Below are 56,445 nucleotides of genomic sequence, written 5' to 3'. Positions count from 1 at the left end.
CAAGCAACCCTGATCGCCGATGTCAGATTGCCGGCCGGAGGCTGGCTCTCGGCGATCTCATCGACAAGCATGCCGATCGTGCATTTCCGGTTTTCCGCCATCTGCCTGAGCGACGTCCAGAACGTCCGCTCCAGGCGGATGCCGCGGCGGATGCCGCGGCGCGCGACAACCCGGAACTCCATGCCGAGGTCTTCCGCGGCCATCGGCACGAGCAACCGCTCGAGAACAGCGGGAGGCGTGGCGCTATCGTTCACTCATCGCCTCCTCTCGTGCCTTGTTGATGGGTTTCAGCAGGTAGGTCAGGATCGTCTTGCGGCCGGTCTTGATGTCGACGGAGCAGATCATGCCCGGGATGATGGAATAGGTCTTGCCATCCCGCGTCAGCGTCGACCTGTCGGTCGCGACGCGCACCTGATAATAGGGCTCGCCTGTCTTCTGGTCGACGAGACTGTCGGCGGTGATGTTCGAGACCTTGCCTTCGATGCCGCCGAAGATCGAGAAATCATAGGCGGTGACCTTGATCAGCGCCTCCTGATCCGGCCGGATGAAGGCAACGTCGCGGGGCGAAACCCGCGCTTCGACCAGCAAGGTCTCCGAAGTCGGAACGATGCCGGCCACGACCGCGCCGGGCTGCACGAAGGCGCCAACCGTATTGATGTCAAGCGTGTTGACGATACCGTCGACTGGAGAACGGATGTCGGTGCGGGCCACCTTGTCGGTCGCGCCGCGTATGGTTTCATCGACCACCGAGAGATCGGCCAGCGCCTGCGTCAGGTCGCTCAGCGCTTCCTGTTGCAGCTGCAGACCGAGCTCATCGACCTGAAGCTGGGCCTCGGTGATGGCCGATTTGGCTTTCTTGGTGGTTTCTCCAGCAAGCGTCAGCTGCCCGTTGAGCTCTGTCTGCTCGCGTTCAACCCGGAGTTGCTCGGTTCGCGCCATCAGGCCTTTCTTGACCATGGCTTCGACCAGCTTTGCCTCCTGGTCGCTGACGACCAGATTCTTCGTGAGGCGATCGGAATTGGCCGTCGCCTCGTCCAATTCCTTCTCGCGCTGATCGAGGCGCGACTTGAGAACCGACAGCTTGACTTCGAAGTTGTCGCGGCGGGCGACGAGCAGCTTCTGCTCGTTGTCGCAGATTTCCGGGGCGACTTTCTGGATTTCGGCGGGACATGGAAATTCGCCTTGCAGATCGCCGCTCTGCTCGAACTTCAGCCGTGCAATGCGGGTCTGTAATGCCCGTGCCTTGGCCTGTTGCTCGCCAAGGCTGGAGGTGTTGAACGTATTGTCGAGGCGGATGATGAGGTCGTTCTTCTTCACGACCTGCCCGATCTTGACGGCAATTTCCTGGACGACGCCCGGCTCGCTGGCCTGGATGATCTGCGTTTTGGAAGCAGGTATGACCTTGCCGTCGCCGCGTGCGATTTCATCCACCTCGGCAAAGGACGCCCAAGCAACGGAAGACACGAAGAGTGCACCTATGATAAATATGGACGCCGACGCAAAGAGCGGCGGCCGGTCTTCCCTTGCAAGCATTTCCCACGGCCCCAACGCACTGAATACTTTGATGTTTTTCGTTCTTCAGGTGCTTTTTTTCTGCAGCGCCTGTATCACTTGGTCCTTTGGTCCATCGGCAACGATCCTGCCTTGCTCGATGACGATAAGCCGGTCGGCAAGTTCGAGCATGCTGAAGCGGTGCGTCGAGACGATCAGCGTGGTGTTTCGATCGAAAGCCACTTTGAGCTGCTTGATCAATTGCCGCTCGGAAGCCAGATCCATCGAGCCGGACGGCTCGTCCAGGAAGACGACTTTCGGTTTCGTCAGCAACAGCCGGGCGATCGCCATCGTCTGTCTCTGGCCGCCCGAGAGATTGGTGCCGCGCTCGCCGACATTCATGTCATAGCCACGCGGGTGGCGGGAGACGAAATCGTCGACGCCGGCGGCCTTGGCCGCTTCGACGATCTGCTCATCGGTCGCCTCCGGACAGGCCATCAAAAGATTTTCCTTGATGGTGCCTGAAAACAGATCGTTCGCCTGCGCGACGATGCCGACGGCGGCGCGAACCTCGGAGGGGTGGTATTGGCGGATGTCGATGCCGTCCAGCAGCAGTTCGCCGGAACTCGGCAAGAAAAGCCTGCCGATCAGCCGCCCCATCGTCGTCTTTCCCGATCCTATGCGGCCGATGATGCCGATCCGCTCCCCCGGCTTCACGGAGAAATTCAGGCCGGTCAGGACTTCGTTCTCGGAGCCGGGATAGGTAAAGCCGACGTTCCGGAACACCATGGCGCCGTTGCGGACGGGCCGGTTGACGAAGCCCACAGTGTCCGGACGATCCTCCGGCTGAGCCATGATCGAATTCACCATCCGCAAAGAGAGCATGGCCTGGCGCAATCTGGACAAGGTGATGGCGATCTGCCCGAGCGGGGCCACAGCCCGGCTGGCCAGCATGACGGTGCCGATGATGGCTCCGGTGGAGACATGTCCTTCGGAGAAGGCGTAGGCGCCGGCCACCACCAGCGCGACGGTGACCAGCTGCTGGATGGCCTGCGTTATGTTGCCGGCGGCGGCCGAAAGCTGCTTGATCTTCTCGGAGGTGTTGGAGGCGTTTTTGGAATGCTCTCCCCATTTTCGCAACAGGTAGGCTTCGGCGCGCAGCGACTTGATCGTCTCCAGCGTGGAAATGGATTCGACCAGCAGCGCCTGGCGCTGCGAGGCCTCGTTCATGGAGGCCGCCACACGCCTGCCGATGCGCCGCTGCGTGACCAGTCCGACGATCACCGACGCGACGAAGGCCAGCGCGGGTATCATGACCAGCCAGCCGCCTATCGCATAGATGACGAGGAGAAAAACAAACACGAAAGCCGTGTCGATGAACACGCTGATGGTGTTGGACGTGAAGAATTCGCGCACGAATTCATATTGGGTCACGCGATTTGCGTATTCGCCCGTCGAGCCCGGCCGTGCCGCCAGAGACGAGTTCAGCACCTTCTCGAACAGCATGTATGAAATGCGCAGATCCGCCTTGCGCCCGGCATAGTCGATGAGCGATGCCCGGGAGGTCTTTAGCAGCAGATCGAACAGGATGACCGCGCCGATGCCGATGGCCAGCACCCAGAGCGTCGATATCGCTTTGTTCGGCAGGATCCTGTCGTACACGTTCATGGTGAAGATCGGCGAGGCGATGGCGAGCAGATTGATGAACACCGCCGACAGGACAACCTTCGAATAGGTGCCCCAGAACGGCCCCATCGTTCCCGTCAGCCAATGTCGCCGCTCGATTTTCGGCGCCGAGCCGACGCTCATGGCCTCCGTCGCGTTGGCGTAGGTGATCGAGAAGGACGCACCGCCGCTGATATAGCTGTTGGCCAGTTCCGACCGGCTGATCGTGGTGCGCCCGTCCTCCTGGGGAGCGGTGAAATATTCGCCGGCTTCACCATCGGCCAGCAGCGCGACCGGCAGCTGGCTGACGCGAAAGACGATCGCGGGGAGGTCGATGCGCCCCCGAACAAAGTCGCGATGGCTGAACTCGGTTATTTCAAGGCCGACGCGCTCGGCAAGATGCCGGATCGCGTCGATGTCGATGCGCGTTTCCGCCAGCGGCACGCCGGCAAAGAGCACGGTTTCGGCGCTGGGGCGGCCGAGATATGCGGCGACGGCCGAAAAGCAGGCCTTGAAAGCCTCTTTCGGTGACAGAATGTTGGGTTGCTGGTTCACGATCCGCCCGCGGGGACTCTCGATCGATCCTTAGGCCCGCCTATTTTTTCCTGACCGGTGCCAGAATATCGAACGGCACGTCGTTTTTCTGTTCCGAGGGCGTGCGCGCATAGGTTTCGGTGTCGGCCGTTTCCGGCGCGGCGAACTCGGTCCGCGCGTATGCCGTAGCCTGTTTTGGCGGGTGGACGTCCATCGTTTTCAGCAACTGCCCGGTCGCCGCCAGAAGCCGATATTGCGCGAAAAGGGATGCGTAGGACGCGGTGTCGGCCAGTGTCGCGGTGTTGAATCGCGTGTTCTGCGCATCGAGCACGTCGAGCAACGAGCGCTGACCGACCTTAAACTGTTCGCGATAGGACGCGACCAGCTTTTCGTTGGAGACTGCTTGTAGCTTCAGGGTCTTGGCCAGATCGGCCTGCCGGAAGCGACGATCCCATGACGTGCGAACGGCTTCCTCGATCTCTCGGAGAACCTGGTGCATCGCGAGCCGCTGCTCGCTGGTGCGGCGGATCTGCTCCTGCTCATTGGCCTTGTCGATGCCGCCCCGATAGAGATTCCAGCGCAACACCAGACGTGCCTGCAGATCGGATGCGTCTCCATTGTCGCCGTCAATGTCGTAGCCCGCCCGGGCAGAGCCTTCGGCAATGATCGAAGGGCCGTATTTCGCGCGCGCCGCGTCCACCAGCGAGGCCGCCGCGGCAATATCGCTGTTGGCCATGTGGACGCGCGGGTTGCTCTCGCGCGCAAGGCCCAGCGCATCGTCCAGCGACCTTGGCAGCGTGCCGGACACGTCGGCCGGCCTCGCTGCATTGGTCAGCGGCTTGCCGACGGTCTTGAAAAACCGTATCCGCGCGGCCTCCAGTTCCTCCGACGCTTCCTGCATGCGGGCCTTGGCCGCGAACAGCCGCTCCTCGGCCTGTTGCCGGTCGGCTTCGTTCAACCCGCCGCCGGCAATGCCTTCCTGGATGTCGTGGAGGATTGCTTGATGGAAGCCCAGGTTTTTCTTTGCCTCGGCAACAATCGAAGCCTGGAGCATGTATTCGAGGTAGTCCTGGACAACAGAGAGACCGATGAATTCCGACCGTTCCAGCACCCGAAACGACGCGCCATCGACGCGGGAGGCCTGGCGGTTCAATTCTGCGCGCCTTGCGCCGCTGTCATAGAGCGTCTGCGAAACGGTCAGGTCTGTTTCTGCCGGGTAAAGCGCGTCGTCCTCTATCGAGAGTGCGCGCCGTGATGAATTGTCGAGACGACGAGCGCCAGCCGACGCCTGCAGGTCGACGCTGGGCAAATAGAGGCCCTTTGCCTGACGCAATTCGAACTCGATCGCTTCGCGATTTTCTATGGCCTGGCCGATCTCCGGATTGGATTCGACCGCTACCGCCACCGCCTCCTTGAGCGTGAGGGCGTTCGCCCCCCCGCAAGTCAGCATCGTAGCCGCCATCAAAAGACCAAGGCGCTTGCCTATGGCCGACATGCCAGTTCTGTTCATTTAGCCCACCCGTTTCCCCAACGCCTTCCTCAAGGCGCTTAAGCGGGCCAACCCCAGGCCCACCATTGCCGAATTACCCGATATATTCAGAAAATACGTGAGCGAATATTAATTTAGGCGACTCTAAATGGGTTTTCCCAGTCATGAGCAGCGACATGTAGCAAAAATAACACATAACAACGGGGCCGATGGGGGTGGGAGAATGCCGATCGGCTGCAACGAAAAATGCCTTGGTTGGAGCGGTGAGGGCACTTTTTGAAAAATCGCGCAGTGGTTCCCAACAGTTGGACACGCTTGCCCGGGCCGAGACGGTGGCGCTGTTGCCGAACGGGGATGCCGGACGCGGACTATAAAACGGATGTAGCCTCCGATAAGTGCCGACAACGCGTCAATGGAATGCTGCCCATCCAGTCACAAGGATAAGGGCAAGCGTAACCAGCGCTCCCGAAACGTACAGAACCGTCCTGACACTGCCTCCCTTTGCGGCGTTTCCGCCACGTAGGTAGATTCCCAGATGAATCAGGCGTATCGCCAGGTGCAGCCCCACAAGCGCTGCCAAAGTGGTCGGTCCAACACCAACCATCATCGCCAGCACCGCGGGCACGACAAAGGGCGCCAGCGCCTCAACCGAGTTCATGTGGACGCGGTCGATCCTGTAGAGCCTGTTGTGGTCGTCCGCCGGGACTACCGGTCCTGAAAGTACCCCTGCAAATCCCTTGGACGAACCGGAATAGACCGCCAACACCACCGACAGTAAACAAAGCGTAAGCACGCCGAGGATGCTTAACCAATAGACTTCCATGTTGTCTCTGCTCCTGGAATCTCAGTGGGCGATACGGTGCTTGCGAGTCATAACCCATGAACTGCAACGCGGTTGTCAGGCTGCCCGATGGTTGAACAGGCCGTGGAACCGTTGCAGGTAGAGCGGCCAGCCCTGATCGCTATCAACTGCACCCCTCACGCCCTCCCAGCCTTGCCCATGGCGCTCGAAATGCCGGTGCTCGATCTCAACCCGGGTTCTGTTCTCGGTCTCGGCCGTGAATCGGACCTCCCATTCGCTCGTCTTGTTCGGGTCGGTCTCGATCTGCCACCGAGGGCTGATGTCCCAGCTCAGAACCAGCCGGCTGGGCGGATCGTAGGCCAACACACGAGCCCAGCGGCACTCGCTGCCATCCACACCTCGGTCGTAAACGTGCCCTCCGACCCGGGGTTCGAAGATCGTTTCTGCGATCGGAACGGCAAGAAGATTGTGCTCTCGAGGTTTGAATCTCCCGAAATCCTCGGTGAAAACCTTGAAGGCACGCGCAATGGATGCCTCGACGACGACGAAATGCCTTACCGGCGCGAGTGCGGGATCCTTACTCATGCTTGATCCTTTTTTGGATACTCGACGGCTAATTTGTAGCCCGCCAGGGCCTTGCTCCAGAACTGGTCGATTTCCGCGCGCAGGCCTGCCAGCCCATCCTGATCGATACGGTATATGCGTTCCTTGCCCGAGCGCGTGTCGGCCACAAGCCCGGCAGCCTTGAGTATCTTCAAGTGCTGAGAGACAGCCGGCCGGGTTACAGGCAGGGCACGAGCAAGTCCGCTGACCGAGCAGGGCTGTTCGACCAGCAGTTCGAAGATCGTGCGCCTTGTCGGATCTCCGAGCGCTGTCCAGTAGTTCGCGTTAGTCACCACTAACGCGAACTTAAATCGATGGCCGCGATCTGTCAATATCGGGAGGTCAACGATGCGTCATCCAAGCCTCCGTCCGGCTCCGCGGATTAAAGGAAACCATTTCAGCGACCTGCGCTCGCTCGTGGCGTGAACCATGCGGCCGTCGCAGGGAGTGCCCGTTGCGCTTTGACGTGATCGGCATACCGAATTGCATTTTTTGAATTGGTCTTTGCCGACCTGCCTTGGCATTTATCGAGCAGTCAGTTGATGCTGGGATCGAGGATGGCCAAAGTGGCGCAAGTCTATTGCAATCGGCGTTACATGCCCGAAGACGAGGCGCGCATCGGTCTCTTCGATCGGGGATTCCTCTTTGCAGACGCGGTCTACGAGGTGACCGCCGTGATCGGCGGCAGGCTGATAGACAATGATTTCCATCTCAATCGTCTCCAGCGGTCGCTTGCCGAGATATGTATTCCCATGCCCGTGACGCTGCCTGAGATGGAAGCCATTCAATTGGAACTGATCTCGCTCAACGAATTGGATGAAGGAACGGTCTATCTCCAGATTTCGCGCGGCGAAGCCAAGCGCAATTTCCTGTTTCCCGATGATCTTGAGCCGACCATGGTCGCCTTCACAAGCGCCCGCAAACTCGTAGGAACCAAGGCTCAGGCCGAAGGCGTCGCCGTCGACCTGGCGCCTGATCCGCGCTGGGCACGGCGCGACATAAAGACCGTCATGCTGCTGGGGCAGGTTCTGGCAAAGCATGCTGCAAGCGAGAAAGGCTTCGATGATGTCTGGTTTGTCGAGGGTGGACAGGTGACCGAGGGCGCATCGGCGACGGCTTTCATCGTTACGCACGACGGCCGTGTCATCACTCGCGCCAATTCTCAAGCCATCCTGCCCGGCTGTACGCGGCGAGCAGTGGCGCGTCTATGTGAAGACCAGGGCATTTTGTTTGAAGAGCGTGCGTTCTCGCCAGAGGAGGCGTTTTCGGCGGCGGAAGCGTTCCTGACCTCCGCCTCCAGCCTGGTCACCCCCGTCATCCGTATTGCCGGCCACAGGATCGGAAACGGCCAACCTGGTCCATTGACACGCCGCCTGCAGGAAATTTACGTCCAGACAGCTTTTGCAGAGATGAACGGGCATGCGGCCGGAAGAGCGGCCCTTGCTTGATGAGTGGGATGTGAAAATGGGCGCGGCACGGCGTTTAGGCCTTTGCATGGGGCGGCTGCCGCCCGGCCCGAACAATGCGATCACGGACGTGCCGGGTGTCCTGGTCGGCCATAAGACGATCATCGCCGACGGACTTGCGACAGGCGTCACCGCCGTCTTGCCCCATGGCGGCGACCTGTTCAGATCCAAGGTCAGGGCGGCGGTCGATATCATCAACGGTTTCGGCAAGTCCGTCGGGCTCATGCAATTGTCCGAACTGTGCACGATCGAAACGCCGATCCTTCTGACCAACACGTTCTCGGTCGCACCATGTGCGGAGGCGCTGATCAAGCGTGCCATTGCCGCCAACCCGGAGATCGGGCGCAAGACCAGCACGGTCAACCCCGTCGTTTGCGAATGCAACGACGGCGGCATCAATGATATTCAGGCAATGGCGGTCACCCGGCATGACGCCGAAGCGGCGCTGGATGCCGCGAGCGCCGGTCCGGTCGAACAGGGCAGCATCGGCGCCGGCACCGGAATGACGTCGTTTGGCTTCAAGGCGGGTATCGGCAGCGCGTCCAGGTCTGTCGAGATCGGGTCTCGCGCCTTCACGCTTGGCGCTCTGGTGTTGTCCAACTTCGGCAGGGCAGGGGATCTTGTCCTCCCGGATGGCCGCAGAGCCGATCCCAAAGGGCTCGGCGAGCCTGAAAGCGGGTCGATCATCATCATTCTCGGCACGGATATTCCTCTTGACGACCGGCAATTGAACCGTGCCGCCAGCCGGGCCGGCGCCGGCATTGCCCGCCTCGGTTCGTATTGGGGACACGGCAGTGGCGATATCGCCATCGCCTTCACGACCGCCGATCCTCTGCCGCACGTCTCGCCTTCACCGTTCATTTCGATTTCGCGTGTCGATGACAGATACATCGACCTCGTTTTCGAAGCGGTTGTGGAAACCACGGTCGAGGCCGTTCTGAACGCCCTGTGCGCCGCGCAAGGCGTGGTTGGACGAAATAGACGCAGGATTCCGGCGTTGACCGACTGGCTGAAGGAGCCCCTTTGAGCATGAAGATTTTCATTTCGGCCGATATCGAAGGCACCGCGGGCATTCAATCCTGGGACGAGGCGGAAAGAACGCATGCCGACCACAGGGAATTCCGCGAACTGATGACCGGGGAGGTCCTGGCCGCCTGCGAAGGAGCGCGAGCCGCTGGCGCCACCGAAATCATGATCAAGGATGCGCATGACAGCGGGCGCAACCTTATTCTCGAACGCATGCCGCCTTTCGCGCGCATCGTGAGGGGCTGGTCGGGACATCCGGACGCAATGATGTTCGGGATCGATGAAAGCTTCGATGCCGCGCTTTATACCGGCTACCATTCCAAGGCCGGCGTCGAGGACAACCCGCTTGCACACACATCGACATTGCGAATATCGCGGCTGATCCTGAATGGCGAAACAGCGTCCGAATTCACATTGAATGCGTTGTGCGCCGCGCGCTATGGCGTGCGCTCGGTATTTCTTTCCGGCGACGAAGGCATTTGCGCCGACGCCAGAGCCCTCGTCCCGGGGATAGCCACTGTCGAAACCCTCAAAGGCATCGGCGCGGCCACCATCTCCCTGGCGCCTGCGGCGGCGCGCGGCGCAATATGCGAGGGCGTTGAAAGGGCGTTGCGCGACAGGGCGCGGCAAGCTTTGCCGTCAATGCCGGAAAGGGTCGAGATCATCATCGAATTCAGCAACCCCGTCGATGCCTATCGCGCCTCCTGGTATCCCGGAGTGCGCCGGCACGGGCCACGTGCCGTCGCCTTTGCATCGAACGACTATTTCGAGGTGCTGCGCGCCTTCCGCTTCATGAAGAGCTGAAGGTCGCCGTGCCCGCGGCTGGCGCGGCGGGCTTCAACGTTTGCGCCAGCGCCTTGGATGATTGCCAAAGAGCCTCTACCATGGTGCTTCGCGTCTTCTCCGAGCTGCGATACAATCGTATCTCGAGATCGAGCGTCCATGTGCTGTCATTCGAACAGATGACAAGGGCTCCATTGGAGATGTCGTTCTCGACGAGGCTTTCTGGCAGCCAGCAGATGCCCGCGCCGGTCAGCGCAAGTTCCTTGAGTCCGGCGCTTATTGTGCTTTCATGCACTGTCTGACGCCGGAACGGCGAGTGCTTCGAGAACAGTTTTCCGAGGGCGACACCAAAGAAAGAGCTGTAACCATAGCCCAGATAGGGCAAAGCTCGCTTTGCCGTTTCCGGACTGTCCAGAATGCCCGCCGCGGGCACGGTCGACTTGTCGAAGCGCAGTTCCGGCGCCGCGACCGGGATGAGCCGATCCGATCCGATAGCCAGATGAGAAAACTTGTCGCGATCCAGGTGAAACGGCACTTCACGGTGCGCATAGGTCAGGAAGAAGTCGGTTTCGCCATCGGTCAGTGCAGCCAGGTTCGCCTCGATGCCACCCCTGTCAGCCATGAAGGATGTGCCGAAGGTGCGAGTGTTCCGCTGCACCTCCCGCAGCCAAACCGGAAAGAACGTGATGGTCAATGTGTGAAGGGCCGCAAAGCGTACAAGCCCCTGTTCCGCAGGCGGGCGCAGAGACTCGCGCACCGAATAGAACATCCTGATGGCGTCTTGCGCCATCGGAAGAAAATTGCGTCCGGCCGATGTCAGTTCGGCCGGCATGGTGGCACGACTGATGAGCGGTGCTCCGAGCCACGTCTCAAGCTGCTTGATGCGCCGACTGAAGGCCGACTGGGTGACATTGCGGATTTCGGCTGCCCGCGAAAAGCTCGATGTTTCTGCAAGTGTCACGAAATCTTCGAGCCATTTGATTTCCACGCGGCCTCTCCTCCACTGCGTTCGAGCATTGATCGAACCGCAATGGGGAACATATTTCATTATAATTGCTATGTTATGCAAATTTTGCATGCTTGATTGCGAAAACCGAATTGGCCTTGTGATCGCCGACGCCCCAACGTCTGCAAAACGAAAAAGCTGGCAACTGGAGCCGGTGGCAGGGGGAACGTGACGTCGAGCGCGGGAGAAGAATCTGACCGCGCGCGAAACGGAATGCCACTCAAAGTCAAATCTATGTCGGCGACGTCCGTGAACGCCGGGGAGAAGAAAAGGCAGCATGAATTCGCAGAACCAAGCCGATCTCGTTTTGCATGGCGGCAAGATTTGGACCGGTTACGGAAATCCGATCGCGGAGGCGATTGCGGTCTTGGGCAACCAGGTCGTGGCCAGTGGCTCCAACGCCGAAATCAAGGCCCTGATCGGAAAGGGCACGAGGGCCGTGGATCTGGCCGGGCGCTTCGCAATGCCCGGTCTGAACGATGCGCACCTGCATCTGATCTCGACGGGGCTCCTGCGCGGCAAGGTCGATGCGACGCCCGATGCCGCGCCGACCCGCGGCGCGCTGATGGCTGCGTTGCAGGCGCGGGCCGCCGAAACGCCCAAGGGCGCATGGGTGACCGCGCGGGGTTTTGACCAGACCCGATATCCCGACGCACTGATGCCGACCGTGAAGGAACTGGACGCCGCCCTGCCCGATCATCCCGTTTCGGTCACGCGCGCCTGCGGCCATGTCACTGTCGTGAATTCGCTGGCGCTGGCGCTGGCGGGAATCGATATCGACACGCCCGATCCGGATGGTGGCGTCATTGGGCGCGAGGCCGGGCAACTGACCGGAATGCTGGCTGAGAACGCCCAGAACTTCGTCTACGACGTCCAGCCGACACCCTCTTTCGCCGAGATACTCGATGCTATCGAAGCGGGGGGCCGTGACCTCCTGCGGTTCGGCATGACGTCCTGCATGGACGCGGCCACTGGCCAGATCGACGGTATGACCGAGATCGAGGCTTATCATGAGGCCGAGCGCAGCGGCCGGCTCCCGGTACGGGTCTGGGCAACACTTCTGGGCGACCCCGGTTCGTCCATCGTCGAGCCTTGCCATGCCGCGGGTCTCGTTACCGGGGTCGGCAGCGACATGTTCCGCATAGGCGGCGTGAAGATATTCACGGACGGCTCGGCCGGCGGACGCACGGCTTGGATGCGCCAGCCATATATTGGCCAGCCTGACAATTTCGGTGTCCGGATGCTGCCGGACGCTCAATTGTTCGAACTGGTCGACCGCTACACCGCAATGGGCTACACCATGGTCTGCCATGGCATTGGCGATGCCGCCATCGACCAGCTCGTGCGCGCTTATGAACGTGTGCGCGCCGCCAGGCCGGATCACAAGCACCGGCACCGGATCGAGCATTGCGGTTATGTCGATGATGCCATCAATCAGCGGATGTTGAAGGCAGGCATCCTGCCTGCGCCGCAGCAGGCCTTCATCTATGATTTCGGCGACGCCTACGTCTCGGTTCTCGGGCCGGAGCGCGGGTTGCGCTCCTATCCGATCGGAACCTGGGATCGCCTCGGCATGAAGCCGTCCACCGGCAGCGACTCGCCGGTCTGTTCGCCCAATCCCTTCCCGGACCTCTACGCCATGCTGACGCGCAAGACGCACAAGGGCACGGTAATGGACGCTTCCGAAAAACTGACGTCCGAACAGGCGTTGCGCGCCTATACCGAACACGGTGCCTACTCCCAGGGCGCGGAAATGGTGAAGGGCCGGTTGGAGCCTGGAATGCTCGCGGACATCGCCGTGTTCTCCAACGACCTCCTGACGGCCACACCGGAGACAATCCTGCGTGAAACGCGCTGTGAGATGACAATTCTGGATGGGCGCATCGTCTATGAAGGAAGTTGAGGCGGGATGCCGGTTGGGCCCGTCTCTGACAGGAAATCAACAACGAACCACAGGGAGGAATTGAGGGATGTTGAACAGACTTGGCTTGATCGCGGCGCTTGCGCTTGGAACGGCGACCGCCGCGCTGGCGCAGGACGCCACACCGAAGGATGGGGGGAAATTGGTGTTCACCGCGCCCTATGGCAACTCCATCACATCGCTGGACATCACGGCGACACCGCATACGCAAGACGAGATCGTGGCCAAAGCGATCAACCGCTCCCTCTACAAATGGAACCCGGAAAGCGGCAAGCCTGAGCTCGACCTCGCCGAAACGGTAGAGAAGTCGGCGGATGGCAAGACCTATACCTACAAGCTCCGGGAAGCGACCTTTCACAATGGCGACAAGCTCGACGCCGATGACGTGATCTGGTCCTACAACCGTCTTGCCGATCCCAAGAAGGCCCTGCCGGGCGCCGAGCAGATGTTGCAGATCGCCGGCGTCGCCGAATTTCAGGCAGGCAAGGCCGATCATATTTCCGGGTTGAAGAAGATCGACGACAGGACCATCGAAATCACCTTCATCAACCTGGCCGATCCGGGCTGGAACCTGATGTCCAACTATGCGCCGATCTACTCCAAGGACTATCCGGAGGATCAGCTGGCCTCCAAGCCGAACGGCCTTGGCCCGTTCAAGCTCGCCAATTACGTTGCGGGCTCGAAGGTCGAACTGGAGAAGTTCGACGGCTATTATGAGGAGGGCAAGCCGCATCTCGACAAGCTCGACATCATGCTGATGGGCGAAGCTTCGGCTCGCGACGTCGCCTTCCGCAACGCGGAGATCGATACCAACGTTCTCGGCCCTGTGCAGTATGAGGCCTACAGCCAGGATCCGGCGCTGAAGGATCACATCCTTGAGGTGGCCGAAGTCTACACCCGCAATATCGGCTTCAATCCGAAGGTCGAGGCATTCAAGGACAAGCGCGTCCGGCAGGCGATCAATTATGCGATCAACAAGGACCTGATTGTCGAGAAGCTCTTGAAGAACAAGGCTTATCCCGCGGTCTCCTGGCTGCCGATTTCATCGCCGGCCTTCGACAAGGACGCCAAGCCCTATGCCTATGATCCGGAAAAGGCCAAGGAACTGCTGAAGGAGGCAGGGTTCGAGACCGGTCTGAAGTTCTCGGTCACCGCGACCTCGAACGAAAGCTGGGGCCTGCCGATCGTCGAGGCGATCATCCCGATGCTGGCGAAGGTGGGCGTCACCGTGACGACCGACCCGGTGGAAAGCTCGGTCCTGTCCGACAAGATCCTGTCCGACAATTTTGATGCCTTTATCTGGTCGAACTCGTCGGGCCCGGATCCGCTGAAATATCTGAACTGCTTCTATTCGAAGACATCGCAAACCGCCTGCAACTACGTCAAGTTCAACAATGCCGACTTCGACAAGCTGATCGAGCAGGCAGGCAACGAAACCGATCCGGCCAAACAGAACGATCTTCTGAGGCAAGCCAACAACCTGCTGCAGGACGAGGCTCCGGTCTGGTTCTTCAATTACAACAAGGCCGTCATGGCCTACCAGCCATGGGTCCACGGGCTGAAGCCGAACGGCGCGGAACTGGCTATCCAGGATTACGAGGACATCTGGATCGACGACAGCGCACCCGCATCACGCAAGTAGCGCGATGGCATGGCTGGCGGGCGGGACCGGTTTGTACGGCCCCGCCCACCGCATGGCGCCCACTCCTCGCCCGCCGCATGGCGCCCAGTTGTTGAAAGGCAGGATTCGCGGATGTCGCGCTTCATCTTTCGTCGCACGCTGCAGATGATCCCGACCCTGCTGGCGGTCGTGCTGATCATTTTCGTGATATTCAGCGTCGTCCCCGGCAGCTTCATATCGAGCCTGATGTCGGAGGGGCGCAACGCCACGAATGCCGATGTGATGGCGCATCTGAACGAGCAGTTCGGGCTGGACAAGCCTCTGCCGGTCCGCCTGTGGGACTATCTGTGGGGGCTGGCGCATTTCGACCTTGGAATTTCCTACCGCACCCGCGAACCGGTGTGGAACGTGATCGAGCCGCGGCTCTGGCCTTCGATCAAACTGGCGCTGGCGGCGATGGGCTTTGCCGCGGCAGTCGGTATTCCTCTGGGATTTCTGGCCGCGCTGAAGCCCGGCAGCGTGTTGGACACCGGCACGATGATGCTGGCGGTTTCCGGCCTGTCGGTTCCCGAATTCTGGCTAGGTTTGCTGCTAATGTACGTCTTTGCGCTGCAGCTCGGTCTGCTGCCGAGCTTCGGCTACCAGCCCGGCGGCATCCGCTACATCATATTGCCTGCCATCGCGCTCGGCGTATCGCCGATGGCGCTCCTGGCGCGAACCACCCGCGCTGGCGTTCTGGACGTGATGAACGCGGATTTCGTGCGAACGGCGCGAGCCAAAGGGTTGACCGAACCGCGTCTGGTGCGCAGTCACGTCACCCGCAACGTGCTGGTGTTGATCCTGACCACGCTTGGCCTTCAGATCGGTTCGCTCATGGGGCAGGCGATCGTGATCGAGAAACTGTTTTCCTGGCCAGGGATCGGGTCGCTTCTGGTCGACAGCGTGTCGGCACGCGACATTCCCGTGGTTCAGGGTACGGTCATCGTGATCGTGTTGTGGTTCCTTGTCATCAACATGCTGGTCGATATCGCCTATGCCATGATCGACCCGCGCATCAAGGTGGCCTGATCCATGCGGTTGCGTTTCAATTTCGCCCTTGGCCTGGCGCTGGCGTTGCTCGTGGTCGCCGCAGCCGTCAGCGCCGGCTGGATTGCCCCGTACAACCCGATATTCGACGCCGACCTGATGAATTCTGAAATGCCGCCGAGCTGGGACCATCTTTTGGGCACGGACGGGCAGGGTCGCGACGTCTTTTCCCGTATCCTCTACGGCGCCAGGGTGTCGCTGACCGTCGGCCTCGTTTCGCAGTTGATCAACTCGTGCATCGGTATGGCGCTTGGGGTTTCGGCCGGTTATTTCGGAGGCTGGTGGGACGACCTGGTGAACGGGCTGACCAACGTCATGCTGGCGATCCCATCCCTGGTCTTCGCGCTCGCCATCATGGCGGTGTTGGGACCCGGCTTGCCAAGTCTCCTGATCGCATTGGGCCTGACCAACTGGTCCTGGACCTGCCGCATCGCCCGCAGCTCCACCTTGTCGCTCAAGAATCAGGGCTTCGTGCAGGCCGCCAGGGCGGCCGGCTTCAGCGACGCCAACATCATGCGCACGCAGATACTGCCGAATATCGTCGGTCCGGTGCTGGTCATCGCGACACTTGGCATCGGCGGCGCGGTTCTGGCGGAAGCTGCACTGTCTTTCCTCGGCGTCGGCATCCGGCCACCACAGCCGAGCTGGGGGAACATGCTGACCGACGCGCGCGAACTGATCCGCACCGCCCCCTGGGCCTCGCTGTTCCCCGGCCTCGCAATCTTCGCCACGGTCCTTGGCTTCAATCTGCTCGGTGACGGGCTGCGCGACATGCTGGATCCGCATATGAGGATAAGGCAGGCATGAGCGGCATTCTTCCCGACCCTGTTCTGTCCATCCGCGACTTGCGCATCGGCGTCGGCAAGCGGAACGAAATCCTTCACGGCGTGTCTTTCGATATCCTGCCTGGGGAAACTTACGGACTTGTCGGCGAATCCGGTTCGGGCAAAAGCATCACCGGCCTTTCGGTGATGGGGTTGCTTAAACGCCCGCTGGAGGTGACCGGCGGCTCGATCTTCTTCCGGAGCCAGGACGTGTTGAAGCTTGGCAGCCGCGCCAGGCGCCGTCTGCGCGGCGACCGTATGGCGATGGTGTTTCAAGAGCCCATGACGGCGCTCAATCCGCTGATGGCGATTGGCCGTCAGATCGCGGAAATGTTCGTCGTTCACAGGGGCTTCGGGTGGTCGGATGCGCGCAGGAAAGCCGTCGAGGCACTGGAAAGTGTTCGTGTGCCGGCGCCCGAGGAACGCGCCCTGTCTTACCCCCATCAACTGTCGGGAGGGATGCGCCAGCGCGTCATGGTCGCCATTGCACTGGCCTGCCGTCCCGACCTGCTGATTGCGGACGAGCCGACCACCGCACTTGATGTGACGGTCCAGGCAGGCGTCCTGGAATTGCTTGCCGAGCTTTGCACGGCTGAAGGAACGGCCGTGCTGCTGGTCAGTCACGATTTGGGCGTGATCGCCAATATGTGCCGGCGCGTCGGGGTCATGGACCGGGGGCGGCTCGTCGAGGAGCAGGACACCAAGGCTCTGTTCGAAAATCCGCTGCATCCCTATACCCGAGGCCTGCTCGCGGCACGCCCTCGCCTGGGGTCGCGAACGCTGGTTGGACGCGCCCGCCTGACCGAACTGGACCAGGTCGTGGGCAGCGAGGAGCGTGGACGCGACGCACCGACGCTGACCACGCCGCGCGGCCTTGGTCTGGAGGCGACCGCATGAACCAGCCTCTTCTGGAAATCCGCGACCTCAACGTCCATTTCCCGCTGCCGCGTCGCTCGCTGTTGGGGCCAAAGCGGACGCTTCGTGCCGTTCAGGGCGTGAATCTGACCCTGAACGACGGAGAGTGCCTGTCCATCGTCGGTGAATCCGGCTGCGGAAAATCCACCACCGCGCTGACCGTGATGGGCCTGCAGGAGCCGACTTCGGGAAAGATACTGTTCCAGGGCAAGCCGTTGGCAGGCCCTGGCGCTCCCGCCCGCAAGGAGCGCGCGCGCATCGCTCAGATGGTGTTTCAGGACCCGTATGCGTCGCTGAATCCGCGCCAGACCATCGGTCGCATGCTGTCCTCGCAGCTTTCCCTGCATGGAATCGCCAGGGGAAGCGAGGCCAGCCACCGCGTCGCCGAGATGCTGACCCGAGTCGGCCTGACGCCCGATCACGCCGACCGTTATCCGCATGAATTCTCCGGCGGGCAGCGCCAGCGGATCGGCATCGCGCGGGCGTTGATGCTCGATCCGAAGATCCTGGTGCTGGACGAGCCGGTGTCGGCGTTGGACGTGTCCATCCAGGCGCAGATCATCAACCTGCTGATGGACCTGCAGGAAACGCTGGGCTTGAGCTACATCATGATCTCCCATGATCTGAGCGTGGTCGAGCATGTCAGCGACCGGGTTGCCGTGATGTATTTCGGCCGCGTGGTGGAAGAGGGTGACTGGCATTCGATTTTCAGCCGCCCGACGCATCCCTACACGCGTCGCCTGATCGGTTCGGTTCCCGATCCCGACGCGATCCTGACCGGGGCACGCGCCTTGCCAGATGCTGCCTTCGTCCCAGGCGCCGCCCGCTTTTCGCCCGACATTTCGCGCCGTCCGGACCCCGACGAAGAACCCGAGCCAAGCGAGCTTGTCGAGATCGGCCGCGGTCATCGCGTGCGTCTCGCGCAATAGGAATTGCCCATGACCTTCAATGTCCTTACCTGCGAATTCATGCACGAGAGCAATACGTTCTCGCGCTTCCGTACCGACTTGCCGCAGTTTCAGGTGGACACGCTTCTCCTTGGCGACGACGCGATCCGCGCCCGGCGCAACGCCAACACCGAACTTGCCGGATTCATGGATGTGGCGGAACCGGCGGGCTGGAACGTGATCCACGCGATTTCGGCACATGCCGTGCCCGGGGGGCGGGTGACGAAAGCTGCCTATGACCACATCGCCGGTATTATCCTGGAGGCAGCGCGTTCGAACAAGGGCCGCCTCGACGGAGTGCTGCTTGGACTTCATGGCTCGATGGTGCCTGAGTTTTGCCCGGACGGGGAAGGGTATCTGCTAGGCCTTCTGCGGGCCGAACTTGGAACGGATATTCCTGTTGCGGTAACGCTCGATCTTCATGCGATGGTGTCCGAAGATATGGTTCGGGACGCGCAGATCCTTGTCTCCTACAAGACCTATCCGCATGTGGACATGCGCGAAATCGGCGCGCATGCCGCCCGTATCCTGGATCGCGCAATGAGGGGTGAAATCGCGCCCCGGACCGTTAGGGCGCATGTGCCGATGCTGGACGAAGCGAATTCAGGCCGCACCGACATTCTCGAGACGCTGGCCCTCTATGACCGCGCCCGCGAGGCCGAGGCCGAGGGCTTGCTCGCGGTTTCCGTCAATGCAGCCTTCACGGGCGCCGACGTGTCCTGCGTCGGCCCCACCGTGCTCGCAACCTATGACAGCCGTGATCCCGGCGCCAAGCCAGCCGCCATGCATGTGACAGAGGAACTTGCGGACAGGATCTGGGAGGGCCGGACCAAGAAGCGCAATGTTTTCATCGAGGTCGACGAGGCTGCTGCCGAGGCGCATGCCTGGCGCGGCGACAAGCCACTTGTTATCGCCGATTACGCCGACAATCCCGGCGCCGGCTCCTACGGCGACTCGACCGCGCTGCTGAAGGGCCTGCTCGATGCGGGAGCAAAGGGTGCGGTACTCGCGCCGATGATCGATCCTCAAGCGGCAAATGAATTGCACGGTCACCGGCAAGGCGAAACCGTGACGGTGACGATTGGCGGCAAGGGCGACGCCAACTTCGGCGGTGGCCCGCTAACGGTGACGGGTGTGCTGACCAGGCTTTCGGACGGCGCCTATGTCGGCGACGGACCGATTCAGGGCGGGCTCACCCATAGTTTCGGCCCCACCGCCGTAATCGACGTCGACGGGATCGAAGTCCTGGTCGTTTCAGAAGCGCAGCAGATGGTCGACCTTCAGCAATTGCGGGCTTTCGGGATAGAACCGACGGCTCGCCGCGTGTTGGTCCTGAAGTCGATGCAGCATTTCCGGGCGGCATTCGAGCCGATAGCGGGCAAGATCATCGTCTGCGATGCGGGCGCGCTGGCAACGCCGCGGGCAGAGCGGCGCCCCTATATCCACGCGCCGCGCCCGCTCTGGCCGCTCGACAAGGATTTCGAGCGCTTCGTTCGTCCCTTGGTCGACACACTCTAAATTACCAAAGCGGGCCAGTGCAGACGGCCCCTTCCTGGATGCGAATGCCGACAGCGAGCGCACTCTTCGCAGGCCCTGCATGTCGACCGGATTTGACCTCGCCATCCTCCTCCTCAGCGCGCCCTCGATACCGTCCAGTACGATGCCGCGCACACGCGTGGCGACGCGGTGCTATCGATCACCGACCGTCAAGACATCGCCACGTTTGCGATACGCTTCAGCTCATCTATTCGCTCCGACCTGCGGGCCTGCCCGGGCCGTTCTTCGAGGCTCGGAAAACGGCGGCGTCCGCGCTGCATCGTGACGCGCGTCGTCCCGGTGCCAGAAGTCGAGAACGGCTGCGGTGATAGCCTCTGGCGCGTCCTCCTGCACAAGATGCTTCGCATCCGGTACGACAACGAGTGGAGCGTTTGGGATGCGCCGTGCGAGTTCTTCACCATCTTTCAGCGGGATGAATTCATCCTCGGCGCCCCAAAGAATGGTCACGGGGCAGCGGATTTCGTCGTAACGACCCTCGATCTCCTCGCTGTATTTGTCGTCCATCTGCGCCACCTGGCGCCAGAACGCCCCCTTACCCTCCTCGGTAAGCCAGGGCTGGAGATAAAGCCGCGTCTCTTCTTCGCGCAATCCGTACTTCACAGCGGCACCGATATACGCGCGCAGGACAGCTTCATGGATGTAAGCCGGTAGACCGGCAAAAACGTCTTGGTGCGTCTTGGCCGCCTGCACCAGCGCGGATCCCTGGGGGCTGATTGCGACAGGATCGATCAGCATGAGGCTGCTGTAGTCGATGCCGTCCATGAGATGGGCGCGCAACGCGGCGGACCCGCCAAAGTCATGCGCGACAACGTCCGGGCGCTCTATACCCCAATGCTTTACCAGCGCCGCGAAAACTCCATTCTGAAGACCATGCAGGACGTCGGCGTCCGGCTTGTCGGACTGCCCGAAACCCAGCAAATCATAATAGAAAACCCGACGGTGCCGCGCGAGCCACGGTGCAATTCGCCGCCACACCAGCGAGGAAAATGGCGAGCCGTGCAGGAGGATCGCAGGCTGTCCTTCGCCGAGCGTGCCCCAGGCGATCGCGTGATCGCCGTAGATGAAGCGCTCAGGCAGAGTCCAGTTCGCAATCATCTCGTCCTCCGTATCCAGAGACTTGTCGAGGAATCCGACAGGAAGCGGGTCGGACCGAAACTCTCAGCCATGGTGCGATGGTGCGAATTCCGGCCCTGGACAATCTCTCGGCGACAGAAACCCAGGTGGTAGCGTCGTCAGGCCAGCCGTGCAGCAGCAAAGCCGCTGTGTCATGCTTCGCGCCTTCCTCCAGAAAGGCGATGTCGAGCATTTGTGGCCGCGGTTGACGGCATGATGAAGCGCGCGTGGGTCTGCATCCCTGCCCAACGAGGACGGCGCGATCGGGTTCCTTGGCATGCGACCATCAGGCCGCTCTTGTCGACCTCCGTCCGAGGCAGCCCGTTCACGGAAAGCCTTCCCCTATCCGAGCCGGACTTGCTTCATGATCCTGTTCCTCAGATGACCCCGCCATTCGCTCGGACGATCTGGCCGTTGATCCAGCCGCTGTCCGGTCCAACCAGCAGGGAGACGACGCGCGCGATGTCGTCGACCTCGCCCAGACGGCCGAGCGGGTTCATCTGTTTGATACGATCGAGCGTAGCCTGATCCTTGCCTTCGAGAAAAAGCTCGGTGGCCACCGGCCCCGGCGCAACCGCGTTGACCGTGATGGCGCGGGATCCCAACTCCTTCGCCAGAATGTGGGTGAGCGCTTCGACCGCGGCCTTGGTGGCCGCATAAACGCCATAGGTCGGCTGGTAGAGTCCGACGACGCTGGTCGAGAAGTTCACGATGCGGCCGCCGTCGCGCAGGCGCCTCGCCGCCTCGCGAAGGCCGTTGAACGTGCCCTTGAGATTGATCGCGATGGTCTGATCGAAGGTCGCATCATCAAATTGAGCGACCGGCGCGAGCTTCATGATGCCGGCATTGTTCACCAGCACGTCGACGCCGCCATGGGCCGCTTCGGCGGAATCGAACATCCGTCTCACGGCTTGGGGGTCGCTGACATCGGCCTGGAAGGAGGTGGCCCGACCGCCGGCCTTTTCGATCTCGTCCACCAGCTTGGCGGCCGCTTTGGCGCTGCCTGCATAGTTGACGACGACCGTGAGGCCGTCGCTCGCCAGCCGGCGGGCGATGGCCGCTCCAATGCCACGAGACGCTCCCGTGACGATCGCAACTTTGTTCGTTGAGGTGGTCATTGTCGTTGTTCCTTTGCCGTGTTGTTGCCGATATCAATCCTTCGCTCGATATTCCTGCGGGATCACGAAGACCTCGTCGGCGCGGGCGTAACCGCCGTCCTTGACCTCCTCGATCAGGACCATGGTATGCGGCCGAGCGGCCTCGGAGAAATATTCCACGAGCATCGCGGTGGCCCGATGGACGATCTCTTCTTTCTGGGCCCGGTTCAGCGCCGCCTCGGGGACCTTGAAATTGACGAAAGGCATGATCTTCACTCCTGTCGATCTGAGGACTTGAATGGTGTGAAGATAGCCGTTTTTAAAACCAGCACTAGAAAGCCGATTTCAACATCACCATTTCAAAAGCCATAACAATCGACTACGAGATGGTCATGGATCGTATCGACGTCATGCGGCTCTTCGTCAGGATCGTCGAGCGTGGGAGCTTTGCCCAGGCCTCGCGGGACCTGCAGGTTCCGCGGCCCACTGCCACCCATGCGATCCAGCGCCTGGAAGCGGATCTCGGCGTTCGGCTCCTCGAACGGACAACCCGAAATGTGAGGCCGACGCTCGATGGCGCACTCTACCATGAACGCTGCATCCGGCTCCTTGCGGACCTGGATGAGGTGGAGAGCGTCTTCAGGAATGCGGAACCCAAGGGTCCGCTTCGTGTGGATATGCAGGGGACCATCGCGCGGTTTTTCGTCATGCCCGCCTTGCCCGAGTTCATCACGCGCTATCCCGGCATCTCGCTCAGCCTCAGCGAAGGCGACCGGATGGTCGACCTCATCACTGAAGGCGTCGATTGCGTCGTGCGAGCCGGCGAACTGTCCGACTCGTCTCTGGTCGGTCGCCACATAACCGCATTCGAGCAACTCACCCTGGCGAGCCCAGCCTATCTTGAACGTCACGGCGTCCCTTCAACACCGGATGATCTCGGCGGCCATCGCATGGTTGCCTATACCGCCTCCGCGACAGGGCAGCCGTACGCGCTGGAATTCGAGATGGACGGCGCGGCAAGGGAAATTCCACTGCCCTACGATATCGTCGTCCGGGGCGCCGAAATCTACACGGCCTCCGGCGTCGCCGGGCTCGGGTTGATACAGGTCCCGCGCTATCGCGTAGAGCATCAGATCGCCACCGGGGAATTGGTTCCGATACTGGAAACCTTCCCACCACCGCCGATACCCGTATCCGTGCTCTATCCCCAGAGCCGCCATCTGTCTTCGCGGATCAGGGTGTTCATCGATTGGCTGGCGGACGTCTTTCGCGCCCCTCGCGGCGCTGCCGGGAGTTCCTCTCAGAAGGGCTCGGTCGAGATATCAAGCTGAGGCAGTTCATCGTTGCACGGAAAGGCGGAACAGGTACGCCACGCTTCGGCACACCGTCTCATGGCCTGCCCCTCGACACGAATATGAGATGCCTCTGGTGCATTCTCAGGCGAAGGCGTCTGGCGAGCAGAAGCGCCAGACCAAGCGCAAATACGATGCCGCCCGCCACCAGCGCCTGGGCCGCCAGAACCAGCACCGTCTGCTCTGTCGTCGAGCCTGCCCGCATCTGGCGCACATCGGCTGCCGTGACGCTGACTTGCGGGTTTCCGAAGCGCGCTGTCACATAGTTTGCAAGGGCCGCCACCTGGCCGTCGTCCAGCCAGCCGTCAAAGGCCGCCATCGATTTGCGGCCCGCGACGCCGCCTGCCTTGACGCCTTCAAGGATGGTCATGACGACATTCTCAGGCGAGGTTACGCCGAGAGTGCTGTTGTTGGTCAGTGATGGATAGGTGCCATCCGCCGATCCGCCTCCATTCAGGCCATGACATCCCGAGCAGAGCGACCGGTAGAGATCGTCGCCCACCGCGACCCCGCTGCCCTCCACGCTGGTCTTCGTCCCGGCATCGCGGGCGGCTGCGGGCGGATTGGTCCACGCGAAGCGCGGCCGCTTCTCGTCTCCCGATTGGGCGGGCACGGTCCTGAGATAGGCGACGATGGCATGAATGTCGTCGTCCGAAAGATATTGCAGGCTGTTCATGACCGTTTCCGCCATCGGACCGCCCGCATATGCCTTTCCAGGCATGGCGCCGGTCTTGAGAAACCGAAACAGCTCCTCATCGCTCCAGCCGCCTATGCCCGCGATCTTGTCGCCGCTGATGTTGAACGCCTGCCAGATACCGGCGCTGCCGCCGGCAAGCTTGCGATCTTCATCCATGCCGAACGTCGTATTCCTTGGAGTGTGGCAGGCGCCGCAGTGGCCAAGCACCTCCACCAAGTAGGCGCCCCTGTTCCATGCGCCGGTTCGGCTTGGATCTGGTCCGAAGCCGCCGGCGTGGAGGTTGGCAAGTTTCCACAACCAGAGCGTCCAGCGCTGGTTAAATGGAAAGGGCAGTATGTTTGGCGGCGACGGCTGAGAAATCGGCGCGGTCGTGAGCAGGTAGGCTCGGATCGCGAGCACATCCTCGCGGTTCATCCCGACGAAGCTGTCATATGGCATGGCGGGATAGAGATCGGGCCCGTCGCGTCTGACGCCTTTCTGCACGGCTCGCACGAATTCGTCGGCGGAATAGCGCCCGATGCCTGTGTCGGGGTCCGGTGTGATGTTGGTGGAATAGACATCGCCGAACGGCGTCGGCACCCGATAGCCTCCGGCGAAAGGCCGGCTCGGATTGGACGTGTGGCAGCCGACGCAATCGGCGGCTCGGGCAAGATATTCGCCTTTCTGGATCTCGTTCGCCCGCAGCGGCGTGCCAGGCGCCAGCGACGCCATGACGGCCGCGATTCGTAGGAGAACGGCGAGGAACGGAACGCTTGCAGCAGGCCAACGCAAACGCTGCCCAGGGCGGATGACCGCTCGTCGGCTCCGCTGCACAGTCACAGTTCGCATCCGCTGAAGATCAATCCGGCCGCCATTTGCGCCAGCATGACGAGCGTGAACAGGGCCCCGATGCCTACCGAAGTCCTGGCCAGAAACGCGCGCGTGCGCGCCTTCAGGGGCGGGCTCGTGCCGTGCCCTGGATCATGAACGGCGCGCCATGACAACAGGACGCCCAGCGCCGCGACGGCGGCGCCTGTCAGCGAGAACAGAACAGTGGGCTGAAACCCGGCGTCGCATTGCCAATATGCGATTGAATAGTCGAGCTGCAGCGATATCGCCCACGCCGTTGGTCCGGTGGCCATGCCTGCCCAGGAAACGCCCGTGCGGATCGCCTGCATGTTACATCCTCGGAACCCAGTAGATTACGAGATAGAGCACGACCCATGAGACGACCACGAAGTCCCAGTAGAAGGCATTGTCCGACACGTCGCTGAAGTGGCGTCCGGTGTTGCCTTTCTTGGTGAACATGAGAACGGCGAGCACGATCGTGTCCCCGACATCGGTGAGGAGGTGTGTCGTGTGCAGGCCGAGCAGGAACCAGACGATCGACCCGTAGGCGTTCTGGTCCCAGGAGATCCGGAGCGCGGGAAATTCCCAGATGCGCACGATCAGGGGAAGAATTCCGGCGATCGACATGACGACGATGCCGATGCGCACCTTCACAAGGTCCTGCCGCCGCGCCCAAAGATCGATCAGACGGTTGGGGACGGCGCTGGCAAGCAGAATGATCAATATTGCCGTGCCCGGCAGGAGGTCGGGTGCTGGCGCTCCGATCGGCCAATGCCGCGCCTGCACAGCCAGGTAGAAATAGGTGCCGATCGCCAGGGCAAAACCGGTTGCTTCAAGGGTGATGAAGGCCACCGTTCCCCACCAGATCGGGCTTGCCGATCCAAAATCATAGGTGGGCAGGTGGCTGACGTCGACGGTTGGCCAGTGTCTCATTCTTCGTCCTCCGGCTCGCCTTTCGGCCAGAACCAGCAGATAAAGCCGATCGAGACCGGTATCGCGCCCCAGACCACCGCCCATGGCGTGTAAATCGAGCCCAGAAACGCGCCACCCACGGCGACGGCCGAGAGCAGCGGCCAGATCGAGTTGTCGGCCGATGGCACGCGCAGTTGCGGCACCGCATCGGCGACCGTGCCGGCAAGCACTTCGCGCGCATCGACGCGCAGGCCCTCGACCACCGGGAGTATGTCGGGTTCGGCCCAGAGCGGCTCGCGATGGGTCACCACTGGCAGGCGCGAAAAATCGTAGGAAGGTGGCGGCGACGTCGTTGCCCATTCCAGTGTGCTCGCCCCCCAGGGATTGTCTCCCGCGAGGCGACCGTTGCGAAGGCTGAGCAGCATGTTCAGGACGAGAAGCGCGAAGCCGGCGAACACCACCAGCGACGAGATGCTGATGAACAGGTTCGTGCCGCCCCAGCCGCTCGCCGGCGGATACGTGTAGACGCGCCGCGGCATGCCTTGCAAGCCAAGGATGTGCATCGGGAAGAAGGTGAGATTGAAGCCGATGAAGACAAGCCAGAAATTCCAGCGGCCGAGCCTTTCGGACAGCATGCGGCCAGTGATCTTGGGAAACCAGTAGTAGACGGCGCCGAGCAGGGGGAAGACGGCGCCGCCGACCAGCACATAGTGGAAATGCGCGACGACGAAATAGGTGTCGTGCATCTGCAGGTCGAGCGGCACCGAGGCGACCATGACTCCGGTCAGCCCGCCAATCACGAAGGTGAAAATGAAGCCGAGCACGAAAAGCAGCGGCGTGGCAAAAATCGGCCGGCCGCCCCAGATCGTCGCGATCCAGCAGAAGATCTGGATGCCGCTCGGAATGGCGATCATCATCGAGGAGGCGGTGAAGAAGCTTTCGCCGAGCTGCGGCAGGCCCGTGGCGAACATATGGTGCACCCACAGGCCGAAGGAAAGAAAGCCGATCGCGATCAGCGACAGCACGATCCCGAGATAGCCGAAGACCGGACGGCGCACGAAGCTTGGCAGGATAGCCGAGACGAAGCCGGTCGCGGGAATGAAGATGATATAGACCTCCGGGTGGCCGAAGAACCAGAACAGGTGCTGCCAGAGCAGTGCGTCGCCCCCCGCCGCCGGGTCGAAGAACCTGGTGCCGACCAGCCGGTCGAGGATCAGCATGGTGCTCGACACCATCACCGCCGGCATGGCGAACAATATGATGAAAGCCATGACGAGGACTGACCAGACATAGAGCGGGATGCGATCGAGCGACATGCCAGGGGCGCGCTGCTTGAACACAGTCGCGATGATCTCGACGGCGACCGCGAGTGCGGACACTTCGGTGTAGGTCACCATCTGCGCCCAGAAATCGGGGCGCTTGCCGATCCCATATTCAGGTCCGGCGAGCGGCACGTAGGAAAACCAGCCGGCATCCGCGCCGGTGTCGAAAGCGAAGGCGATCCAGATCATCAACCCACCGGAGAGATAGACCCAGTAGCTGAAGGCGTTGAGCCGCGGGAAGGCGACGTTTCGGGTGCCGATCATCAGCGGCACCAGGTAGATGGCGAACGCTTCCATGACCGGTACGGCGAACAGGAACATCATCGTCGTGCCATGCATGGTGAAGAGCTGGTTGTAGAGATCGGGGCCGATATGGCGTGCCTCCGGCGTGGCAAGCTGGAACCGCATGGCAAGTGCCGACAGGCCTGCAAGGGCGAGGAACAGGAAGGCCGTCACCATATAGCGCCGGGCGATCAGCTTGTGGTCGACCGTGACCAGCCAACCATAGAGGCCGTTCGGCGTCCGCCAGGCATGCGCCAGATAGTCGTGCAGTCTTGCCTCGTCGAGCCCGGTGTCGCGGATGCCTTTCAGGGCCGCTTCCTGTTTTCGCCTAGCCGTCTTCCCGGCAACGCCACTCATTCAAGACTTCCAAGATAGGCGACGACCGCACGAAGATCGTCGGCGCTGAGAGCAATGCGCGGCATCTTCGCGCCGGGTTTTGTGGATTGCGGATCGGCGATCCACGCGGCGAGCGCGCCGGGTGTCATGGCCAGCGTGTCGGCGGCCAATGCACGCCGGTTTGCGAGATGGGTAAGGTCGGGCCCGACCGCTCCCTTGGCCGGCGTCCCCCTTATCGTGTGGCAGAGCGCGCAACCGGTGGAAAGAAAAGCCCGCTGGCCGCGGCGTTCCTCCTCGCTGGCAGGCGCGATGGCGGCGGCGTCTTGTCTGGACCGCCATGCCTCGAACGCTTCGCGGCTTTCCGCGATGACGGTGACGGCCATGTGAGCATGCTGGTAGCCGCAGAACTCGGCGCACTGGCCGCGATAGATACCAGGCCTGTCGGCAATGAGGGTGATCTCGCTCGGCCGGCCCGGAATGAGGTCCCTTTTACCGGCCAGGCTTGGCACCCAGAAGCTGTGAATGACATCGGTCGAATCGAGTTCCACCTTTACCCGTTCGCCGACGGGAAGATGGATCTCGTTCGCCGTGACAATCATGCGCGACCGATCATCGTTGGGATAGCGTATTTCCCACCACCATTGATGCCCTGTGATGCGGATGGTGAGCGTCTCCTTTCCGCCCAGCGAGGCAATGGATTTGCCGGCGAAGAAGCTCGTTATCGTCAGCGCGGCGAGAACCAGCACGGTCGCCGCGACGGCGCTTCCGACCGCGCGGCTATACCTGTGCTCCTGATGGCTGTCGATGACCAGCGGCGGGGGTCCTGCTTGTGCCCGGCGCTGATGGAAGAGCGCCATTGCCAGGGCCAGCATGACGAGCAGCCAGGTGATGGTCGCCACCGCGCCAAAAGACCAGATGAGATCGAGAATCGCACGGGCATTCGCACCATGTGCGTGGAGTGCGGATTGCCAGCCGCTGCACCCGCTCAGGACCGGTGCCGAGACCACTGTAGACGCGAGGCCGAGCCATTTCAGGACGCCTGGAAGACGGCTGCCGGACGTGCTTCGAGCTGGACGTGCAAAGGCGGACGCAATGGGCCATTGCCGCCGTTGCCGCAGACGGATGGACGGGCCCGTGCATCTTGCCATGTGAAATCCCCATGGATGCCAAGGCGATAACGCGAATCGCTGTAAAAGGATGCTTGGCAACGATGGCCGGCTTTTCTCCGCCATGCGATTGGCGCCGGGCCGATGCTTGCCCGCCGGGAGCGCAACCAAATGGCGGATATGTCCGTTTCTCCAGGCAAAGGCGCGGGACGCGCATCGGACGGTTCCACGCCGCGAAAGCTTAGGAACTAGCCATGAGCAACACAGACAAAACGGCCGGCGGAAATCGAAGCGTCGCAGGCAAGGACGATCGCAGCCAGGACGCGACGCGCACCGACCGCCGAGGCAGGGAAGAGACGCGGCAGGAACAGGCTGCGGACAGCCATCCGGAAGAGGATCCGGCGGAGGGCTCTCGCCAAACGGTCGAGCACGAGTTGGACAGGCTGGATCGGTCGGGGCGCAGCGCCTCGCAATCCGCGGGCGAGGGCCAGGTGGAACGCGCGCGTGAGGAGCTGCGGAAGCAGGTCAGCGAAGAGACGCAATTACCGGGACGAGGTTCCGCCTGACAGCGGCTGTGGATCGCCCCGCGGTTGGCTTTTTGTTTCGATTCTTCGGTGTCAGACGGCACGCAGGTCGTGTCGGGCCTGCCGCCTTCCGCTTTCCCGGATCCAGAGGGTCGCCATGAGCAGCGCCGCCCCGCCATAGATCAGGCCGGCGAGGGGAAGGTGCGGGTGAAGAGCCTCACCGCACTCTTTTCGACCGTCGGCCCCAGGCATATTCCATGTCGATCTTCAAGGCGATGCGGCTCCAGCCGCATCAACGGCCAAGCCGGGCGCTGCGTTTCATTGGCGGTTGGCTTCCACAGGAACAAAAAGCTTGACCGGAGGTTCGAACCTCAATCTCGGCATCGGCACTTGGTCGGAACAATCGACATGATTTTTTCCCGTGTGGTCTCGTTGGACACGCATCTCCCATGAGTGGAGCAGCTGACGATGCCGGCCGAAGCGAGGGAGAGCGAAAAGACGGCGGCATCACACGCGCTCTCGGGCTCGGACTGATCACTGGGGCGGCTGACGACGATTGCTCGGCCATTGGCACCTATGCGAGTGCCGGAGCCCGGTTCGGGCCCGACCTTTTGTGGACGGCTCCTGTCACTCTCCCGATGATGTACATCGTCGTCTATCTCTCGTCCAAACTTGGCCAGGTGTCGGGCCGTGGTCTTTTCAAGGTCATTTCCGATTTCTATCCGCGTTGGCTGCTGTGGTCCGTGCTGGTGGGCGTGCTGATCGGCAACACGATCGAGGCAGCCGCCGACCTTGGCGCGATGTCGGCGGCTGTCGTGCTGTTCGTTCCGCTGCCTTCAAACTCGGTCGTCATCGGTGTCGCGATGATTATTTTTGCCTTGCAGATGTTCGGATCCTACAAGCTAATCCGCAACATATTCCGATGGTTGGCACTGGCCCTGCTCGCCTATGTGGTCTCCGCTGTGCTCGCCAAGCCGGATGTGGTCTCGGTGCTGCGCGGCACCCTGCTGCCGAAAATCGAGTTCAGCCGCGAATATCTGTCCATCATCGTCGCCATCATCGGCACGACGCTGTCCGCCTATCTCTACACCTGGCAGTCCAATCAGGAGGTGGAGGAGGAGATCGCCAAGGGCAGGACGAGCCTCGAAGAGCGCAAGGGAGCCACCGAGGGTGAACTCCGCCGGTCCCGGCGCGATATCCTGATCGGCATGATCTTTTCCAACCTGATCATGTATTTCATCATCCTTTCGACCGGATCGACGCTGTACGAGGCGGGGCATACCCAGATCGAAACGGCAGCGCAGGCGGCCGAAGCGCTGCGGCCGCTTGCGGGCGACGCGGCCGGCATTCTCTTTGCGGCCGGGGTGATCGGCGTCGGCTTCCTGGCGGTGCCGGTCATGACTGCCGGCGCCGCTTTCGATTTCGCGCAGGCCATGGGGTGGAAGAATGGCTTGAACGCCAAGCCCCGGCATGCGCCCAAATTCTACATCGTGACGGGAGTGATCACCCTGGTGGCGGTGGGTCTCAATTTCTTTGGCTTCAACCCGATGAAAGCCTTGGTCTGGTCCGGCATCGTGCAGGGTTTTTCGACGCCACCTCTGCTGCTTCTCATGCTCATCATGACCAACAATCGCAAGATCATGGGCGACAAGGTCAACAGCAGGGCCACCAACATTCTGGGCGGCGTGACGACCATAGCGGTCTTTGCGGCGTCCGCGGGACTGGTGGCGACCTGGTTCATGTAGTTCGCCGGCGCGGAAGGACGTTCAGGCGCAGTGGAACATCCACGGTCAACTCTCGTTGAAATGCGTGTGAGAGAAAGGGCTGTCCATGTCAAAGCTCCAAGCCGCCACTCAAGAGCATTTAGAGCAACTGAGACTCGAGGCTTCGGCTCGTTTCGCCCCGATGATGCTGCATGAGGCATTGTTGCGTCTTTCCCGGGCCTGCGGGGGTGATAGCCTTGCCCGGTTCGAGAAAGCCATGGTCGATCAGATCGAGGCGACCAAGGACGATCGAGCCGATTTCGAGGCAATCAAGGAATTCGCGATCGAACAGCTTTATGCCTGGATCAGGAACGCGAACGAATCGCCGGATAAGAAGCAACCGCTGGAAAAGATAGAGGACCGCAGAACCCCCGGCCGCTCGGAAGAGCCGCAAACGCTGGAGGATCAGCTGCAGGCCGGTCTGGAAGATTCCTTTCCCGCAAGCGACCCGCCAGCGGTGGTGTCCACCTCCATTCCAGGCGGAGCCAAGAAGCTGGTCGGAACCGACGAAGTGCTGAGAAAACAGCGGGAGGCCAAGGAGCAAGACCGCCCCTAGCCCGCACCGACTGGAATCCCGCTGGCCGAACCGCCGCTCACGGACGGGAATCCGTGCTGGGTAGATCGCGTCACAGCTTGACGGCCGCTTCCCGGGCCCACAGCCGCAGCTTGCGGCAAGCTTGCACGAATGCCTTGGCGGAGGCTGCGGAGTCCAGCCGCATCAATCCCTCATCGGCATCGGCTGCGACGCCTGCCTTGGCCAGGAGCGGCGCGGCTCCCTCTGTAAAGCCGATGAATTTGCAATGCGCAAAGGCATCCGACACGAAGTCCCTGGCGGCTGCCTCCTTGACCAGCAACTCGGCGCCCGGCTCGGACAGGAGCAGTACCACCGCGTCGAACAGGACCGACGGGCCGCCGTCGATCATGTGTCTGGCTTCGATGTGGGTGCCGTCTGCGGCCTCGACGCCGCCCACCTTGGGCGCGATCACCTCCATGACCGCGCCTTCCGTTTCGATGGCCGAGCGAAGTTGTTCGAAAAGGGCCGTGTCGGCCCCGTCGCTCAGCAACACGCCGACCTTGCGGCCTTTGAAACTATCGGGACCGTTCTCGATGATACTGAGAGCCGGAGACGGCGGCAGGTCGTCGCGCGGCGGGATGGCGGTCTCGGCGGGGTCGGGCATGTTCCGAATGCCAAGCTTGTCGGCGACTTGAGTCGCCAGCGTTTCGTCTATGTTCAGCAGATGCGCCACCATGCGTTCGCGGATCGCCGGTGCCTGCACCTTGCTCAATTCGAATGTCAGCGCCATGGCGATATGGCGTTGCTCCGGCGCTGTCTGGCTGTTGAAGAATTGCCGCGCCTGGCTGTAGTGGTCGGCGAAGCTCTCCGCCCGCAGACGCACCTTCTGCCCCTCTTCGGCGTCGGCGAAAGAGCGGAAGCCGCGTTGCGGATCCTCGCGGGGACCCGAGCCCCACGAATTCGGCTCATAGTTGGCGCGGCCGACCGGGTTGTGCATGGCCATGTGCCCGTCCTGCTGAAAATGTGCGAAGGGGCATTTCGGAGCGTTGATCGGAATATGGGTGAAGTTCGGGCTGCCCAGCCGCTTCAACTGGGTGTCGAGATAGGAGAAGTTGCGGCCCTGCAGAAGCGGGTCGTTGGAGAAGTCGATCCCGGGCGGCACGTTCTGGGTCATGAATGCAACCTGCTCGGTCTCGGCGAAGAAATTGTCCGGCATACGGTCGAGCACCAGCCGCCCGACCGGGATTGGCTCAATGATCTCTTCAGGGATGATCTTCGTGGCGTCCAAGATGTCGAAGTCGAGGCTGTCGGCAAAATCCTGGTCGAACAATTGCACCGTCAGCTCCCATTCCGGGAAGTTTCCTGACTGGATCGCTTCCCACAGGTCGCGGCGGTGGAAGTCGGGATCGGCGCCATTGATCTTGACCGCTTCGTTCCAGATCACCGACTGCATGCCGAGTTTCGGCTTCCAGATGAATTTGACGAATGTGGATTCGTCGTCGGCATTGACGAGGCGGAACGTGTGGACGCCAAAGCCTTGCATGAAACGGAAGGAGCGCGGTATCGCTCGATCCGACATGATCCACATGACCATGTGCATCGATTCCGGCATCAGGCTGATGAAATCCCAGAAATTGTCATGTGCGGTCTGGGCCTGCGGGAAAGCCCGGTCTGGCTCCTGCTTGGCAGCATGGATGAGGTCCGGAAATTTGATGGCGTCCTGGATGAAGAACACGGGAATATTGTTGCCGACGAGGTCCCAATTGCCTTCCTTGGTGTAGAGCTTGACGGCAAAGCCGCGCACGTCTCGGGCGAGGTCGAACGAGCCCTTGTTGCCGGCAACCGTCGAGAACCGCACGAAGGCAGGCGTCTTTTCGCCGGCGCGCTGGAAAATGTCGGCACGCGTGTATTTGGCCAGCGATCCATAAGTCTCGAAATAGCCATGAGCGCCGTAACCACGGGCATGCACCACCCTTTCCGGGATGCGTTCGTGATCGAAGTGGAAGATCTTGTCGCGAAAGTGGGAGTCCTCGATCAGAGACGGTCCGCGCTCGCCGATCCGCAATGTGTTCTGGTCGTCGGAGACAGGCGTTCCCAGGGCAGTCGTGAGAACAGGCGTGTCGGCTTCCGCGATCTGGTGCAATTCGCCGCCATTTCCGCGCGCGGCATTCTGATCGTGCATACGCGCCGATTTGGGAGCTGAACGGTGTGCGGATTTGGCCATGATTTTTTCCTCGATTGACGCCCGTGGGCTGACTTGGCTCAAGGCGCCGAACTGCCGGTGCATGGCTTTGTTCCCGCACAACGGCGCGTCGCGCCTATCCTAAGCCAGCGCGAACACGCTGGTGGACGGCGCGCAAGGGGGGCGCGGCCGCAGCAGGATCGTTCGGCCGCATCAGAATTTTCTGGAGAGTTGTCTTCAACGCCCGGAACGATACAAACGTCCATGCATTTAGCTGGGGTCTGCATTCATACTTCTTTCTGGGAGCTGGACCATTGTCAGGCGAAGGCTATCTTTTGGCCGACCAGGAAACCCATGAAGTTTCCATCGTTGACCTGATACCCGCGCTACGGGCTTTCGCGCGCACCTTCTGCCGTATCCCCGACGATGCCGACGATCTGGTGCAGGAGACGTTGACGAAGGGCCTTGCCAACATCGACAAGTTCGAACCCGGCACGCGCATGAAGTCGTGGCTCTTCACGATCATGCGCAACACCTACTACACCCGGGTCAAGGTCGCGGCCAGGGAAGCGCCTGGCCTGCTCGACTGCGCGTCCTCGAGGCCGATTTCGGAAGCCACACAGGAATGGACCGTTCAGAGCAAGGAAGTTCACGGCGCCATCCAGAGGCTCCCTGAACACCAGCGCGAGGTGCTGATGCTGATCGGCGTCCTAGGTGTCAGCTATGAGGAGACGGCCGAGATATGTGGCTGTGCGGTGGGAACGGTCAAAAGCCGGCTCAACCGTGCCCGCGCCGCCGTTCTTGAGTTCCTGGGGGAGAGTTCGCTGCAGACGCTGATGGAAAGACGAAATCATCTGTCGGACGGGCAGATCGATATCGATGCCGACAGCCGAAGATAGTCAGTTCTTTATGTCGCGCCGGCGTTTCGCAAGGAGCGCGTTTTGCAGTTCGATCGCCAGTCTGGTCAAGCGATCAGGAACCTTTTCCTGCTCGATCGCGATCAGCAGAGAGGCAATCTCCTGATCCATCGCCATTCCTGCGCGCGGGTCCATTCTATCATCGCTCGAACGAGACATCGTATTCCCTGGCTGGATGGATGGCAGTCCGTCATCCTATTGTGATGACAAGCAACCGCCATTACAAGGAGATGCCCGGTGCCGAAACCGTTGCCGGCAGCCCTTGCACAGGTTTTTCTTCCACTCTCGATTGCCGAGGTCACAGATCCACTGCGGCGCTTTCAGTCCTTCGGCAATCGATTTGCGGCATGATCCTGATATTGATCGGACTTGATCTGATTGCCGTCCAGGCCGCGTTCCTCGCTGTGCTGCTTCTTGTCCCTGTTGGATAAAACGGCATTCTCTTCGATCTTGTCCTTGGCCAGTTCGGTCATTGCTCCGGCGCCGGCCCCTTTGCCGTGGCTGCCACGGCCGATATGTTTCTTGCTGCCGGATGCCATGCTGTCCTCCTTCGAATTGGCGCCGCTCTTCAGCGTCGCTGTGTTCGACGCCCGAACTGGCATTGGCTGGTAATGTTCCGTCACGCCGGCAAGCAGGAAGGCGTCGCCGTCCCACAGCCGAAACGCTTTTTCGCCATCGATGACGACCTGCAATCCGTGACGTTGCGCCAGGTGACGGATATCGGAGCGGTCCAAAAACAGTGATTCGCGATATGAGTAGTTCAGCAAGGCCAGCCTGCCCGGCCTTTTGAGGACGCGCGCAATTTCGCCGAAATGCCGCTCCGCCACGCCGGCTAGCACCAGATAGGGGAAACTGTCGACCGCCAGAACGCAGTCGAAACTCGCGTCGCCGAACTCCGCCAGATCCAGGCCTGAGGTCCGCCGCAACTCTACATTGCCAAGCGCTGCGCATTGCTCACGGGCGATCGATATCATCCTCGACGATATGTCGATACCGACGACCCGCCCACAGGATGCCGACAGCGCGCGTTCGAAACGCCCGATGCCGCAACCGATGTCCAGAATGTTGCGTCCAGCACCGGTGAAGTCTTGCGCTGTCAGCCATGCAACGATTTCGTCGGTCGTGGCTGCCAGCCTTTCCTCATCGCCAAGGGAAGCCAACTGGACACTCGCCACCCGGGAAATCGCTGCCGCGGCATCAAAGCCCGAGGCCAGCCGCGTCACGACATCTGCATCCGTCTCGTCGTCGTCGCGTTCGTGACGAACGGCAGAACCCGTTTTCTGCAACGTGGCAAAAACCTTCGATCCGCGGCGAAGCAGCCCGGCTATCTGCTGGAGCCTTTCCCTGTCTCGAGTATCGACCGGATCGATCTCCGCCACGATCTCCGCCAATTCGACTGCCCCGATGCCTGGGTGGAGATGCAGCGCCAGCCTGGCGATGACGGCCTCGGCACTGACAGCGTCCGCCATACAGTCCTCGACCGCCAGCCTGACCGCTATCCGGCGGCGCACGGATGTTGGTTCCATCGAAACCATGGTCTCATTTCCGCGTCCAAGTCCTTCGCATCGTCCACCTGTCGCCAGCGCCCCAGCCATATTTGTACGGCTCCTGGCCGCGCAGGAAGTCGAACTCGCGCGCACCTTCGCGGATCGATTCGGCGATTGCGTGGCCGACCAGGATCGCGCCTGGACTTTCCTCGGCATAGGCAGGATCGAAACCGCCAAGATAGGCATAGGCACGGCCGCGATGGTGAAATCCGTAGTAGGCGCCGATTGGCTTGCCGTCGATGGCGAGCACCCAGCGTCGGGTCAGATCTCGAGCGTCGAGCAGGGGAAGCGAGCACCTGTGGAATTGCTCGACGGCGGGGTCGGCCAGCACGCCGCCTCCGTTTCCGGCCCAGCGCGCGCCGTGCAGGCCTATCAGGTGGTCGAGGAACAGTTGAGGATCGCCTCGTGCCGGCGACAACTCGACCCGGCCGCGTCTGGATGCGGCGCGGCGCGCCCGGCGCAACTGGCGTCTGCGCCGGGCAGGGACGCAGCCCGCCAGCGTTTCATCGCCGTCGGTGGCAAGCACGGGACAAACGGCGTGGCCGACCAGTCCATCGGCTTTCAATTCGGGATGTTCGATCGCCAGACCGGCACTGCCTTGCGGCAGATCCGGCAGGATCCACTGCGACCACTCGATCGAGAGTATCTTCTCTGCAAGGGCAGTGGCGACCTGGGCCTCGCTGCCGGGCACACACAGCACGTCCAGATAGTCGCTGAGGGAAATGCCGATCGGAAGCAGTTTCGAGCCTTCCGTGCCATGTTCGAGATAGAGCGGCGCCAGGCCCACCAGATCGTTGCCGCGCCAGATGGCGACCGTCGCCAGCTCCCCCGGAGCGAATGTGCGCCACCACGGCAGCAGCCAGGCGGGACATTGAAAGGGCGTCGCCGACGAACTCTGCTCCCACAGGTTCCACCAGTGCGGCGCCAGTGCATGCAATTGCTCTGGATCGCCGATGATCTCGCTGCGCAGCATCTGCTCTTTCACCGCACCGCGGCGAGACGCCTGCGGTCGGCGCCGAGCCGGGCCAGCGCCAGATAGGCGCTCATGTAGGACGAGACCATGCGCTCGAGCGAAAACCGCCGGCGCGCCTCGCTTCGGCACGTCTCGGCATCAAGGCTGGGTGCCGCGACAATTGCTTGCGCCATCTCGTCGACATTGTTGACGATAAAGCCGGTCTTGCCGTGCTCGACCACTTCGGGAAGCGCACCATTTGGAAAGGCGATCACCGGTGTGCCGCAGGCGAGTGCTTCCATCGCGACCAGCGAACTGGTCTCGGCGGCGAGGCTCGGAACGACTAGGCAGCGTGCTGCATTGAGCAAGCGCCGCTTGGCGGCGAAGCCGAGCGGACCGAGGAAGCGGCGCCGGCCGTCGAGGCGAGGTTCGACCTCATCGCGAAAGTACTGGATATGCGTCTCGTAAGGATAGACCCGCCCGCCGATGACCAGCGGCACATCAGCCTGCCTGGCGGCATCCAATGCCAGGTGTATGCCCTTTTCCGGGCAGATGCGGCTGAGCACGACGGCGAAGTCGCCCCTGGGCCGCGGCTGGTTCAGCGCGTCGATATCGACACCATTCGGGATCGGGGCAACCAAGCTTGCGTCCGGCGGTGCGGTTCTTTGCTGGGCTGACGAGACGGCGTGAAGCCAGAGATCGTCGCGCCCTGGGCGCAGCGCCCCGGCCGGGTACCAGTCGAGCGGCAGGTGAAGCGTCACCAGGGTCGGACCGTCGGCAGGCAGGTAGGCGTCGAAGTCGATGCCATGCAGGTGAACCACGTCGATCGGCCATTGGGCGCGGGCAGCGGCGATCGCGGCGCGATGGGACTCCTGTGCCCGGTTTTTTGCTGACTGGTCGAGCACGCCGGCTTCGGCGGGCGTTTCCACCAGAATGCCGCTTGCACTGGAACCCTGGCAGCCGATGACGATGGATCGGTGACCGGCGCGGGTCAGGGCCTGATCGAGCATTGACAGCACCTGCTCGGCGCCGCCAACGGCGTTCGGTCCCACCGGCGCGAGAGGATAGGCAACATTGAGCACTGTGAGCGTCATGGCTGGTCGAGCCGGAGCGCCTCGTGAGCACGGGCGCTTGCATGCAGCCAGGTGCCGGGCTCGAAACCCAGCGGCAGCGATTCATAGTAGAGCCTGCCATCGTTGGGCAGCTTCAGGAAATCATAGGTCGGCGCCAGCCGGAAACGCTCGGTGCGGGTCGAGAACGGCGCCAGCGTCCGCTGCTGCGTCAGGTGGCTGGCCAGCATGCGCTGCTTTTGCTGAAAGGCCGCTTCGGTCAGGCAGACCTCTATGCAATCACTGCCGGTGCCGCTGGCGAAATCCTGAAATACCGGGCCGTCCGGGCCAGCCGAATAAAAGGCCATTTCGATGATGGTGGGCACGGGCCGGCGGTCACGGCGCAGAAGATGGCAGGCCGCGTGAACGGCAAAAGCGGTCGCGTCGTGGTCGGGATGGCCTCCCTCGAAAGGATGTGTGCAGACGAAGCGGATGTCGGGTTCGCAAACAAGGCAGGCGAGTTCCTGCGCGAGCGCCACGAGATTCGCCGCAGCCTCCTTGTCGGGATAGCCAAGAGCGGTCAGGCCCGATGGCGATATGCCGGCCGCGGCCAAGGCTTCCGTCAGTTCCGCACGGCGGGCATCGGCATAGTCCTGCCATGGCTCGAAACCATGCGCTTGCGCGTCGGCAAGATCGCGTGGTGCTCCGTCCGTGACATGGACGATGCGGCATGACCGCAGTCCGGCAAGATGCCCGCCGATGCCGATCGTCTCGTCGTCCGGATGCGCGACGACGACCATGATCGCGGAACCATGTGCTGCGTCACTGCCCGTCAACAGGGCCGCGAATTCGCCCAGGGTTGCCGACGGTTGATGCATGGGAGCCTCACGCTGCCGAGGCTCGCCGCTTCGACGTGGAAGCCACGCCGGGCGCGTAGCGGCGGATCATGGTTGCACAGAATTCGGCGAATTCCTCCGGCACCAGCGGCGGACTGGTGTGGTGAGGCATCATCCCGCGATGCTCTGGCGTGAAGCAGAAGGTGACGGTCACGTCGAAATCGGCGAGCGCTTCCATCTGTCGGTCGAACCAGTTCAATGCATTCGGCCTGAAACTGTCGGCCCAGGAAAGTCCGGTCCGCATATTGGTGACCCCGAGCCGCTTCATCCAGGCGACGGCGTCGTCCAGCCGCGGGTCCTCGAAATGAAACCACTGCACCAGCCCCATCTCGGGCGTATGGCGCAGGAATTCCTCCAGTGCCGGTTTTGGCGTGCCGTCCTGGCGCAGCAGCCCCATATGGAAGTGACGATAGTAGGAGGAGCCTTCCGCTTCGCGATGGCGCGTTGTTGCTTCCCATTCGCGCGGGAGATCATAAAGGCTGTACCACTGGATGCGCGGAGCGTTGCCGAGCAGCAATTCAGCGGTGCGCCTGAGGCCCCAGACCTGGATCTCGTCGGCGCCGAAGGTCGATACGCCAACTTCGCTGACCCAGATCGGGAGATCGGTGACGGCCGCGATCTCACCGATCTTCTGTGGCCATTCCTGGATCTGCCACAGGTTCCAGTCGAGCGGAAAGCCATGTACCGCGACGGCATCGACGTGGTCCAGCAATCTGAGTTCCTTCATGCGCGTGACGAAGCCGGGGTCGATCGGAGAGATGCCGCCGAGCACCTTGGTCAGGGCCGGGTTCTCGGACGCTATCGCATCCGCCGACAACATTGCCATGGCGGCGAAGCGGCTCCAATCGGGGTCGAGCTCGGGATCCCAATGCGATTTGTTGTTGGGCTCGTTCCAGATCATCGCGGCTTCAATCATGGATCTGTCCTTTCGACGGGTAGACGGCGCCGCCGCCGGCCGGATCGCCGGCGGAACGGCAAAAATAAACCTCCTGCTCGGGGTGCAAAAAAATCTCGAAGCCGGCGCTGCGCAACATCGCTTCGGTGCAGGCGCGGTTGGGAATCCACCAATTGGTCGGATCGTCGGCATATCGATGTTCGATGAAATGCAGTTTCGGAAATTCCGGCCGCTCGAACAGGTCGTGCGTCCAGAAATGATAATTCTGCTCAAGCGCAGGCAGATCGGCGCTGCCGCGTTGCATGGACTGGAAGATCATCAGGTCGCCGGCGACATGCCCGCGGATCAGGTCGAGCGCGAGCAGGGGATGGCGCAGGTGGTAAAGAACCCCCATGAACAGCACGATGTCGAATGTCTCGCGCAGGGCGCCGACGTCATAAACCGAAAGCTTCTGGAACTCGATGTCGCAGTCCGCGATCTCGGCGGCAAAGCGCGCCTGTGCCAGATAGGCCTCGTCGAAATCGATGCCGAGGACGCGACCGGCGCCGCGCCGTTTCATTTCGATGGAATAAAAACCGGCATTGCAGCCGATATCGAGCACGGACTTGCCGGACAGGTCGGCTGGAATGGCATAGGCGAACTTGCGCCATTTGACCAGCGGGTAGTTACCGAGAAAATGGTCCGGAGCAGTTTCGACGCCGGCTAGTTCCATGTTGTGGAACCATGGGCCGAGGGCATCGATACGGCGTTGGATTTCAGCATGGGAATGCAGCATGGCTAAGCTCCTTCGCCCGGAACGGCATGCGAATGTGCAGTAGGCGCGATCATCGTGGGCCGGTGCTGTTTGGACGCAGCATCGTCGTCGAGCAGCCGAAGGGCCGCGCGATAACCGTTGAAAGTGCCGACATCGACGTAGGCGGCCCCTGCCTTCACCCCATACGCCTGACCGCCCGCCGTCAGGTAGGCGTTGATCAACGTGCCGATATATTCGTCATAGCAATCCCGCTCGCGCCAGAGTGCCGCGAGCTGGTGCAGGACATGGCCCGGCATCTTGAACGCGCCCCATATCCAGTTCGTCGCCGCGTCCTGCCGCTTGACCTGGATTTCCCGCACCCGGCCCTCCTCGTCGAGAACCACGGCATCGAAGAATTCCGGCCGATCCACCGGGAAGAGCAGGAATGACAGCCGGTCGTCCGGCAGACGGCAGAAGCCGTCTTCGGGAAACCAGATCGTATCGGGAAGCCCGATCAACACCGTCTCGTCCGGTGCGACGAGGGGTGCTGCCCGGAAGATGGCGTCGCAAAGGCCAACGGGGTTGGGTTGTACCACGAACAGAGCGGTCGCCGCTCCGTAGCCCGCGGCATAGTATTCGAGAATGTCGGATTTACCCGATCCGATGATGAAACAGACCTTGTCGACGCCGGCGCGCACCATCCGCCGCACCAGGTACTCGCTTACGGCACATGGGCGCTCTGTCTGTCCATCGATCCGGCTCCCGACCGGCAGCAGCTCTTTCGAGAAGCCGAGCGGTTGAATGCGGCTGCCGCGTCCGGCAGCGGGCACGATGCCCAACATCAGACTGCTTCCTTCATCGGTTCGCCGGCCGACCTCTGCAAGGCTTCGTTCAGGATGCGATCCAGTTCCGCCGCGCGCCGCGTGGATGTGTGTTCGTCCAGAACCCGTTCACGCGCACGGCTTCGAATTGCATCGAGCTCGTGCGATGGCAGTTTGAGCGCCGCGATCACGTCGTCTGTGTCGTACGCCAGCAGGATCTCGCTACCGGGTTCGAAGAAACTGCTGAGGCCCGGCCAGGTGTCGGTGACGATCGGTACGCCGCATGCCGCTGCTTCGAACAGCCGGCCCGAAGGGCACCACCCCTTTTGCGCCATCGCCTCGCGCGTCACATTCAGCGTCAGGCGGGACGACGAAAAGAAGGCTGGATGATCTGCCGGCGGAAGATGCCTGACGAAGAAGATGTTGTCGCTCCACGGGAATTCCTGTGGATATTGTGCACCGCCGATGATGAAGCGGTGGTCAGGCAGGAGTGCGGCCGGACGGACCAGCAGTTTCTCGACGCCGGCCTGGCGATCTGCCGCATAGGTCCCGAGATAGGACAGATCGCCCGCAAATTCCGGCCTAGGTACTGCCGGCCGGTGTTGGTCGGGATCGACATGGCCATAGAGCGGCACCACGTGGCGTGCACCGAGGACCGACTTGAGTGCATCGATTGCCGAGCCGCCCGTGTAACTCAGGACGAGATCGAAATCGGCAAGGCCCTCGGGCCCGAAATAGGGTGGGCGTTCACCTTGATCGAGGCGCGCCAGAGTGACCGGAGTGTCCAAGTCGTAAAAGACGCGCAGCCCGCGGCATGCCTGCTGCGCCAGGCGCGAAGCGTCCACGGCGTCGGGACAGTAGGAGGTAATGATGACGACGTCGGATTGCTTGATCGTCTGCTCCGCGACCCTCCGGATGTCCTCCCAGTCGGGGTAGAGCACGATATTGCCGCCATCCAGTTGATCGAGGTCCCGCGCACCGGCATAGTAGGGGGTGTTGCGCTCGAAAAAGGTGATGGACCAGCCGTGCCGGGCCAGCGCGCGGATCAGGCCACGCCACAGGGTGGCGTGGCCGTTTCCCCATGAAGACGTGACGGTGAGACCGAAAATGACCATCTGCATCCGGCAAGTCCTCGTCAGGCAAGTTCGTTCAGACGGATGAGCTTTGCTCCCCAGTCTCCGGACACGATCGTCGTGATTGAGGCGGGGTCGATATCGAAGCGAAAACTGTCGCCGACGGGCAGACCAAGCACATGGCAGATGGCTGCCTTGATCACGTCGGCATGGCTGATCAGCGCGACGCATTGATTCTGATGCCGCTCGCGAGCCTGATCCATCAGCGAGACGATACGCTGTTGGACATCCAGCATGGTTTCGCCGCTTGGGGTGCTTGCTTCCTGCCGCCGGCTGTTCCACGCCTGCCAGCCGGCATCGCCGTTCAGTTCCTCGAACGTCTTTCCCGACCAGATGCCGAAGTCGATCTCGTCGAGTTCGGCGCAGATCGCGATTTCGCCGACATTACAGGCAGTCGCGATCGGCTTGGCGGTTTCCTGCGTGCGCTCGCGTGGGCTGCACCAGATAGCGGCAATCGGCTCGCGGGCCATGCGGCGGCCAAGATGCGCCGCCTGAGCCCTGCCGGATTCGCCAAGGCGAACTCCGCCCATCCGTCCGGCCAGATAGGAGCCGACATTGTCGTGTGCCGCGTGCCGGATCAGGAAGAAGGTCGTCGTCATTCCGCGGCATCGAGCATAGGCTCGTCCCTGCCTGTGATGAATGCAAGCGTGCGCTGCCGAGCTTCGGCATCGGTGAACTGCTCAGGCGGAGACTTCATGAAATAGCTGCACGGACCGGTCAGCGCGCCGGCGATGCCGCGGTCAAGCGCCAGCTTGGCGCAGCGCACGGCGTCGATGACCACGCCGGCCGAATTGGGCGAATCCCAGACTTCCAGCTTGAGTTCGGCGTTGAGCGGCACTCCACCGAAGGTCGTGCCTTCAACCCGGATGTAGGCCCATTTGCGATCGGTGAGCCATGGCACATGGTCACTGGGGCCGACATGAATGTTGCCCGGCTCCAGGGGAACATCGAACTGGCTGGTCACGGACTGCGTCTTCGAGATCTTCTTCGATTCCAGCCGCTCGCGTTCCAGCATGTTGAGGAAATCGGTGTTGCCGCCGAAGTTCAACTGATAAGTGCGGTCGATGCGGACGCCGCGCTCGCGGAAGAGATTGGCCAGCAACCGATGCACGATTGTCGCGCCGACCTGGCTCTTGATATCGTCGCCGACCAGCGGCAGCCCGCGTTCCTCGAAACGCAGGCGCCATTCGGGCCGTGACGCGATGAAAACCGGTATGCAGTTGACGAAGGCGCAGCCGGCCTCGAGGGCGCATTCGGCATAAAAGCGCGTCGCTTCCTCCGACCCCACCGGCAGGTACGAGACGAGCACATCGGCACCGCTGTTCCGCAGGATTTCGCTGACATTGGCAACCGGCTCCGGCGCTTCCTCGATTTCCGTGCGCAGATATTTGCCGATGCCGTCCAACGTGGGGCCACGCTCCACGCGAACCCCGGTTGCAACCGCATCGGCAAAACGGAACGTGTTGTTCGGGGCGCTGTAGATCGCTTCGGCCACGTCGCACCCGACCTTGCCCTTGGCGACGTCGAACGCACAGACGACCTCGATGTCATCGACGTGGTACCCGCCGAGATCGGCGTGCATCAGCCCGGGGATCGGCTCGTTGCCTTTTGCGTCTCGGTAATAGGAAAGGCCTTGCACCAGGGAGGATGCGCAATTGCCTACACCGACGATACCGACACGAACTTTCTTCGATCCCACGAAACTGCCGTCCTGTGCTGTCCAAGGTAAGTTCCTGGGCCCCGAACCGTCAGCTTGCCGGAATGTTCCTTGGCATGTGGAAAAATTGCGCGCGGCAGGATGGATCAAAGCCGCGCATGCCGCGTTGGCGCACGGCGAGCTTGGAATCGGTGGATGATCGTCTACGGCGACCACAAACGAACGGAAGACGCGCGACAGCTTCGCGAGGCTGCAAGCGAAATGGCTGAAAGCCTCGATTGCAGGCCCTGTGGCATTCAACGCCACGCTGCGCTGGTAGGGTTGTTCGTCAAGGTCTCGGAACTGGTCCAGGCACTGGCCGATGTCGAGTTCGAGGTCCGCGGCGGGGACACCCCTTCGCCGAGGCAGCGGCAAGGTGCCAAGCTGCTGGTCGGCCTTGCGGCGGAAGTGGCGAGGTCCTGGCGAAGCGGCTTCACAGTGACCGGCGCCGTCGATCCCATGCTGAGGCATATGCTGGCCGCGCTCGACTGCCAGGGCAAGGTTCTTACCGGCACGGCCGAGGGATACGCGCATTATGCGCTCTATCCTGAAAGCTATCTCGGCGCGGCGCGGGCATCAGGCCTCGACGCGAATACATGCGTCATCGGCATCCGCAGCATTGGCCTCGGGCTTGCCGCCCTGGTCGCCGCGGCGATCGACGCGCCGGTACCCATCAGCGTGCGCCCGATCGGCCATCCTTTCCGCAGGTATGTCAACGCCGACCCGGAATTGATCAGCGCCTGGAGGGACAAGCCCTCGGCTTGCTTCGCTGTCGTCGACGAGGGCCCCGGCCTGTCGGGCAGTTCGATGCATGCCGTCGTCGCATGGCTGCGGGGGCTGGGCATCGATAGGGATCGCATTCACCTGTTCCCCAGCCATTCCCGCGGTCCGGGTGCCGAAGCCTCTAAGGAGGTTCGTGAGACATGGTCGGGTTGCCGCAAACATGTGGCGCGGGCCTTCGAACGCACCTTCCCGGGCGGCGCGCAAATGCCGACGCTACGCGATTGGGTGGCGGAGGCTGCCGGCAGCCCGCAATTGGCCCTGACCGAAATATCCGCTGGAGAGTGGCGAAACCTCCACTACGCCGAGGAGAGGCTCTGGCCGCCGAGTCAACGCGGCATCGAGCGGCGAAAATTCCTGGCGTCCGCGGGACGCGATCGGTGGCTCGTCAAATTTGCCGGCCTCGGTCAAACCGGGCAGCGCAAGATGCAAACCGCGGAGATGCTGCACGAAGCCGGCTTCGGACCGCAGGTCGTCGGGCTTTGTCACGGTTTTCTGGTTGAACGGTGGGCCGACGGCAAGACAATGGATCAGGCAAGCCTATCGAAAGACAGGCTTGTCGCGGAGCTCGCACGCTATCTCGCCTGGCGTGCGGCTAATCTGGGAACTCCGGAGCCCGGTGCTCCATTGCCGGAACTCGTTGATATGGCCGTCTACAATGGCGCCGAAGCTCTTGCCGAGCGGTGCGCGGCGGAGCTGCGGAACTGGTTCTCGAAGCAAAGCCCTGCGCAAGCGCTGCCACGGGTCGAGATCGACGGAAGGCTTCACCCGTGGGAGTTTCTCGTTTGTGCCGACGGGACGTTGATCAAGACGGATGCCGTCGATCACTGCCGGGGACATGATTTGATCGGCTGCCAGCCCATAGAGTGGGACATTGCCGGCGCTCGCGTCGAATATGGATTTTCCGACAGCGAGCTAGCGACGTTGGTCCACCGCATGGAAGCCGGGGAGCGGCTCAATATCGATACCGGCCTAATTGACTATCTCGAACCTTGCTACCTGGCGTTTCAACTGGGACTCTGGGACGTTGCTGCCCGATCCGAGCATGGCCCGGAGAAGCCAAGGCTGGTAGCTGCGGCAACGCGGTACAAGAAAGGGCTGCTACGCTTCCTGGAGAGGTCCGGGCCGTGACGATCAGTCCAGTCTTCGCAGCATGTCCGCTTCGCGTTCGAGAATGGTGGCCACTTCCTCGCGCTGCAGATGCGTCATCATCAGGCTGACGCAGCACTCGAGATAGGTGATGGAGGCCCGTCGCAGAAAGGCAGCCGTCTCTCTTTCCGCAATCTGCTCGATATCCTTTGCGGATCGTTTGGGTTGCACAGGTCCGTTCTCCATAGCGGGATCTCATCGTCAAACCCCGAGCTTGCCAGGATGTTCCGCGCAATCCGCAAAAGTGCGGCAGGAGGCATGACCGTGCTTAAGCGGTCATGCCGGAACACGTGGCTGCGGCGGCCTGGCCTCAGGCCGGAAGGTCCTGCAACCTGCCCGATCTTGCGTTTGTCGCAATAGCTGTCATCCGGCCGTCGATCTCGCTGGTTTCGAGATTGGAGAAGTATCCGATCGTCTGCATCAGCCCTTGCCTGAGGGGCACTTTCGGCGTCCAGCCGAGCAGCGCCTTTGCACGCGAGATGTCGGGCTGCCTGCGGCGGGGATCGTCTTGCGGCAAGGGCAGGAATTTCAGATCCGATTTGGTTCCGGTCATGTCTCTCACCATGGATGCCAGTCGCATGATGGTGAATTCTCCGGGATTGCCCAGGTTGACAGGTTTTCCGGGATTGGGGTCGAGATCCATCAGGCGCATCATACCTTCGATCAGATCGGAGACGTAGCAGAAGGACCTTGTCTGCAACCCATCACCGAATATCGTCATCGAGCGCTTCTCAAGCGCCTGCATGATCAGGTTCGAGACGATGCGGCCGTCGGCGGGGTCCATCCTGGGACCGTAGGTATTGAAGATGCGAGCCACGCGAATATCGGCTTTTGCTGCTCTCAGATAATCGAAGCAAAGCGTTTCGGCGGTGCGCTTGCCTTCGTCGTAGCAGGCGCGCGGGCCGGTGAAGTTCACATGGCCAACATAGTCTTCCCGTTGCGGATGTTGTTCCGGGTCGCCATAAACTTCACTTGTCGACGCCTGCAGGAATCGCGCATTGTTGCGGGCGGCGAGTTCGAGCAGGTTGAGCGTTCCGATGACGCAGGTGCGTGTCGTGTGTATCGGATCGGCCTGGTAGCGCGGCGGCGAAGCAGCGCATGCCAGGTTGAAAACGCGATCGACCGGCTCGCCGAGGTTCAGCGGCCGGCAGATATCCTGCTCGATCAGCCGGAAGCGCGGCTGGTCCATGATCGAGACGATGTTGTCCATGCGGCCGGTAAGGAAATTGTCGACGCAGATCACACGCCAGCCGTTGCGGAACAACGTTTCGCAAAGATGCGAGCCGAGGAAACCCGCGCCGCCGGCGACAAGCACTGTCTTCGCCCTTCGCGCTTTTCTTGTTTGCCGCATCGCTGTTTTCTCCTGTCTTTCAGTCATGCTGCGGTTCCGATATCGAGATCGATCATCGCCGCTCTCGGTCGTGTCAGCAGCGACACGAATTCGCGGGCCCTGGCCGCACCGGTATGTGCTGCCAGGACGAGTTCGCGCGCCCGGCCGGCCATGGCGAGCCGGGCGCGCTCGGATTCCCTGAGCAGGATATCGACGATGTCATCCGCCTTGTCGGCCGTGCGGATCGCCGAAGCAGGAAAGAAGCTGTCGAGACCCGGCCAGCGATCGCTGATAATCGGCGTGCCGCAAGCGGCAGCCTCGAAAAGCCGTACGCTGGGCGACCATCCGGCGGCGATCATCGATCTGCGCGTGACGTTCAGCGTGTAGCGCTGGCGGCTATAGAATGCGGCATGGTCGGCCGGCGGCAAATGTTCGATTCGTTCGACATTCTCAGGCCAGACGATGTCGGACGGATATTGCGAGCCGGCGACGACGAAACGGCGCTCCGGCATGCGCCGTGCGGGCTCGAGCAACAGCGCGTTGAGCGTTGCCTGCCGGTCGGTGCTGTAGGTGCCGAGATAACCGAGGTCCCAGCCGACTGGGTCGGCGGTTCGGTGATGCCGTTGCGGATCGACCGAACAGTAGAGCGGTTCGGCACGGCGCGCACCGAAATCCTGCGCCAGTCGGCCAAGCGTCGGCCCGCCGGTGAAGGAGAAATAGACATCGAAATACGGAATCTGCCGCCGACTAAGATAGTCGCATTCATCCGTCGAAAGCTTTGCCAGGGTCACCGGCGTGTCGATGTCATAAAAGCAGAGCGCCCCTTTGCAGAGCGCCACGGCAATGTCGATGACCGCGCGCCCCTCCGGAACGAAGGACCCGACGACCACGACATCGGCCTGTTGCAGGCATCGTGCCCAGTCCTGTTGCAACTCCTGCGTCGTTTCGTAGTAGCGCAGAGTGCAGAAATCGGGATCGCGCAAGTCGCGGTGATTGGCATACCACGGCACGTTGCGCTCCAGGAAGGTCACGCGGTGACCGAGTTCATGCAGGCCTTTCAGCAGGCCTCGAAATGTCGTGGCGTGGCCGTTTCCCCAGGACGAGGAGAGGGACAGGCCGAGAAAGACGATGTTGAGCCGCTTGGTCATTACGCCGCCTCCACGGTCCCGCGCTCGAAGTGCTGCCTCAAGACCGTATCGGTCACGGCCGCTCTCATGGCGTAGGTATGTTCACCGCGGACGCGGCGCAGCGCGGACGCGCCGATCGCCTTTGCCCGATTGGGGGTCAAGGTGCGCATGATTTCGGCGACATCGCCGCCGTCGCGCGCGACCAGGATCTCCTCGCCGGGTTTCAGGAACAGTTCGACGCCCAGCCACGCATCCGTGATGAGGCAGGCACCGGCGCCCGCCGCCTCGAAAACCCGGGTGGCGGGCGAAAAGCCGTTTGCGGCCATGCTGTCGCGGCTGATGTTCAACACGGCCTTCGGGGTGACGTTGAAGGCGTTGTGGTCACGGGTGCCGACGTGGCCGAGCCAACCGACATTGGCGGGAAGCGGCTTGTCGCCCCAGCCCGATCCGCCAAGCAGGAAACGCTGCTCCTGCAAACGGCTGGCCGGATCGAGAAAAAACGCCTCGACGCGCGCCTCACGGTCCGGCAGCCGGTTTCCGAGGAAAGCGAGGTCGCAAGCAAAACGCGCCTGACTGGCGACTGGATGATGCGTTTCAGGATCGAGCGCATTGTAGATCGGCACGCATTCCTTCGCTCCCATGGCGCGATAGGCCCAGACCACGGGGTCGCCGCCGCCATAGGTCAGCACAAGATCGATTTGCCGCAGCGCGGCATGCAGCGGATGGTCCGGTTCATCGCGCAATTGGCCGAGCGTCGCCGGAGCATCCACGTCCCAGAACACGACGAGCGCGTCAGGACGCGCGTGATCGAGCACGGCGCGCAGCAGCGCCTCATCCTCGAAACCGACGCCGCTCGCCTTGACGACGATATCCGCCTCGGCGGCGCACGCCGCCACCTGCATCAGCGCGTGCTGGGTCGCCTCGTACACGACGACGGCGCACCAATCCGGCGCCTCGATGTCGCGGTTGTTCCGGCGGTCATAGACGTCAGGTTCATAGAAGGTGATTTCGTAGCCGAGTTGGGAAAGCGCCTTGAGCAACCCACGGTAATAGGTAGCGGCGCCGTTCCAGTAGGACGACAACAGGCTCGATCCATAAAAAGCGATCTTCATTCAGCAGCTTCCTTTGCGGCGGTCGGATTGGTGATATGTTGAGGTCCGCATTCGGCGAGCACGCCGAACAACTCGTCCAGGCGGTGCCGGCATGTGTGCCGCAGGCGGATGGTCTCGAGACCAGACGCCGCCAGGGAGGCAGCGAAATCCGCGTCGCCGAGTACGGCCCGGAGGTGTCGCCGCATCTGGGAGCCATTGTCCGCAAACAGGAAATCGACGCCTGGCCTGAACAGTTGCTCGGTGTCGGACCACGGGGCCGAAATCAGCGGAATGCCGCAGGCGAGCGCCTCGAACACGCGGATGGTCGGAATGCCGGGCAGGCCTTCCCGATAGGGGCGGCGCGGAACATGCACCGTGACACGATGCGTTGCGAACGCCTTCGGCACGTCGGCATTGGCGATCCAGCCTTCATGGCGCAGGCCGGCGGCTGCGAGATCGGCGAGCGCCTGCCTGGGGTAGCGCACGCCATGAACGGTGGCATCGAGGCCGAGTTCGTGCACCGGCTCGATCAGAAATTCCTTGAGCTCCGCGGTACGCTCGTCGTCGCCCCAGTTTCCAATCCAGATCAGATCGGAGGTCGGGCGGATCTCAGGATGCGGTCTGAACAGGCGGTCGTCAGCCGCCTCGTGCCAGGTGAAGACGCGTTTGCCCCACCCGGCGCGCAGGTAGCTCTCGCGCAGGGCTTCGCCAAAGGCGAGGACGCCGTCGTAATGCTCCAGCCGGAGCGCCGAGATCGCCTCGGTCGCCGACACGGCGCGGTGGTGGGTGTCGTGAAACAGGAGGATAAAGTTGCCGCCGTTGGCCCTGGCGCGACCAAGGCGCGCGACGAGGTCCGGCTCGGTCCATTCATGGACGACCACCACGTCCGCATCGGCGATCCAGGCCTCGTGGTCGAAGCCGGCATCGTAGGTCACCGGCATCAGCTCGGGGAAATCGTTCCTGAAGCGCTCGATGGCGAAGGAGCCCTTCTCGGCCAGCAGATTCGAGCGGCTCCAGCCGTCCGCCGGCTCCAGCGCGATCGCCTGATGCTGGCGTGCGACCAGCTCCCGCATGACGCCGCGCACGAAATGTGCGTTGCCGTGGTTCCAGTCGGAAACGACCGAATGGGTATAGAACAGAAAGCGCATGATCAGCGCTCCGCCATCGCTAGGGCCGCTTTGTCGTAGACGTCGCGCATGGCCGCTGCCTGCCTCGCCAACGAAAACCTGCGGCTCCGGCGCAGGGCTGCCCGTCCGAGCTCCCGCCTGTGCTGCGCATCCGCGGAGAGACGGTTGATGCAGGCGGCGAGATCATGCGGATCGCGCGCGTCGTAGAATAACGCGGCCCCGTCCCATAACTCGCGGTAGGTGGCGATGTCGGATAGAACCAGCGGCGTCGCCGACATGGCCGCTTCCAGCGTCGCCAGGCCGAACGGCTCGTAGAGCGATGGCGACACGAAGATTCCGGCGCGCGCCATCAGGGAGCGCATCTCATCATGCGGTAGCGCTCCGAGAGCGACGGCATGGCTGAAGCCGGCGCGCTGGCCGTCCGGACCTTGCGTGGAACCGGCTGCAAAGACGGGCCATTGCGTTATCGACGCGGCCTGGTCGATCGCCATCGCGTTCTTGGCTTCGTCCCACCAGCGGGCGGCGGCGAAGACGAGCGGTTGACGCTTTTCGGCTTTCGCTACCGGGCGGGCGCCGTTGGCGACGACATTAAGACGCGCGATTTGTCCATAGCAGGTTTCGAGCATGCCGGCGTGGCTGTGGCTCGGCGCGATGACGGCGTCGGCCGTGTCGAAGCCGCGCCTGTTGCGCTGCTTCTGCCAATCCCATGCGCTGTCCACCGCCTGTCCCTTGACGGCATGGAACCATGTGACCACGCAGGAATGCGAGACCACCACGATAGGGCAGGGCGCATCGAGCCCCACTGCCTGCGTCGGGGCATTGAGATGAACAAGGTCGATGGCGTGGTCACGAATGGGCGCATGCAACTCCCCCGGCAACGCATCGAGGTCGCTGGCATTGCGGGTCATCCAATCCGGCGGCGTGTTCAGCCAGGTCAGTGTCGCCAAGGACTGTGCTTCTTCGGCCTGTTGCGTGGATGGTTCCGGACCGAGACCGGCGAGCAAAACGCTGTCCCCGCCGTCCACGAATTCCCGCGCCAGATCAAGCGCGTACCGCCACACGCCGCCCACGGCATCGACCGTCATCAGGATGCGCCGCGAACGCGGGGTCAGTGTCCGCAACATGTCGCCTCCAGTTCCGCCAGCGGACGCGGGCGCTTCTCCTGGATGTCGCTGAATTTTTGGAACGAGGCGAGATAGTGTTCATGCGCGCGCTCCCACGCGATGTCATCGGGCTCGCCCCAAAGCTCGCGATAGCTGGGCGAACTCGGGTAGGGATAGAGCGGTACCGGCTCATTGGCCCATACCCCGTTGTCGATCAGGTGGTTTCGCCAGTAGTCGACCAGGGCAGGGTCATCTTCGACCACGCCGATCAGATTGGCCTGGACGAACGGAACATGGCGTCTTGCATCGACGAGCAGCGCGGCGAGTTCCTCCGTGCCCAGGCGGCAGCGCTTGGCCAGCATGGCCCGGCCCTCCACTGTCAGGCTTTCGAGGCCCGCTTCGATTGACACGCAACCGGCCGCGCCAAGCAATTCCAGCAGTTCGGGCTTCCACAGGTCGATGCGGGTCTGTACGCCGAATTTCACGTCACGGTCGACCAGTGCCTCCAGCAAGGCTTTCTGCGGCAGGAAAATCTCGTCGATGAAGTAGATATAGCCGACACCTTGGGCGATCAGCCGGTCTATTTCCGTCACGACCGCCTCGTGATTTCGGCGGCGATAGGCATCGCGGAAATCCATCTTGGCGCAGAAGCTGCAATTGTAAGGGCAGCCGCGCGACGCCTCGACTTCCGCGCCGAACCCCACCTGGTGGTCGTCGAACCTGTGATGGTGGTGCGCGTGCGCGGCGATCCAGTCCGATGGCCATTCGAGCGGCGGATGGTCGATGAACGAACTGGCGTGGACGCCGCCGTTCGAGATCAGCCTTGCTTCGCTAAAGTAGGCGGTTGACGACACCGCACTCCAATCATCGCGCCGTGCAAGGTCGGCCACGACCTCCTCGCATTCGCCGCGCACGATGATGTCGACGCCGAGCTTGCGCAGCGTTGGCGCCGGTGTCGCCGAGCCATGCGGCCCGACCGCGACGGTGTGCCCGCCCCGCCCGGCAAGACGGTTGAGAAAATCGGCCGGCACGCGCAATTCCGGCGGCGCGCAGCGCCAGAACAGATAGGTCGGCGCGGTGGTGACGACCGTCATTGCCGGCGCGAACTCGGCCACCCGTTCGGAAAGGCTGGAATTGTCAAGCTTCTGAAGCTGTCCGTCCAGCATCAGAACCTCATGGCCAGCCCGTTCGAGCAAGGCTTTCGAGTAGCCGAGTTCCAGGGGTAGATGCGGTTGGCGGCAGCCGAAATAGATGCTGTCGTCGTAGGTCCAGAATGGGTTGACCAACGCGATTTTCATGCGACGTACCTCTCGGCTTCGGCGTGGGGTTCGAGCCGGTGACGCTGCAACCATTCGGCGAGGTCGCGGATGCCTTCGCGCCACGAAACATGCGCCGTCCAGCCAAGCGTGGTTTGCATCTTCCTGGTATCGGCGACGAAGAAGGGCTGGTCGCCCGTCCGCTCTGCCTCATAACGGATCGACAGTGCTCGATCCGTCAGGGTACCGATCTCGCTCAACAGCATGCGCAGGCTGAGCGCATTTTTCGGTCCGCCGCCGAGATTGAACGCCTGGCCCGTGATCGTCTCGATCCGGTCGAGCACGGCCCTGTAGGCTGCAACCGCATCGGAGACGTGCAGGATGTCGCGCACCTGCCTGCCGTCGCCGTAAATGGTTATCGGCCGCCCCGAAAGCGCGCAAAGCAGGAAGTGCGCAACCCAGCCCTGGTCCTCCGTTCCGAACTGGCGCGGACCGTAGATGCAGCTCATCCGCAGGACCGCCGTCGGCAAGCCATAGGACTTGGCGTAGTCGAGCACGTACTGGTCGGCCGCGCCTTTGGAGCAGCCATAGGGTGTGCAAAAGTCCAGGCTGCGGCCCTCGCCGATACCCTCGGTGCGGATCGCAGGGTGGCAGGGCACATAGCGCTCGCCCTCCGGGCGAACTGCGATGTCGGGGAGGCTGCCGTACACCTTGTTGGTGCTGGCGAAGATCACCGGGATGCGTTCGCCGCTCTGTCGCGCCGCCTCCAGGACGTTGAAAGTTCCCCTAAGGTTAATGTCGAAATCCTCGCCCGGCCGAACCAGGCTGGTGGTAACGGCGGTCTGCGCGGCCAGGTGGAATATGGCTTTCGACCCCGTGAGGGCCGAAGCCAAGGCGTTGGCGTCGCGCACATCGACAGTTTCCACGGTGAGGCGGCTTCCATGCTTGTGCGACAACCATTCAAGGTTCTGTTCGACACCGGGGCGACTGAGATTGTCGATCACCAGCACCGGCTCGCCGTCCGACAACAAGCTGTCGGCGAGATTGGACCCGATGAAGCCGCTGCCGCCGACGATGGCGACAGGTGCTTCGCGACGATTGCGTCTACCCGGCTTCATGACACCAGCCCGCGTTCTTCGAGCTCGCGTTTCATGTCGGCGCCGCGATCGATGGCAATCGTGTTGCGCACCCAGGAAACGAAGTCGCCGAGGGAATTCTCCAACTGCCGCCCTGGTTCGAAACCCAGCAGTTCGCGCGCCTTGGAAATGTCGGCGAAGCAGTTGCGAATGTCACCGGAACGCGCTTTGCCGAGCAGCTCGGGCGAGCGGTCCGGCGTTCCCATGGCCTCGGCCAGCAGCCGCGCGACATCGCGGATCGCATAAGCCCGGCCGCTTCCGATGTTGATGACGTGGCCTTTTGCCTGGCGTTGCTCCAGTGCCAGGCGAAAGGCGCGGGCGACGTCACGTACATGAACGAAATCGCGCTTCTGCTGGCCATCTTCGAAGATCATCGGCCGCTTGCCGTTGGCCAGACGCGAGGCGAAGTTGGCCAGCACGCCGGTATAGGGGTTTGAAAGCGCCTGTCCGGCGCCGAAAACGTTGAACAGGCGCAGCGCCACCGCATCGACGCCATAGGCTTCGCCGAAGATCAGCACGGCGCGTTCCTGGGCATACTTCGTCAATGCATAGATGGAGGCGAGATCGATCGGCTTTTCTTCGTCTGTCGGCAACGGCGAGAGAGGTTCACCGTCCGCCGACAAGGGATCCCACTGTCCGCCTTTGAGGTCGTTGGCCTTGCGCCGGGCGTTGCCGACGCGCCGGCCGTCGGGCGTGGCATACAGACCTTCGCCGTAGACGCTCATCGAAGACGCGACGACGATCCGCTCGACCGGGTGCTTGATCAACACCTCGAGCAGTGTTGCAGTGCCGAGATCGTTGGCGCCGACATAGCGGGCGATCTCGTACATGGATTGGCCGACGCCGACTTCCGCAGCCAGGTGAACCACCCCGTCGACGCCCTTCAGCGCCTTGGTGACGGCTTCGCGATCGCGCACGTCGCCCTTGATCAGTTCGGCTCCAGCGGGAAGGTTGACCGCTTCGCCGCCATGCACCTGATCCAGCAATGCATCTAGGATGCAAACCGAATAACCGTGATCGGCGAATTCTTGTGCGACGTGGCGACCAATGAAACCACAGCCCCCTGTGACCAGTATACGTTTCACGACAACTCCTCGGACTGGTGACCTCGGCGCCCCCAACTTCTCGGCAAAAGCTTTGTTCCCTGCGCATCAACAAAGTTCTCCTGGCGGTTTCATTCGACAGCAGGCGCATCGCACCGCGCGACGGGTGCTGGAACATTGCCTGCCGTGTGCTGTTAGGACGCTCAACAGTTGCCGCGGTGCGTGCGCGGCGAGAGAGCAGGTCCAAAGGAGATTTCGATGTCGCAATCGCAGACGACCACCAATCACGAGGAGATTCGCAAATGGGCCGAGGAGCGGAACGGCCGGCCGGCAGTGGTGCGAACCAAGGGCGAGGGCGGCATCCTGCGGATCGATTTCGGCGAGCCCGAGGAGGCATTCGAACCAGTCGAATGGGATGAGTTCTTTCGGATATTCGATGAGAACCGTCTGGCTTTTCTTTACCAGGCCAACACCGGCGGCGGGCAAACCAGCCGTTTCAACAAGTTCGTCGAGCGTGACCAAAAGGGCTGACCGAGGGCCGGCTGGCGATCAATCGGAAACCTGGTTCGGCTCAGTTCAGAAGCCTTGCGCCGCCGGACTTTGCCAAATCGCGCATGATGGCGTTAAGCCAGTCTTCGGTGGACTGGCCGATCCGCCTTTGGTCGATGTCACGGATCGCTCGCTCGAGCGTCCTTTCGACAAGCCGGTCGGAGGCTTCCACATCCCCCAGCAACAGACGTGCCGCAAGCCTGAGCTTGGGCAGGAGCGAAAACACGTCATCCGGCGAACTTGGCACAAAGCCGCTCGCCTCAGCCGGGCCTTGCGGCGGGAAAAGGGCGTTGAATACAGCCCCGCTGCCCGAGGATTTTCGCAGGTTGCTGGCATGCCGGAGATGTTCGG

The 56,445-nt window shown here is 62.2% G+C and carries 55 protein-coding genes and 1 pseudogene (2 of these 56 only partly in view); 17 read left to right on the top strand and 39 right to left on the bottom strand.

Translation table 11 applies throughout. From position 1 onward, the window contains the following. The 7 genes from LB545_RS24640 to LB545_RS24610 all read right to left on the bottom strand — a co-directional run. A protein-coding gene (locus LB545_RS24640) for a ribbon-helix-helix domain-containing protein (protein ID WP_140525160.1) crosses the window boundary here: on the bottom strand, positions 1–254 show its start. The gene continues 382 nt to the left of window position 1, outside the view; only the first 254 of its 636 coding nucleotides appear in the window; it begins with the start codon at positions 252–254; the stop codon falls past the left edge of the window. Then, the gene (locus tag LB545_RS24635) at positions 244–1,533 is read right to left on the bottom strand and encodes an HlyD family type I secretion periplasmic adaptor subunit (protein WP_140497322.1); all 1,290 of its coding nucleotides are present in this window, start codon (positions 1,531–1,533) and stop codon (positions 244–246) included. The genes LB545_RS24640 and LB545_RS24635 overlap by 11 nt, the downstream gene beginning before the upstream one ends. A 45-nt stretch (positions 1,534–1,578) precedes the next feature. Beyond that, a complete protein-coding gene (locus tag LB545_RS24630; protein ID WP_224705986.1) occupies positions 1,579–3,711 on the bottom strand; it encodes a type I secretion system permease/ATPase in 2,133 nt (710 codons plus the stop codon). Positions 3,712–3,751: 40 nt separating this feature from the next. Further along, on the bottom strand, positions 3,752–5,200 hold the full coding sequence (locus LB545_RS24625; RefSeq protein WP_140515176.1) for a TolC family protein: 1,449 nt from the start codon (positions 5,198–5,200) through the stop codon (positions 3,752–3,754). A 388-nt stretch (positions 5,201–5,588) separates the two neighbouring features. Next, positions 5,589–6,002 (bottom strand): MAPEG family protein, encoded by a 414-nt coding sequence (locus LB545_RS24620; protein ID WP_140497328.1) that lies wholly within the window; start codon positions 6,000–6,002, stop codon positions 5,589–5,591. 75 nt (positions 6,003–6,077) lie between these two features. Then, positions 6,078–6,566 carry an SRPBCC family protein gene (locus tag LB545_RS24615; RefSeq protein ID WP_140623827.1) on the bottom strand — a complete coding sequence of 163 codons (489 nt, stop codon included), beginning with the start codon at positions 6,564–6,566 and terminating at the stop codon, positions 6,078–6,080. After that, a complete protein-coding gene (locus LB545_RS24610) occupies positions 6,563–6,916 on the bottom strand; it encodes an ArsR/SmtB family transcription factor (protein ID WP_140623825.1) in 354 nt (117 codons plus the stop codon). The genes LB545_RS24615 and LB545_RS24610 overlap by 4 nt, the downstream gene beginning before the upstream one ends. A gap of 225 nt (positions 6,917–7,141) precedes the next feature. Here LB545_RS24610 and LB545_RS24605 point away from each other — a divergent pair, with 225 nt between their 5' ends. Genes LB545_RS24605 through LB545_RS24595 form a run of 3 tightly spaced genes read left to right on the top strand, consistent with a single transcriptional unit; the run spans position 7,142 to position 9,880 of the window. Then, positions 7,142–8,032, top strand: a complete 891-nt coding sequence (locus tag LB545_RS24605; RefSeq protein ID WP_140623823.1) for a D-amino-acid transaminase — start codon at positions 7,142–7,144, stop codon at positions 8,030–8,032. A gap of 16 nt (positions 8,033–8,048) precedes the next feature. After that, entirely contained in the window at positions 8,049–9,077 is a 1,029-nt protein-coding gene (locus tag LB545_RS24600) for a P1 family peptidase (protein WP_140515179.1), read from the top strand. Positions 9,078–9,079: 2 nt separating this feature from the next. Beyond that, positions 9,080–9,880, top strand: coding sequence for a M55 family metallopeptidase (locus tag LB545_RS24595; RefSeq protein ID WP_140525154.1), 801 nt, complete (start codon positions 9,080–9,082; stop codon positions 9,878–9,880). On the opposite strand, the gene LB545_RS24590 is transcribed toward LB545_RS24595, so the two are convergent. Then, positions 9,867–10,847 carry a LysR family transcriptional regulator gene (locus LB545_RS24590; protein WP_140497338.1) on the bottom strand — a complete coding sequence of 327 codons (981 nt, stop codon included), beginning with the start codon at positions 10,845–10,847 and terminating at the stop codon, positions 9,867–9,869. The genes LB545_RS24595 and LB545_RS24590 overlap by 14 nt on opposite strands. Positions 10,848–11,142: 295 nt before the next feature. Here LB545_RS24590 and LB545_RS24585 point away from each other — a divergent pair, with 295 nt between their 5' ends. The 7 genes from LB545_RS24585 to LB545_RS24555 all read left to right on the top strand — a co-directional run bounded on the left by LB545_RS24585 (position 11,143) and on the right by LB545_RS24555 (position 19,697). Then, the gene (locus tag LB545_RS24585) at positions 11,143–12,768 is read left to right on the top strand and encodes an amidohydrolase (protein ID WP_140561707.1); all 1,626 of its coding nucleotides are present in this window, start codon (positions 11,143–11,145) and stop codon (positions 12,766–12,768) included. A 67-nt stretch (positions 12,769–12,835) separates the two neighbouring features. After that, entirely contained in the window at positions 12,836–14,428 is a 1,593-nt protein-coding gene (locus LB545_RS24580) for an ABC transporter substrate-binding protein (protein ID WP_224705985.1), read from the top strand. A gap of 111 nt (positions 14,429–14,539) precedes the next feature. Then, positions 14,540–15,475 (top strand): ABC transporter permease, encoded by a 936-nt coding sequence (locus tag LB545_RS24575; RefSeq protein WP_140497345.1) that lies wholly within the window; start codon positions 14,540–14,542, stop codon positions 15,473–15,475. Between the two features lie 3 nt (positions 15,476–15,478). After that, the gene (locus tag LB545_RS24570; RefSeq protein WP_140497347.1) at positions 15,479–16,300 is read left to right on the top strand and encodes an ABC transporter permease; all 822 of its coding nucleotides are present in this window, start codon (positions 15,479–15,481) and stop codon (positions 16,298–16,300) included. Between the two features lie 5 nt (positions 16,301–16,305). Then, a complete protein-coding gene (locus tag LB545_RS24565; RefSeq protein ID WP_411908915.1) occupies positions 16,306–17,214 on the top strand; it encodes an ABC transporter ATP-binding protein in 909 nt (302 codons plus the stop codon). After that, positions 17,211–18,161, top strand: a complete 951-nt coding sequence (locus LB545_RS24560) for an ABC transporter ATP-binding protein (protein WP_224705984.1) — start codon at positions 17,211–17,213, stop codon at positions 18,159–18,161. Before LB545_RS24565 ends, LB545_RS24560 begins: the two co-directional genes overlap by 4 nt. 9 nt (positions 18,162–18,170) lie before the next feature. Further along, positions 18,171–19,697: a M81 family metallopeptidase gene (locus LB545_RS24555; protein WP_224705983.1), complete on the top strand. Its 1,527-nt coding sequence runs from the start codon at positions 18,171–18,173 to the stop codon at positions 19,695–19,697. 222 nt (positions 19,698–19,919) lie between these two features. On the opposite strand, the gene LB545_RS24550 is transcribed toward LB545_RS24555, so the two are convergent. The 3 genes from LB545_RS24550 to LB545_RS24540 all read right to left on the bottom strand — a co-directional run bounded on the left by LB545_RS24550 (position 19,920) and on the right by LB545_RS24540 (position 22,213). Beyond that, positions 19,920–20,831: an alpha/beta fold hydrolase gene (locus tag LB545_RS24550; RefSeq protein WP_224705982.1), complete on the bottom strand. Its 912-nt coding sequence runs from the start codon at positions 20,829–20,831 to the stop codon at positions 19,920–19,922. Between the two features lie 395 nt (positions 20,832–21,226). Then, positions 21,227–21,967 carry an SDR family oxidoreductase gene (locus LB545_RS24545; RefSeq protein WP_140515187.1) on the bottom strand — a complete coding sequence of 247 codons (741 nt, stop codon included), beginning with the start codon at positions 21,965–21,967 and terminating at the stop codon, positions 21,227–21,229. Between the two features lie 33 nt (positions 21,968–22,000). Beyond that, a complete protein-coding gene (locus tag LB545_RS24540; RefSeq protein ID WP_140497359.1) occupies positions 22,001–22,213 on the bottom strand; it encodes a tautomerase family protein in 213 nt (70 codons plus the stop codon). Positions 22,214–22,338: 125 nt separating this feature from the next. Between LB545_RS24540 and LB545_RS24535 the strand changes: the two genes are divergently transcribed. Further along, on the top strand, positions 22,339–23,277 hold the full coding sequence (locus tag LB545_RS24535) for a LysR family transcriptional regulator (RefSeq protein WP_140525146.1): 939 nt from the start codon (positions 22,339–22,341) through the stop codon (positions 23,275–23,277). 58 nt (positions 23,278–23,335) lie between these two features. Here the strand turns inward: LB545_RS24535 and LB545_RS24530 are convergent, their stop codons facing one another. From LB545_RS24530 to coxB, 5 genes are all read right to left on the bottom strand, one after another. Next, positions 23,336–24,706, bottom strand: a complete 1,371-nt coding sequence (locus tag LB545_RS24530) for a c-type cytochrome (RefSeq protein ID WP_224705981.1) — start codon at positions 24,704–24,706, stop codon at positions 23,336–23,338. Between the two features lie 104 nt (positions 24,707–24,810). Next, positions 24,811–25,152 (bottom strand): hypothetical protein, encoded by a 342-nt coding sequence (locus LB545_RS24525; protein ID WP_140525144.1) that lies wholly within the window; start codon positions 25,150–25,152, stop codon positions 24,811–24,813. Position 25,153: 1 nt separating this feature from the next. Then, positions 25,154–25,756, bottom strand: a complete 603-nt coding sequence (locus LB545_RS24520) for a heme-copper oxidase subunit III (RefSeq protein WP_140515191.1) — start codon at positions 25,754–25,756, stop codon at positions 25,154–25,156. Then, complete coding sequence (gene ctaD, locus LB545_RS24515; protein ID WP_224705980.1) at positions 25,753–27,696, bottom strand: cytochrome c oxidase subunit I; 1,944 nt, start codon at positions 27,694–27,696, stop codon at positions 25,753–25,755. Before ctaD ends, LB545_RS24520 begins: the two co-directional genes overlap by 4 nt. Continuing rightward, positions 27,693–28,907, bottom strand: coding sequence for a cytochrome c oxidase subunit II (coxB, locus tag LB545_RS24510; protein WP_224705979.1), 1,215 nt, complete (start codon positions 28,905–28,907; stop codon positions 27,693–27,695). The genes ctaD and coxB overlap by 4 nt, the downstream gene beginning before the upstream one ends. A 128-nt stretch (positions 28,908–29,035) precedes the next feature. On the opposite strand from coxB, the gene LB545_RS24505 reads away from it, so the two are divergent. The 3 genes from LB545_RS24505 to LB545_RS24495 all read left to right on the top strand — a co-directional run bounded on the left by LB545_RS24505 (position 29,036) and on the right by LB545_RS24495 (position 31,624). Further along, on the top strand, positions 29,036–29,347 hold the full coding sequence (locus tag LB545_RS24505) for a hypothetical protein (protein WP_140878747.1): 312 nt from the start codon (positions 29,036–29,038) through the stop codon (positions 29,345–29,347). Between the two features lie 407 nt (positions 29,348–29,754). Beyond that, positions 29,755–31,050: an Nramp family divalent metal transporter gene (locus tag LB545_RS24500; protein ID WP_224705978.1), complete on the top strand. Its 1,296-nt coding sequence runs from the start codon at positions 29,755–29,757 to the stop codon at positions 31,048–31,050. Between the two features lie 85 nt (positions 31,051–31,135). Continuing rightward, the gene (locus tag LB545_RS24495) at positions 31,136–31,624 is read left to right on the top strand and encodes a hypothetical protein (RefSeq protein ID WP_140497376.1); all 489 of its coding nucleotides are present in this window, start codon (positions 31,136–31,138) and stop codon (positions 31,622–31,624) included. 70 nt (positions 31,625–31,694) lie between these two features. Here LB545_RS24495 and LB545_RS24490 read toward each other — a convergent pair whose 3' ends face one another. Next, the gene (locus tag LB545_RS24490) at positions 31,695–33,806 is read right to left on the bottom strand and encodes a catalase (RefSeq protein ID WP_224705977.1); all 2,112 of its coding nucleotides are present in this window, start codon (positions 33,804–33,806) and stop codon (positions 31,695–31,697) included. Between the two features lie 293 nt (positions 33,807–34,099). Between LB545_RS24490 and LB545_RS24485 the strand changes: the two genes are divergently transcribed. Continuing rightward, positions 34,100–34,663, top strand: coding sequence for a sigma-70 family RNA polymerase sigma factor (locus tag LB545_RS24485; protein ID WP_140498076.1), 564 nt, complete (start codon positions 34,100–34,102; stop codon positions 34,661–34,663). Here LB545_RS24485 and LB545_RS30880 read toward each other — a convergent pair whose 3' ends face one another. From LB545_RS30880 to LB545_RS24430, 12 genes and pseudogenes are all read right to left on the bottom strand, one after another. Further along, positions 34,664–34,792, bottom strand: a complete 129-nt coding sequence (locus LB545_RS30880) for a hypothetical protein (RefSeq protein ID WP_263485998.1) — start codon at positions 34,790–34,792, stop codon at positions 34,664–34,666. Between the two features lie 209 nt (positions 34,793–35,001). Continuing rightward, entirely contained in the window at positions 35,002–35,220 is a 219-nt protein-coding gene (locus tag LB545_RS24480) for a hypothetical protein (protein ID WP_224519089.1), read from the bottom strand. Between the two features lie 213 nt (positions 35,221–35,433). Further along, positions 35,434–36,150: pseudogene (locus tag LB545_RS24475) on the bottom strand (class I SAM-dependent methyltransferase); the annotation flags it as partial. 70 nt (positions 36,151–36,220) lie between these two features. Further along, positions 36,221–37,201: a GNAT family N-acetyltransferase gene (locus LB545_RS24470; protein WP_181169760.1), complete on the bottom strand. Its 981-nt coding sequence runs from the start codon at positions 37,199–37,201 to the stop codon at positions 36,221–36,223. Positions 37,202–37,209: 8 nt separating this feature from the next. Continuing rightward, positions 37,210–38,274, bottom strand: a complete 1,065-nt coding sequence (locus LB545_RS24465) for a glycosyltransferase family 4 protein (RefSeq protein WP_140497386.1) — start codon at positions 38,272–38,274, stop codon at positions 37,210–37,212. Further along, the gene (locus tag LB545_RS24460; RefSeq protein WP_224705976.1) at positions 38,271–39,107 is read right to left on the bottom strand and encodes a PIG-L deacetylase family protein; all 837 of its coding nucleotides are present in this window, start codon (positions 39,105–39,107) and stop codon (positions 38,271–38,273) included. The genes LB545_RS24465 and LB545_RS24460 overlap by 4 nt, the downstream gene beginning before the upstream one ends. Before the next feature lie 7 nt (positions 39,108–39,114). Further along, a complete protein-coding gene (locus LB545_RS24455; RefSeq protein WP_140497390.1) occupies positions 39,115–40,041 on the bottom strand; it encodes a beta-xylosidase in 927 nt (308 codons plus the stop codon). Next, on the bottom strand, positions 40,034–40,795 hold the full coding sequence (locus LB545_RS24450; RefSeq protein ID WP_140497392.1) for a TIGR04290 family methyltransferase: 762 nt from the start codon (positions 40,793–40,795) through the stop codon (positions 40,034–40,036). Before LB545_RS24450 ends, LB545_RS24455 begins: the two co-directional genes overlap by 8 nt. 2 nt (positions 40,796–40,797) lie before the next feature. Then, a complete protein-coding gene (locus LB545_RS24445; protein WP_140497394.1) occupies positions 40,798–41,595 on the bottom strand; it encodes a sugar phosphate nucleotidyltransferase in 798 nt (265 codons plus the stop codon). After that, positions 41,595–42,695: a glycosyltransferase gene (locus LB545_RS24440; protein WP_140497396.1), complete on the bottom strand. Its 1,101-nt coding sequence runs from the start codon at positions 42,693–42,695 to the stop codon at positions 41,595–41,597. Before LB545_RS24440 ends, LB545_RS24445 begins: the two co-directional genes overlap by 1 nt. Before the next feature lie 14 nt (positions 42,696–42,709). After that, the gene (locus LB545_RS24435) at positions 42,710–43,306 is read right to left on the bottom strand and encodes a histidine phosphatase family protein (protein WP_140515201.1); all 597 of its coding nucleotides are present in this window, start codon (positions 43,304–43,306) and stop codon (positions 42,710–42,712) included. Next, positions 43,303–44,406, bottom strand: coding sequence for an inositol-3-phosphate synthase (locus LB545_RS24430; RefSeq protein WP_140515202.1), 1,104 nt, complete (start codon positions 44,404–44,406; stop codon positions 43,303–43,305). Before LB545_RS24430 ends, LB545_RS24435 begins: the two co-directional genes overlap by 4 nt. A gap of 153 nt (positions 44,407–44,559) precedes the next feature. On the opposite strand from LB545_RS24430, the gene LB545_RS24425 reads away from it, so the two are divergent. Then, on the top strand, positions 44,560–46,314 hold the full coding sequence (locus LB545_RS24425; RefSeq protein WP_224705975.1) for a hypothetical protein: 1,755 nt from the start codon (positions 44,560–44,562) through the stop codon (positions 46,312–46,314). A 3-nt stretch (positions 46,315–46,317) separates the two neighbouring features. On the opposite strand, the gene LB545_RS24420 is transcribed toward LB545_RS24425, so the two are convergent. From LB545_RS24420 to LB545_RS24380, 9 genes are all read right to left on the bottom strand, one after another. After that, on the bottom strand, positions 46,318–46,503 hold the full coding sequence (locus LB545_RS24420; RefSeq protein ID WP_140497402.1) for a hypothetical protein: 186 nt from the start codon (positions 46,501–46,503) through the stop codon (positions 46,318–46,320). A gap of 139 nt (positions 46,504–46,642) precedes the next feature. Continuing rightward, positions 46,643–47,683: a UDP-glucuronic acid decarboxylase family protein gene (locus tag LB545_RS24415; protein WP_140525130.1), complete on the bottom strand. Its 1,041-nt coding sequence runs from the start codon at positions 47,681–47,683 to the stop codon at positions 46,643–46,645. A 23-nt stretch (positions 47,684–47,706) separates the two neighbouring features. Then, positions 47,707–48,810 carry a glycosyltransferase gene (locus LB545_RS24410; protein ID WP_140497406.1) on the bottom strand — a complete coding sequence of 368 codons (1,104 nt, stop codon included), beginning with the start codon at positions 48,808–48,810 and terminating at the stop codon, positions 47,707–47,709. Further along, positions 48,810–49,901, bottom strand: a complete 1,092-nt coding sequence (locus LB545_RS24405; RefSeq protein ID WP_140739972.1) for a glycosyltransferase — start codon at positions 49,899–49,901, stop codon at positions 48,810–48,812. The genes LB545_RS24410 and LB545_RS24405 overlap by 1 nt, the downstream gene beginning before the upstream one ends. Beyond that, on the bottom strand, positions 49,898–51,028 hold the full coding sequence (locus LB545_RS24400) for a glycosyltransferase (protein ID WP_224705974.1): 1,131 nt from the start codon (positions 51,026–51,028) through the stop codon (positions 49,898–49,900). The genes LB545_RS24405 and LB545_RS24400 overlap by 4 nt, the downstream gene beginning before the upstream one ends. A gap of 2 nt (positions 51,029–51,030) precedes the next feature. Next, complete coding sequence (locus LB545_RS24395; protein ID WP_224705973.1) at positions 51,031–52,131, bottom strand: glycosyltransferase family 4 protein; 1,101 nt, start codon at positions 52,129–52,131, stop codon at positions 51,031–51,033. Continuing rightward, positions 52,116–53,408: a TIGR04295 family B12-binding domain-containing radical SAM protein gene (locus LB545_RS24390; protein WP_224705972.1), complete on the bottom strand. Its 1,293-nt coding sequence runs from the start codon at positions 53,406–53,408 to the stop codon at positions 52,116–52,118. The genes LB545_RS24395 and LB545_RS24390 overlap by 16 nt, the downstream gene beginning before the upstream one ends. Further along, entirely contained in the window at positions 53,405–54,484 is a 1,080-nt protein-coding gene (locus LB545_RS24385; RefSeq protein WP_140561678.1) for an NAD-dependent epimerase/dehydratase family protein, read from the bottom strand. The genes LB545_RS24390 and LB545_RS24385 overlap by 4 nt, the downstream gene beginning before the upstream one ends. After that, complete coding sequence (locus LB545_RS24380; RefSeq protein WP_140628910.1) at positions 54,481–55,587, bottom strand: NAD-dependent epimerase/dehydratase family protein; 1,107 nt, start codon at positions 55,585–55,587, stop codon at positions 54,481–54,483. The genes LB545_RS24385 and LB545_RS24380 overlap by 4 nt, the downstream gene beginning before the upstream one ends. A 216-nt stretch (positions 55,588–55,803) precedes the next feature. Between LB545_RS24380 and LB545_RS24375 the strand changes: the two genes are divergently transcribed. Then, positions 55,804–56,076: a hypothetical protein gene (locus LB545_RS24375; RefSeq protein WP_140497420.1), complete on the top strand. Its 273-nt coding sequence runs from the start codon at positions 55,804–55,806 to the stop codon at positions 56,074–56,076. Between the two features lie 40 nt (positions 56,077–56,116). Here LB545_RS24375 and LB545_RS24370 read toward each other — a convergent pair whose 3' ends face one another. Then, on the bottom strand, positions 56,117–56,445 hold the end of the coding sequence (locus LB545_RS24370; protein ID WP_224705971.1) for a response regulator. 370 nt of this gene lie beyond the right edge of the window; only the last 329 of its 699 coding nucleotides appear in the window; its start codon lies off the right edge, out of view — the gene reads right to left on this strand; the stop codon is at positions 56,117–56,119.

Source organism: Mesorhizobium sp. BR1-1-6 (genome assembly GCF_020165355.1).
In the GTDB taxonomy this organism is placed as follows: Bacteria; Pseudomonadota; Alphaproteobacteria; order Rhizobiales; family Rhizobiaceae; genus Mesorhizobium.
The sequence above is the reverse complement of the archived record's forward strand: the minus strand, read 5'-3'. Positions and strand labels throughout refer to the sequence as shown.

Bases quoted from the DNA above. Each gene is read 5' to 3' on its own strand.
- LB545_RS24480 (WP_224519089.1), bottom strand. From the start codon at position 35,220: ATGGCATCCGGCAGCAAGAAACATATCGGCCGTGGCAGCCACGGCAAA.
- LB545_RS24440 (WP_140497396.1), bottom strand. From the start codon at position 42,695: ATGCAGATGGTCATTTTCGGTCTCACCGTCACGTCTTCATGGGGAAAC.
- LB545_RS24405 (WP_140739972.1), bottom strand. From the start codon at position 49,901: ATGAAGATCGCTTTTTATGGATCGAGCCTGTTGTCGTCCTACTGGAAC.
- LB545_RS24575 (WP_140497345.1), top strand. From the start codon at position 14,540: ATGTCGCGCTTCATCTTTCGTCGCACGCTGCAGATGATCCCGACCCTG.
- LB545_RS24620 (WP_140497328.1), bottom strand. From the start codon at position 6,002: ATGGAAGTCTATTGGTTAAGCATCCTCGGCGTGCTTACGCTTTGTTTA.
- LB545_RS24600 (WP_140515179.1), top strand. From the start codon at position 8,049: ATGGGCGCGGCACGGCGTTTAGGCCTTTGCATGGGGCGGCTGCCGCCC.
- LB545_RS30880 (WP_263485998.1), bottom strand. From the start codon at position 34,792: ATGGATCAGGAGATTGCCTCTCTGCTGATCGCGATCGAGCAGGAAAAG.
- LB545_RS24535 (WP_140525146.1), top strand. From the start codon at position 22,339: ATGGATCGTATCGACGTCATGCGGCTCTTCGTCAGGATCGTCGAGCGT.
- LB545_RS24400 (WP_224705974.1), bottom strand. From the start codon at position 51,028: ATGCGCTTTCTGTTCTATACCCATTCGGTCGTTTCCGACTGGAACCAC.
- LB545_RS24555 (WP_224705983.1), top strand. From the start codon at position 18,171: ATGACCTTCAATGTCCTTACCTGCGAATTCATGCACGAGAGCAATACG.
- LB545_RS24390 (WP_224705972.1), bottom strand. From the start codon at position 53,408: ATGAAAATCGCGTTGGTCAACCCATTCTGGACCTACGACGACAGCATC.
- LB545_RS24525 (WP_140525144.1), bottom strand. From the start codon at position 25,152: ATGCAGGCGATCCGCACGGGCGTTTCCTGGGCAGGCATGGCCACCGGA.
- LB545_RS24465 (WP_140497386.1), bottom strand. From the start codon at position 38,274: ATGACGCTCACAGTGCTCAATGTTGCCTATCCTCTCGCGCCGGTGGGA.
- LB545_RS24470 (WP_181169760.1), bottom strand. From the start codon at position 37,201: ATGCTGCGCAGCGAGATCATCGGCGATCCAGAGCAATTGCATGCACTG.
- LB545_RS24500 (WP_224705978.1), top strand. From the start codon at position 29,755: ATGAGTGGAGCAGCTGACGATGCCGGCCGAAGCGAGGGAGAGCGAAAA.
- LB545_RS24385 (WP_140561678.1), bottom strand. From the start codon at position 54,484: ATGAAGCCGGGTAGACGCAATCGTCGCGAAGCACCTGTCGCCATCGTC.
- LB545_RS24595 (WP_140525154.1), top strand. From the start codon at position 9,080: ATGAAGATTTTCATTTCGGCCGATATCGAAGGCACCGCGGGCATTCAA.
- LB545_RS24560 (WP_224705984.1), top strand. From the start codon at position 17,211: ATGAACCAGCCTCTTCTGGAAATCCGCGACCTCAACGTCCATTTCCCG.
- LB545_RS24635 (WP_140497322.1), bottom strand. From the start codon at position 1,533: ATGCTTGCAAGGGAAGACCGGCCGCCGCTCTTTGCGTCGGCGTCCATA.
- coxB (WP_224705979.1), bottom strand. From the start codon at position 28,907: ATGGCGGAGAAAAGCCGGCCATCGTTGCCAAGCATCCTTTTACAGCGA.
- LB545_RS24490 (WP_224705977.1), bottom strand. From the start codon at position 33,806: ATGGCCAAATCCGCACACCGTTCAGCTCCCAAATCGGCGCGTATGCAC.
- LB545_RS24625 (WP_140515176.1), bottom strand. From the start codon at position 5,200: ATGAACAGAACTGGCATGTCGGCCATAGGCAAGCGCCTTGGTCTTTTG.
- LB545_RS24445 (WP_140497394.1), bottom strand. From the start codon at position 41,595: ATGTTGGGCATCGTGCCCGCTGCCGGACGCGGCAGCCGCATTCAACCG.
- LB545_RS24495 (WP_140497376.1), top strand. From the start codon at position 31,136: ATGTCAAAGCTCCAAGCCGCCACTCAAGAGCATTTAGAGCAACTGAGA.
- LB545_RS24540 (WP_140497359.1), bottom strand. From the start codon at position 22,213: ATGCCTTTCGTCAATTTCAAGGTCCCCGAGGCGGCGCTGAACCGGGCC.
- LB545_RS24570 (WP_140497347.1), top strand. From the start codon at position 15,479: ATGCGGTTGCGTTTCAATTTCGCCCTTGGCCTGGCGCTGGCGTTGCTC.
- LB545_RS24395 (WP_224705973.1), bottom strand. From the start codon at position 52,131: ATGTTGCGGACACTGACCCCGCGTTCGCGGCGCATCCTGATGACGGTC.
- LB545_RS24375 (WP_140497420.1), top strand. From the start codon at position 55,804: ATGTCGCAATCGCAGACGACCACCAATCACGAGGAGATTCGCAAATGG.
- LB545_RS24415 (WP_140525130.1), bottom strand. From the start codon at position 47,683: ATGCGGCAAACAAGAAAAGCGCGAAGGGCGAAGACAGTGCTTGTCGCC.
- LB545_RS24520 (WP_140515191.1), bottom strand. From the start codon at position 25,756: ATGAGACACTGGCCAACCGTCGACGTCAGCCACCTGCCCACCTATGAT.
- LB545_RS24505 (WP_140878747.1), top strand. From the start codon at position 29,036: ATGAGCAACACAGACAAAACGGCCGGCGGAAATCGAAGCGTCGCAGGC.
- LB545_RS24530 (WP_224705981.1), bottom strand. From the start codon at position 24,706: ATGGCGTCGCTGGCGCCTGGCACGCCGCTGCGGGCGAACGAGATCCAG.
- LB545_RS24410 (WP_140497406.1), bottom strand. From the start codon at position 48,810: ATGACCAAGCGGCTCAACATCGTCTTTCTCGGCCTGTCCCTCTCCTCG.
- LB545_RS24450 (WP_140497392.1), bottom strand. From the start codon at position 40,795: ATGCTGCATTCCCATGCTGAAATCCAACGCCGTATCGATGCCCTCGGC.
- LB545_RS24545 (WP_140515187.1), bottom strand. From the start codon at position 21,967: ATGACCACCTCAACGAACAAAGTTGCGATCGTCACGGGAGCGTCTCGT.
- LB545_RS24425 (WP_224705975.1), top strand. From the start codon at position 44,560: ATGATCGTCTACGGCGACCACAAACGAACGGAAGACGCGCGACAGCTT.
- LB545_RS24435 (WP_140515201.1), bottom strand. From the start codon at position 43,306: ATGACGACGACCTTCTTCCTGATCCGGCACGCGGCACACGACAATGTC.
- ctaD (WP_224705980.1), bottom strand. From the start codon at position 27,696: ATGAGTGGCGTTGCCGGGAAGACGGCTAGGCGAAAACAGGAAGCGGCC.
- LB545_RS24615 (WP_140623827.1), bottom strand. From the start codon at position 6,566: ATGAGTAAGGATCCCGCACTCGCGCCGGTAAGGCATTTCGTCGTCGTC.
- LB545_RS24550 (WP_224705982.1), bottom strand. From the start codon at position 20,831: ATGATTGCGAACTGGACTCTGCCTGAGCGCTTCATCTACGGCGATCAC.
- LB545_RS24455 (WP_140497390.1), bottom strand. From the start codon at position 40,041: ATGATTGAAGCCGCGATGATCTGGAACGAGCCCAACAACAAATCGCAT.
- LB545_RS24585 (WP_140561707.1), top strand. From the start codon at position 11,143: ATGAATTCGCAGAACCAAGCCGATCTCGTTTTGCATGGCGGCAAGATT.
- LB545_RS24580 (WP_224705985.1), top strand. From the start codon at position 12,836: ATGTTGAACAGACTTGGCTTGATCGCGGCGCTTGCGCTTGGAACGGCG.
- LB545_RS24605 (WP_140623823.1), top strand. From the start codon at position 7,142: ATGGCCAAAGTGGCGCAAGTCTATTGCAATCGGCGTTACATGCCCGAA.
- LB545_RS24460 (WP_224705976.1), bottom strand. From the start codon at position 39,107: ATGCATCAACCGTCGGCAACCCTGGGCGAATTCGCGGCCCTGTTGACG.